This is a genomic window from Streptomyces sp. NPDC006476, assembly GCF_040612015.1.
In the GTDB taxonomy this organism is placed as follows: domain Bacteria; phylum Actinomycetota; class Actinomycetes; order Streptomycetales; family Streptomycetaceae; genus Streptomyces; species Streptomyces griseorubiginosus_B.
In genome coordinates this window covers 1-57,351 of sequence record NZ_JBEXPK010000050.1, presented here as the reverse complement: position 1 = coordinate 57,351, position 57,351 = coordinate 1, and the positions used below count along the sequence as shown (strand labels likewise).

Genomic DNA, 57,351 nt, shown 5'->3' with positions numbered 1-57,351 from the left:
TTCAACGCCCCGGCGGTGCCGAAGGTTCCCAGCATCACCGCGACCGGTTACCCGGCTGCGGCGCCGTTCGACGGACAGAAGATGTACCGGTGCACGGACAAGCCGGGACGGCTGTCGCTGAACGCCTCGGCCCCGACGATGTACCGCATCGGCTGCACCATGACCGGCGGTTCCTCCGGCGGCGGCTGGGTCGAGACCGGCTCGGACGGCAAGCCCGCGCTGGTGTCGAACACCTCGATCGGCCCGGTCAGTTCGGGCTGGCTGGCGGGACCGAGGCTGGGGGACGTGGCCAAGGGCGTGTACGCATCCGTGAGCAAGAAGTTCGCCGGTCGGTGACCGGCCGGTAGGCACAGGCGGGGCCGGGGCGCCTCACGGAAACCTTCACCGTCCCGTCCCCGTTCGCCCTCAGCTGCGCGGGCATAGTGGTGTCGCTCCGGGGGCGGGACCACCTGCCCCCGGCAGGCCCATGCCGCACCACGCTCCAACGGGGGTTACCGCACCATGCGTTCCACACCTGCGCCCGCTGCACCACCGCGTGGGCGGCGCACCACCCGCCGCACCGCGCTCGCCGCCACCGGCCTGGTCGCCGCCCTGGCCCTGACCGCGACCGCATGCAACGGTTCCGGCGACAGCGCGAGCGACAAGCCCGACGGCACCATCACCGCCTCCGCGAGCGGCGGCGACGGGAAGATCAGGATCCCGGCGGACATCGCGAGCAAGCTCAAGGACCACGGCATCGACATCGACCAGTGGGCCAAGGGCGGCTGGAAGGACTGGGACAAGGACAAGTGGCTCAGGGCGGCCAAGGATTTCGCCAACCCGGTGATCGAGGGGCTGTGGAAGCCGGAGCGGATGAAGTCCGCGAAGGAGGCCAACAAGACGCTCTCCACCCAGGACGCGGCCGCCGACCAGGGCGTCAGCGACCCTGAGCCGGCGCCCGTCGAGGCGGCGGCCGAGAAGACGCCGTACCACCGGTACGCGGCCCCGGTGGGCAAGGTCTTCTTCGACTCCCCCCAGGGTTCGATGGTCTGTTCGGGCACGGTGATCAAGGACGTGAACCACCCGGGGAAGTCCAACCTGGTGTGGACGGCGGGCCACTGCGTGCACGCCGGCAAGAACGGCGGCTGGTACCGCAACATCGCCTTCGTGCCGGCCTACAACGACCTCGCCCAGTCCGTGTCCCAGCTGAGCAACGCCGACGCCTCCGAGATAGCCCCGTACGGCACCTGGTGGGCGGACTGGGCCTCCACCTCCAGCCAGTGGATCCAGGGCGGATCCGAGACGGGCGGCGCGGGTGCCGCGTATGACTACGCCGTCCTGCATGTGAAGCCTGAGCAGGGCTCGAAGTCCCTGGAGGAGACGATCGGCGCGGCCCTGCCCGTCGACTTCTCCGCGCCCTCGGCGACCGAGGTGACCCGGATGGGTGCCTGGGGCTACCCCGCGGCGCCGCCGTACAGCGGCCTGAAGATGTTCAAGTGCATCGACCGGCCCGGGCGGCTGTCGCTGAGCCCGTCGCTGCCGACGATGTACCGCATCGGCTGCACCATGACCGGCGGTTCGTCCGGCGGCGGCTGGTTCCGGGTGGTCGACGGAAAGACCGAACTGGTGTCGAACACCTCGATCGGCCCGACCACCAACACCTGGCTGGCGGGTCCGCAGCTCGGCAAGGGCGCCGAGACGCTCCTCCAGAACATGAGCAGGACGTACGGCGGTCGGTGACCCCGGGACATGGCGAAGGCCCGCCCTCCGAACATTCTGGGGGCGGGCCTTCGCGCTGTCGGTCAGACCGCGGGGACGGGCACGTACGGCGCGAGGTCCGCCGCGAGTTCCTCGTGCACCCGCGCCTTGAGCAGGGTGCCCTCCGGGGTGTGCTCCTCGGAGATCACCTCGCCCTCGTCGTGCGCGCGCGCCACCAGCTTGCCGTGGGTGTACGGCACCAGTGCCTCGATCTCGACGGACGGCCGGGGCAGTTCGTTGTCGATGAGGGCGAGCAGTTCCGCGATGCCCTGGCCGGTGCGTGCCGAGACGGCGATCGAACGCTTCTCGACCCGCAGCAGCCGCTGCAGGGTCAGCGGGTCAGCCGCGTCCGCCTTGTTGATCACGACGATCTCCGGTACGTCGATGGCGCCGACGTCCCTGATCACCTCGCGCACGGCGGCGAGCTGCTCCTCCGGGTTCGGGTGCGAGCCGTCCACCACGTGCAGGATCAGGTCGGACTCGCCGACCTCCTCCATGGTGGAGCGGAACGCCTCGACCAGGTGATGGGGCAGGTGGCGCACGAAGCCGACGGTGTCCGCCAGCGTGTACAGCCGGCCGCTCGGGCTCTCGGCCCGGCGCACGGTCGGGTCCAGGGTCGCGAACAGGGCGTTCTCGACCAGCACGCCCGCGCCCGTGAGGCGGTTGAGCAGAGAGGACTTGCCGGCGTTGGTGTAACCGGCGATGGCGACCGACGGCACCTTGTTGCGCTTGCGCTCCTGGCGCTTGATCTCGCGGCCGGTCTTCATCTCCGCGATCTCCCGGCGCATCTTCGCCATCTTCTCGCGGATCCGCCGCCGGTCCGTCTCGATCTTGGTCTCACCGGGACCGCGGGTGGCGAGGCCGCCGCCCTTGCCGCCGCCCATCTGCCTCGACAGTGACTGACCCCAGCCTCGCAGCCTCGGCAGCATGTACTGCATCTGCGCGAGCGCGACCTGCGCCTTGCCCTCCCGGGACTTGGCGTGCTGGGCGAAGATGTCCAGGATCAGGGCCGTACGGTCGATGACCTTGACCTTGACGACGTCCTCGAGGTGGATGAGCTGGCCGGGGCTGAGCTCACCGTCACAGATCACGGTGTCGGCGCCGGTCTCGACGACGATGTCCCGCAGCTCGACCGCCTTGCCGGAGCCGATGTAGGTCGCCGCGTCGGGCTCGCTGCGGCGCTGGATCACGCCGTCGAGCACGAGCGCGCCGGCGGTCTCGGCGAGGGCGGCGAGCTCCGCGAGGGAGTTGTCCGCGTCCTGGGCGGTCCCGGAGGTCCAGACGCCGACGAGGACGACCCGCTCCAGCCGCAGCTGGCGGTACTCGACCTCGGTGACGTCCTGGAGCTCGGTGGAGAGCCCGGCGACACGGCGCAGAGCCGCGCGCTCCGAGCGGTCGAACTGGTCGCCGTCCCGCTCTCCGTCGATCTCGTGGCTCCAGGCGACGTCCTCTTCCATCAGGGCATCGGCCCGAAGACCTTCGGGATAGGTGTGCGCGAAGCGCTGCGTGTCCTGGGAAGGGGATGAAGAGGAGGTCATTGGATCCTTACGTCGATGGGCAGTGAGTCTGCGGCGTCGTACTGCACAACGCACGAGTACCCCGGGAGATTCCCGTGCCCCGTGCCGCGCCGGCCAGAAGATGGTCGCACGGTACGGGACGTCTCGTCATCGCCTTATTTCCGCGGTCCCGCCTTGCCGGGCGGGACCGGCGTCCATTCCGGGTGGCCGGGCATGGGCGGGGTCTTCTCGCCGTACAGCCAGGCCTTGAAGAAGCCGCCGAGGTCACGTCCGGAGATGTCGGAGGCGAGCCGTTCGAAGTCGGCGGTGGTGGCGGTGCCGTCGCGGTGCAGGGCCACCCAGGCGCGTTCGAGGCGCTCGAAACGCTCGCGGCCGATCTCCTGGCGCAGGGCGTAGAGGGCGAGGGCGGCGCCGTCGTAGACGTTCGGCCGGAAGAGGCTGATCTTCTGGCCGGGGGCGGGCGCCTTGGGAGCGGCCGGGGGGCCTCCGGCCGCGCGCCAGCGGTCGGAGGCGGCGTACGCGGCCTTCATGCGCGCCTCCATGGGCTTGCCGGCCTTCTCCTCCGCGTACAGGGCCTCGTACCAGGTGGCGTGTCCCTCGTTGAGCCACAGGTCGGACCAGGTGCGGGGGCTGACGCTGTCGCCGAACCACTGGTGGGACAGCTCGTGCACCATGATCGACTCGACGTACCACTTGGGGTAGGCGGGCTCGGTGAAGAGCTCTCTCTCGAAGAGAGAGAGTGTCTGCGTCTCGAGTTCGAAGCCGGTGGTGGCCTGGGCCATGAGAAGACCGTACGTCTCGAAGGGGTACGGGCCGACCTTGCTCTCCATCCAGGCGATCTGGTCGGGTGTTCTGGCGAGCCAGGGTTCGAGCGCCTTGACGTCCTTGGTGGGGACGACGTCGCGTACGGGCAGGCCGTGGGGCCCCTCGCGGTGCAGGACGGTGGAGCGGCCGATCGACACCTGGGCGAGCTCGGTGGCCATCGGGTGCTGGGTGCGGTACGTCCATGTGGTGGACCGGCCGACGCGGTCGACGCCGGCGGGCAGACCGTTGGCGACGGCCGTGTAGCCGTTGGGGGCGGTGATCCGGATGGTGAACATCGCCTTGTCGGAGGGGTGGTCGTTGCACGGGAACACCAGGTGCGCGGCGTCGGCCTGATTGGCCATGGCGAGGCCGTCCGAGGTGCGCACCCAGCCGCCGTCCTCGTCCCCGGACTCCGTGGGGTCGCTGGTGTGCCGCACGGTGATCCGCGTCCAGCTGCCCTCCTGCAGCGGCTCCTCCGGCGTGACGACGAGGTCCTCGCCGGCTCCGGCGAACGAGGCGGGCTCACCGTCGACCTCGACGGACTCGACCTTGCCGTGCGCGAAGTCGAGGTTCAGGCGGTCCAGGTCCCGGGTGGTCCAGGCGTCGATCGTGGTGACCGCCTGCAGGGGCTTGCTGTTGGAGCCGGAATAGGTGAAGGAGAGGTCGTACGACGCCACGTCATACCCCGGGTTGCCGAGGTACGGGAAGAGACGGTCACCGACGCCCAGGGGCGCCGGCGGGGCGCTCGCGGCGAGAAGACAGACGGAGACGGCGGAGGCGAGCAGCGCGGCCGCCTTGAGCCGGCGGGGCTTTCCGGTGTGGGGGACGACGGCACGCGCACGCGTGGAGGCCGCCGGAGCGCGGGAGGTGAGCAGCATGAACCACGGCTATCAGCGCGCACACGCCCCACGGAGCCGACGCGCGCCCGTACCACCCGAACGGGTCGGAGGCGCGCACACATGCGTCATGCGCAGGGCACGACCTCGTGCGGCAGGCCCGACGGGTGCGGGTGCCGTGCAGACGTAGGGCGGTGCAGGACCGGCGGCGGTCTGGCCCACTGCCGCTCTGCACACCTCACGCGAGCGTGCGCAGCGAACGTCAGCCGCCTCCGCGCGCGCCGGGCCCGCACCTCGCGCTCCGCTTTACCTCACCGCGCGCCCCTCCCCTTCACCGCGCGCCCGACCTGCGCCTCGCGCGCCTCTCCACTTCTGCGCGCGCCGGGCATGTGCGCCGTACGCGTCCCGTCCTCAAGGGCCATGCGGGACCCCGTGCCAGAAGCGGGTGGCTGCGGGCGGCGCAGTGGTGGCCCACGCGCGCGTGGCAGATGTCAGGCGGGCGGGCGCGGTTTCACGTGTTGGATGGGTGCGGCTGGGTTCGGTTCACGTCGTACACGCCTGGCACGTTGCGCATGGCCCGCATGAGGGCCGGCAGGAGGGCCGCGTCCGGGAGTTGGACGGTGTACGTGTGCCGGACGCGCTGTTGGGTCGGGGGCTCGATGGTCGCGGAGACGATCTCGGCGCCCTCGAGGGCCATCGCCTCCGTGAGGTCCGCCAGGAGGTGCGGGCGGACGAACGATTCGGCGAGCAGGGTGACCCGGCACTCGGTGGTGTCCCCCCAGCGCACCCCGACCTCCGCGCGCCCCCCGCTCTTCATCCGCGCCACGGCGGCGCATTCGAGCCGGTGAACGGTGACCACTCCACCGCGCACGGCGAACCCGGTCACCTCGTCGGGCGGCACGGGCGTGCAGCAACCCGCCAGGCGTACCGTCGCGTCGGGCTGGTCGACGATGACGTCCGCGACGGGCCGGGCGACCGCCCCCTCGGGCGTGGGCCGGGGAGCGGACGAGGGCTCGGCGTCCTCCGCCGTGTCCGTGTGCGCCGGATGGGCCGCCAGCCAGCGCTGGATGGCGATGCGCGCGGCCGGCGTGTGGGCGTGCTCCAGCCACTCCCTGGAGGGCTCGGAGGCGGGGTCCTGCCCCATGAGCAGCTGGACGGTGTCGCCGTCCTGCAGCACCGTGCTCAGCGTCGCCAGGCGGCCGTTCACGCGGGCGCCGATGCACGCGTGCGCGTCCTCGCCGTACTGCGCGTACGCGGCGTCGACGCAGGTGGCGCCCTCGGGCAGGCCCAGCGTGCCGCCGTCGGGGCGGAAGACGGTGATCTCGCGGTCCTGGGCGAGGTCCTCGCGCAGGGTCGACCAGAAGGTGTCGGTGTCGGGGGCCGCCTCCTGCCAGTCGAGGAGGCGGGAGAGCCAGCCGGGCCGGGTGGGGTCGGCGCGCTCGCCGTCGGCCGGGTCGTCGGGCGCGGGCGCGTACGGGTTGCCCAGCGCGATGACGCCGGCCTCGGCGACCTTGTGCATCTGGTGGGTACGGATGAGGACTTCGGCGACCTGCCCGTCCTGGCGGGCGACCGCGGTGTGCAGCGACTGGTACAGGTTGAACTTCGGTACCGCGATGAAGTCCTTGAACTCCGAGACGACCGGCGTCATACAGGTGTGGAGTTCGCCGAGGACGCCGTAACAGTCCGCGTCCTCGTTGACGAGCACCAGCAGCCGGCCGAAGTCCGTGCCGCGCAGCTCCCCGCGCTTGCGGGCGACGCGGTGCACGGAGACGAAGTGCCGTGGCCGGATCACGACTTCGGCCGGGATGTCGGCGTCGCGCAGCACGCCGCGCACCTCGTCGGCGATGTCGGCGAGCGGGTCGTCCGCGCGGGAGGCGTTGTCGACGATCAACTCCCGCGTGTGTTCGTACTCCTCGGGGTGCAGGATCGCGAAGACCAGGTCCTCCAGCTCGGTCTTGAGCGCCTGGACGCCGAGCCGTTCGGCGAGCGGGATGAGGACGTCCCGGGTGACCTTGGCGATGCGGGCCTGCTTCTCGGGGCGCATGACACCGAGGGTCCGCATGTTGTGCAGCCGGTCCGCGAGTTTGATCGACATCACCCGGACGTCGCTGCCCGCGGCGACCAGCATCTTGCGGAAGGTCTCGGGCTCGGCGGCGGCGCCGTAGTCGACCTTCTCCAACTTGGTGACGCCGTCGACGAGATAGCGGACCTCGGCGCCGAACTGCTCCCCGACCTGATCCAGTGTCACGTCGGTGTCCTCGACGGTGTCGTGGAGCAGAGAGGCCGTCAGGGTCGTTGTCTCGGCGCCGAGTTCCGCGAGGATCAGAGTGACCGCGAGGGGGTGCGTGATGTACGGCTCGCCGCTCTTGCGCATCTGGCCGCGGTGCGAGGACTCGGCCAGCACATAGGCGCGGTGCAGGGGGTCGAGGTCGGCGCTCGGATGGTGCGCGCGGTGCGCGTCGACGACATGGCTGATGGCGTCGGGCAGCCGGTCGCGGGCGGCGGGGCCGAGCAGGGCGGCGCGTCCCAGGCGGCGCAGGTCGATCCGCGCCCGCCAGCGCGCCGCCGGGCTCGATACCGGACCTGGGGTCGCGGGATTCGTGGCCTCCGCACTCATGGGCACCTCCGGCTGCGTGGACCGGCGGACGGGGTGCCCCAGGGCGGACACGGCTCAGGGGATGGCAACGGTCCCCCGTCCGGGCCGGTGCTTGATGCTACCGAGCCCATCACGCGCGTCTGACCGCCTCTCGCCGAGCGTGAAACGGATCACCCATTCGAGCGAAGGTCCGCATGTTTACGGTTTCGCGCCACGCGAATGGCGGATGGCTGTGATTTCGAACTTCCGCACGACACCTCAGTAGTTGACACCTGCACCACTGGGCGCGTGTGCCTACGATCCGAAGCCCGCACGCAGCTCAGCGGACAAACGATTCCAGCCACTCGGCGTCGATCTCGCCCTCGGCGACGATCACCGCGGGACCGGTCATCTCGATCTCACCGTCGGGCCGCTCGGTGATCACGAGCGTTCCGCCGGGCACGTCGACGGTGTACGTCACCGGTGTTCCGGTGACCGCCGGGTCGGCGCCGTCGCGGCGGGCGGTGGCCACGGCGACCGCGCACGCGCCCGTGCCGCACGACCGGGTCTCGCCGGAGCCGCGCTCGTGCACGCGCAGGGCGACATGGCGCGGGCCGCGGTCGACCACGAACTCCACGTTCACCCCGTCCGGGTAGGCGGAGGCGGGGCTGAAGGGGGGCGGCGCGTACAGGTTCCCGGCGTGGGCGAGGTCGTCCACGAAGGCCACGGCGTGCGGGTTGCCCATGTTCACGTTCCGCGCGGGCCAGCTGCGCTCGCCGACGCTCACCGTGACGTCCCCCTCGGGAAGCAGCGCCTTGCCCATGCCGACGGTGACGTCACCAGCGGAGCCGCCGCCGGACGCGGTCTTGGCGATGTGCACGGTCTTCACTCCCCCGCGCGTGGCCACCGCGAGATCGCCCTCGGCGACATGGCCGGCACGCTGGAGGTAGCGCGCGAAGACGCGCACGCCGTTGCCGCACATCTCCGCGACCGAGCCGTCGCCGTTGCGGTAGTCCATGAACCACTCGGCCTCGGACGCCATGTGCCGCGCCTCGGGGTGGGCGGCGGACCGCACGACATGCAGCAGACCGTCACCGCCGATGCCCGCCCGGCGGTCGCACAGGGCGGCGACGGCGGCCGGGGGCAGCTCGATGGTGTTCTCGGGGTCCGGGACGATCACGAAGTCGTTCTCGGTGCCGTGGCCCTTGAGGAAGGCGATCCGCGCGCGCGTGCTCATGCCTCGATCGTACGGTGCCCCTCGGACAGCGCCGAAAGGCACCGTCTACCGCAGCCGGGCGACTCTCCACACGGCGAGCACGATGATCGCGGCGACCACGACGACGTACGCCAGGATCACCCGCCAGTCCGGTCTGCGGCCGGAGCCGCGCTGCGGCAGCCCGGGCCAGGTGTAGCCCACCCGGCGGGCCGCCATCATGCCCCAGCCCGCCGCACAGGAGCAGATCAGCAGGCCCAGCATGGCGATCACCGCGCCGCTGTCGCCGAAGTCGAAGGCGAGCGGGAAAGCGAACATCAGGGAGCCGACCGCGGCCAGGGCGACGATGGGGGCGAGCTGCCAGATGCGCAGCCTGCGCTGCGGGCGCAGCTCGACCTCGACCTCGGGCCCGCCCGCGAACATCTCCTCGGGCTCGGGGCCGTCGGCGGTCACTCCACCCTGCATCTCGTCGGGCCCGTCGGGGCTCAGACGATCCTCGTCCTGCTCCGGCTCACCGCTGTCGACGGTGAGGGGCTCGGTGCCTTGTGCAGTGTCGCGAGGGCCGGCCTCCATCGCCACGCGCCCTCCCAACTCGGACTCCACTTGGTCGATCGAAGCTCGATGATGGCACGGCGCCGGAGGCCCGGACGGCGGCCTGAGCGTCCCGATGCCATGACGTGATCAGGCTGTAACCGGTCGTTCGACCAACGCCAGTGCGAGCCGCGGAAGTTCTGTGACGTCCGCCGCAGCCCCACTGAGCCAGTTCACCCGTGGGTCGCGCCTGAACCATGAATCCTGGCGGCGCGCGAAGCGCTTGGTGGCGCGTACGGTCTCGACCCGCGCCTCTTCCAGCGTGCACTCCCCCGAGAGCGCCGCGAGCACCTGCTGGTAGCCCAGCGCACGCGAAGCCGTACGCCCCTCGCGCAGGCCGCGCGCCTCCAGCGCGCGCACCTCGTCCACGAGCCCCGCGTCCCACATGCGGTCCACCCGGCGGGTGATGCGGTCGTCGAGCTCGGGGCGGGCCACGTCGACACCGATCTGCACGGTGTCGTAGACCGAGTCATGACCGGGCAGGTTGGCGGTGAAGGGGCGGCCGGTGATCTCGATCACTTCGAGGGCCCGGACGATACGGCGGCCGTTGCTCGGCAGGATCGCCTGCGCCGCCCCGGGGTCGGCAGCGGCCAGACGCGCGTGCAGCGCGCCGGAACCGCGCAGCGTGAGTTCGTCTTCGAGCCTGGCCCTGACCTCGGGGTCGGTGCCGGGGAACTCCAGGTTGTCGACCGCCCCGCGCACGTACAGACCGGAACCGCCGACCAGGACGGGCCAGCGGCCCTCGGCGAGCAGGGCGTCGATCCGCGCGCGGGCGAGCTTCTGGTACTCGGCGACGGACGCCGTGACCGTCACGTCCCAGATGTCCAGGAGGTGGTGCGGGACGCCGCCGCGCTCCTCGGGCGTCAGCTTGGCGGTGCCGATGTCCATCCCCCGGTAGAGCTGCATGGAGTCTGCGTTGACAACCTCCCCGCCCAGGCGCTGGGCGAGGAAGACGCCCAGATCGGACTTTCCGGCCGCGGTGGGACCGACGACGGCGATGACTCGGGGGGCGGGGGGTGCGCTGCTCACCGGACCAGTCTCCCAAACGCGGGGAGCACTCCTCGAACGAGTTACGTGACGGGGTGTGGTCGAGGTCGTTGCCCGTTGCGAGGTTTTCGCCGCCGCTTTCCGCGGGCGGTGAGCCGGGTGACGCAAACGGGCGCACCGGGCGGCGCGGGATTTTCCCCGCACAAGTAACGTATGGAGCTGATATGGGCGTTTTCGCACGACTTCTCCGGAGGTCGAAGGCCACGGAGGAGGCGTCAACCGCGGCGGCTCAGGACGACACACCGACGGCGCAGTCCGCACAGTCGGAGGCGGTGGCGGTGGCGGAAGAGTCGGCGGAGGTCAAGGAGTCGGCCGAGGCCGCGCAGGCGAAGAACGAGGCCGACGGGGACACCTCCGGCGAGGGCGTCGAGATCCCCCAGCAGCAGTCCGCCGAGGAGGCTGCCGACAGCGAGGCCGGCGAGGGCGCCCGCACGTAACAGCGCCGCGCGTGAGCGCCCCGGGAACGGACAACGGCCCGGGTTACAGGGAAGGTGGACCATGAGTCTCCTGCACAATCTGAAGGCCAAGCTCTCCCCGGCGAGGGACAAGGTCTCGGGCCTCGCGCAGCAGCACGGGGACAAGATCTCGCACGGTCTCGACAAGGCCGCGAAGGTGGTCGACGAGAAGACCAAGGGCAGGTACAGCGACCGGATCCAGACGGGGACGGGCAAGGCCAAGGGCGCCATGGACCGGCTGGCGCACAAGGGCGAGACGGCGACGGGCACCGGCACGGTGCCGCCGGACAACCCGACACCGCCGGCTTCCTGACCTTCCCGGCGCATCGACGGACGGCCGCAGGGCCCGAGGGCTCCCGGCCGTCCGCCGTTCCCGCCGTCGGCGCGGCGCTGCTGCGCGGCCGCGCCCGCCATCCTTCCGGCCAGGTCCCTACGACCAGATGCCTACGACCAGGTGGCGACCATGTACCCCACCCCGTACGGCGCGTCCTCGTACAGCAGCGCACCCGCGAGCTCCGCGCCCTCGGCGGCACCCGCGAGGACCTGCCAGGGGGCCCGGCCCGACGCCTTCAGTTCGTACGCCAGCTCGGCGTCCAGCGCCTTGAGGGCCGCCACGTCGGCCGCGCCCAGGGCACGTGCGACCTCCGCGTCGAAGGGGGCCGCCCGCTCGTCGAGGTAGCCGGGTGCCTTGAGCGTGCGGCAGGCGCTGGCGTCGCCCATCACCAGCAGCGCCACCCGCTCGGCCCGGGCGGCGATGTCCCTTCCGACTTGAATACACCGCTCGGCCTCGAGAGGTTCCCCCACGCCGAGTCCCTCGATCGGGGCGTCGGCCCATCCGATCCGTTGCAGCAGCCAGGCGGCGACGGCGAGGGAGGGCGGAAGGTCGCGCTCGGCGTCGATTCCCTTGTCCGCGCCCAGCCGGACGCCGATGTCCACGCCGAAGCCGCGGAAGGAGCCCGGCGTGCCCTCCGGGTGCGTGCCGCGACCGCTCTGCTCCGCGGGGCCGACCACCACCAGCAGGTCGGGCCGGGACGCGGCGAGCACCCCGAGCGCGTCCGCGCACGCGGTCCGCGCACCGTCCAGTTCCGGGGCGGCGCCCGCGGCCACCTCGGGCACGAGAAGAGGCGGGCAGGGACAGACGGCGGCGGCGACAAGCATGATCGGCAGCCTACTTCCAGGCCCAGGGCCAGGACTCCGGATGGGTGCTCCATGCGAGTTCGGCGAGCCGGTACATCACGCGGTGCGTCGTCATCGCGCCTTCGACGTTCACGTAGTAGGCGTCTCCGTCACCGATCCGGTAGACCTGCCGGCGTTTCTGGCGCGTGCCGACCCCCGGACGGTGGGTGCAGGCGATCTCGTACAGACGGGCCCGGGCCTCGTCCCGAGAGCCCTCGAAGTGCGCCACCTCGTCGACGCCGTTCTGGTTGCCGATACTGCGGTCGACGACCACCACCCAGCGCCCCATGCCCCACCCTCCCTGCGTACCGGACGTCGCTCAGTGCGCCGCGCAGCCCCCCGTGGCCACCGGCAGCGGCTCCGGGGCACCGATCTTCGGGAGGCCCAGCATCACGCCCGTCGGCTTCGCGGCCTCCGCCGCGTTGCGCTTCTCCCACGCGTCCCCCGCGCGCGTGCGGCGCACATCGAGGACGGCGCCCTCGGCGAGGAGGTGGTGCGGGGCGGCGTACGTGATCTCGACGGTGACGACGTCGCCGGGACGGACCTCCTGATCGGGCTTGGTGAAGTGGACCAGGCGGTTGTCGGGGGCGCGGCCGGAGAGGCGGTGGGTGGCGCCGTCCTTGCGCCCCTCGCCCTCGGCGACCATCAGCTCCAGGGTGCGGCCGACCTGCTTCTTGTTCTCCTCCCAGGAGATCTCCTCCTGGAGGGCGACGAGCCGCTCGTAACGCGCCTGGACGACCTCCTTGGGGATCTGGCCGTCCATGGTCGCGGCGGGGGTGCCGGGACGCTTGGAGTACTGGAAGGTGAAGGCCTGCGCGAAGCGCGCCTCGCGGACCACGTGCAGGGTCTGCTCGAAGTCCTCCTCGGTCTCGCCGGGGAAGCCCACGATGATGTCGGTGGTGATCGCCGCGTGCGGGATCGCGGCCCGAACCTTCTCGATGATCCCGAGGTAGCGCTCCTGCCGGTAGGAGCGGCGCATCGCCTTCAGGACGGTGTCCGAGCCGGACTGCAGCGGCATGTGCAGCTGCGGCATCACGTTCTGCGTCTCGGCCATCGCCGCGATCACGTCGTCGGTGAAGTCGCGGGGGTGCGGCGAGGTGAAGCGGACGCGCTCCAGGCCGTCGATCGTGCCGCAGGCCCGCAGCAGCTTGCTGAACGCCTCACGGTCGCCGATGTCGGAGCCGTACGCGTTGACGTTCTGTCCGAGGAGGGTGATCTCGGAGACGCCCTCGGCGACCAGCGCCTCGATCTCGGCGAGGATGTCACCGGTGCGGCGGTCCTTCTCCTTGCCGCGCAGGGCCGGGACGATGCAGAAGGTGCAGGTGTTGTTGCAGCCGACGGAGATGGAGACCCAGGCCGCGTAGGCGCTCTCGCGCCGGGTCGGCAGGGTGGACGGGAACGCCTCGAGGGACTCGGCGATCTCGACCTGCGCCTCCTCCTGCACGCGCGCGCGTTCCAGCAGCACCGGGAGCTTGCCGATGTTGTGCGTACCGAAGACGACGTCCACCCAGGGCGCTTTCTTCACGATGGTGTCCTGGTCCTTCTGCGCCAGGCAGCCACCGACCGCGATCTGCATGCCGGGCCGCGAGGCCTTCTTCGGGGCGAGCCGGCCGAGGTTGCCGTACAGCCGGTTGTCGGCGTTCTCCCGCACGGCGCAGGTGTTGAACACGACGACGTCCGCGTCGCCGTCGGAACCCTCGGGGGCGCGCACATAGCCCGCCTCCTCGAGCAGCCCGGACAATCGCTCGGAATCGTGGACGTTCATCTGGCACCCGTAGGTACGTACTTCGTAGGTCTTGGGTCCCTGGACGTCCACTGCGAGGCTCCGGTCGCTGCTGCTGGTCATGCGTCAAGGGTAGGCGCTCCCGCGAACCCCCCGTCCCGGGATTCTCCAGGGGCCCCGCCCGGCACCCAGCCCTGCCGCCGCAGCACCCCCGACACGTCGGGCGCCTCGTAGTGCTCGCCCTTGAGGACCTTGCCGTCGGCACGGCGGGCGACGCGGCCGTCGGGGCCCAGCTTGGTCATGTTGGAGCGGTGGATCTCCGCGATGACGGCGTCGAGGTCGATGCCGTGGACGAGGGCGGTGCCGTACGCCACGTACACGACGTCGGCCAGTTCGTGCGCGAGCCGGTCGAGGGGGCCGGTCACCGAGACCTCGGCGACCTCCGCGGCCTCCTCGGCGAGCAGTTCCCGCCGGTGGGCGGCCAGCCGGGGCGGGACCTCGGTGGGCGTGGTGCGGGCGTCGAGCCCGACGGCGAGGTGGAACGCACGGACCAGATCGGCGGGCGATGAGCTCATGCGGCGACTGTATCGGCCGCCACTGACAGCGCTCCCGTGCGTCCCGCCCTGGTCAGCACCGCGCGCGGGCTGGCAGGATCGCCCGCATGTCCACAGTGCTCGCCCGGATCGGCAGGCGTCGGGCCCTGCAGGGCGCGGCCGCCGGCTTCGTCGTGTTCGGGCTGCTGATGTGGTGGCTGCTGCCGCTGGGCGCGGCTCCGCCGAGCGGCACGATCCGGTTCAGCACCGGCACGCAGGCAGGCGTGTACCAGCAGTACGGCGAGCTCCTGCGCAACGCGTTCCACAAGGACATGCCGCACCTGACGGTGGACCTACGCACGAGCGAGGGTTCGCAGGAGAACGTCCGTCGGGTGGCGACCGACGACGGGGCCGACTTCACCATCGCGGCGGCCGACGCGGTGGACACGTACGAACTCGGTCACCGGGCCGGCTACGACCGGCTGCGGGGGGTGGCCCGCCTGTACGACGACTATGTGCAGCTGATCGTCCCGCGCGACTCGGACGTCCGGTCCGTCGCCGACCTGCGGGGCAAGCGGGTGGCCATAGGGCCGACCCGCTCGGGTGTGCGGCTGATAGCGGACCGGGTGCTGCAGGCGGCCGGCCTCGATCCGCAGAAGGACATCACGCCGTCCGCCGACGGCATCGACACCGGACCGGACCGGCTGAGGCGCAAGAAGATCGACGCGTTCTTCTGGTCGGGCGGACTGCCCACGCAGGGGCTGAAGAACCTCGCGAAGACCTTCGTCTTCCGGTTCGTGCCGATCACCCCCGGCCTCGTCGCCAAGCTGCACGAACAGGGCGGTGCCACCCGTTACTACCGCGCCACCAACATGCCGGAGTCGGCTTATCCCAGCATCCAGAACGGTGTCGCCGTACCGACGATCGCGGTGTCCAACATCCTGATCACACGGGTGGACGTGGACCCTCGGCTCACCGAGTGGGTGACCCGCACGGTGATCAGGAGCCGCGACTACATCGGCGGGTATGTGCATTCCGCCCAGCTCGTCGATCTGCGCACCGCGATCTACACCGACCCGCTGGCCCTGCACGAGGGCGCCAAGCGCTACTACCGGTCGGTCAAGCCGTAGGGCGGCCGCGCGGCACCGACACCGTCACCGTCAGCCCGTGCGGCTCGTGGTGGGCGTACGAGATGGTGCCGCCGCCCGCCGCGAGCAGGGTGCGGGAGATGGACAGGCCGAGTCCGGAGCCCTTGATGTTCTGGTGGCGGCCGCTGCGCCAGAAGCGGTCGCCGACGCGGGCGAGTTCCTCGTCGGTCAGTCCGGGGCCGTTGTCGCTGACGACGATCGTGGACGTGTCGCCGTCGGCCGCGACCCGCACCTCGACGCATTCGTCCGCCGGCGTGAACTTGATCGCGTTGTCGATCACCGCGTCCAGGGCGCTGGAGAGGGTGACCGGGTCGGCCCAGGCGGTGGTCGGCGGACAGTCGCCCACCAGCCGTACACCCTTGGCCTCGGCGGAGGGCCTCCAGGCGGCGACGCGCTCGGCGGTCAGCGCGCCGATGTCGATGATCCTCAGGTCGGCCTCGGTGTGCTCGGCCAAGGCGAGGTCGAGCAGGTCGTCGAGCACCTCGGCGAGGCGCTTTCCCTCGGTGCGGACCGATGCCACCTCCTCGTTGTCCTCCGGCAGTTCGAGTGCGAGCAGTTCGATCCGCAGCAGCAGCGCGGAGAGCGGGTTGCGCAGCTGGTGCGAGGCGTCGGCGACGAAGGCGCGCTGCTGCTCCAGCACGTCCTCGACGTTGTCCGCCATCTCGTTGAACGCACGGGCCAGGCGCCGAAGTTCCGGGGGACCGCCGGCGGCCGCGACCCGGGACTTGAGCCGGCCGCTGGCGATGGCGTGGGTGGTGGCGTCGAGGACCCGTACCGGCCTGAGCACCCAGCCGGTCAGCCGGAGCGCGGCACCGACCGCGAGCAGCATCGCGGCGATCTCGCCCAGGCCGATGACCAGCCAGCCGTGCAGGATGCGCGAACGCATCTGTCCGGTGGGCGAGTCGGTGACGACGACCGCGACGACGTCGCCGTCCCGGATCACCGGCGAGGCGACGACGAGACGGCCCCGCTGCCAGGGCCACACCTGTTTCGGGTCATGGCTGCGTCGGCTGAGCTTGGCCTCGTTGAACGCTTCGAGCACCGCTCCTTCCTCGGGCAGGATGAAGGTCGCCGGCGCCTGCGCCATGGGGGTCTCGGTGCGGCAGAAGACCCCGGCTCGGATGTCGTAGACGTCGTAGTAGCTGGAGAGTTCGCTGCTCAGGGTCTCCAGACGCTCGTCCGTTGACGCGTGCGTGGTGCTGCAGGCGTCGGTGACGAACTGGGCGAGGGAGGCGAAGCGCGCGGTGTCGTCGATCCGGTCGACGACCACCTTCTGCTGCTGCGCCGCGGCCACGCTCACCCCGAGTGGGATGCCGAGCGCCAGCAGCACGGCCGCCATCAGGACGATGAGCAGCGGAAGAAGACGTGTACGCACGCGTGGCCGTTACGAGGCCGGGGCGACGAGCCGGTAGCCGACGCCGCGGACCGTCTCGATCAGGGCCGGCATGCGCAGCTTGGCGCGCAGGGAGGCGACGTGCACCTCCAGGGTGCGTCCGGTCCCCTCCCAACTGGTGCGCCAGACCTCGCTGATGATCTGCTCCCGGCGGAAGACGACCCCGGGGCGCTGCGCGAGCAGGGCGAGCAGATCGAACTCCTTGCGGGTCAGTTGGACGACCGAACCGTCCACGGTGACCTGCCGGGTGGGCAGTTCGATGAGCACGGGACCCAGGCGCAGCGCGCTGTCCTCACCGTGCGCTGCGTCCTCGTGGGCGGTGCGCCGGCTGACGGCGTGGATGCGCGCGAGCAACTCCCCGGTGTCGTACGGCTTGACCACGTAGTCGTCGGCGCCGAGGTTGAGGCCGTGTATGCGGGAGCGGACGTCGGAGCGCGCCGTGACCATGATCACCGGAGTGCTGGTGCGCTTGCGGATCTTGCCGCAGACCTCGTATCCGTCCTGGTCGGGCAGGCCGAGGTCGAGCAGGACGACGCCGAAGCCGTCGCCCTCCGGGACGAGCGCCTGAAGAGCCTCCTCGCCGCTGCGCGCGTGGGTGACGTCGAAACCGTGCCGTGCCAGAACCGCTGAGAGAGCGGCGGCGACATGGTTGTCGTCCTCGACGAGGAGCAGTCTCATCCGGGCCCCCTTCGGTTCATCGGCCGTACGTTCAGGATGGGTAAAACGCGGTCCACGCGCGCGTGCGCACCCAGCAGTCACGCTGATGGACGCAGACGGAGTCAAGCGGGTTCCTGTCGCGCGCCGCTTCCGTTACGCGGCCGATACAGCTCCGCGGACAACTGCTACGACTCGTGTCCGATTGCTATCGGATCGTGATGCTCAGATCTCCCTCAGATGTAATGACGCTGGTCGCGGGCGCTCACTACTGTCCTCCGAAACCGAGGAGGACGGAGCCCGATAGCGATGACCGAAGTATCGGTGGCCAAGGAAGATGCTGTGCCCCAGGCCGGCGAACTGGTCGTCCTGAAGAGCGTCAACAAGCACTTCGGCGCGTTGCACGTACTCCAGGACATCGACCTGACGATCGCCCGCGGCGAGGTCGTCGTGGTGATCGGACCCTCCGGGTCCGGCAAGTCCACCCTGTGCCGCACCATCAACCGCCTGGAGACCGTCGACTCCGGCGCGATCACCATCGACGGCAAGCCGCTCCCCCAGGAGGGCAAGGAGCTGGCCCGGCTCCGCGCCGACGTCGGGATGGTCTTCCAGTCCTTCAACCTCTTCGCGCACAAGACCGTGCTCGAGAACGTGATGCTGGGCCAGATCAAGGTGCGCAAGGCCGACAAGAAGCAGGCCGAGGAGAAGGCGCGCGCGCTGCTCGACCGGGTCGGCGTGGGGACCCAGGCGGACAAGTACCCCGCTCAGCTCTCCGGCGGCCAGCAGCAGCGCGTCGCCATCGCCCGCGCCCTGGCCATGGACCCCAAGGTCATGCTCTTCGACGAGCCGACCTCGGCCCTCGACCCCGAGATGATCAACGAGGTCCTCGAGGTCATGCAGCAGCTCGCCCGGGACGGCATGACCATGATCGTCGTCACCCATGAGATGGGCTTCGCGCGATCGGCCGCGAATCGCGTGGTGTTCATGGCGGACGGCCGGATCGTCGAAGAGGCCACCCCCGACCAGTTCTTCAGCAACCCGCGCAGCGACCGCGCCAAGGACTTCCTGTCGAAGATCCTCCACCACTGACACGCGCCGGCTCCGCCGTCGACGGTCCCTCTCTCCTCACCAGCCAAAGGATGTTCACCATGCAGCTCCGCAAGGTCACCGCCGCCTCGGCCGCCGTTCTCGCCCTCGCCGTGGCCGCCACGGCGTGCGGGTCGAGCGACAAGAACGACAGTGGTTCCTCGGGCGGCGGAAGCAAGATCAAGGTCGGCATCAAGTTCGACCAGCCGGGCATCGGCCTGAAGGAGCCGAGCGGCTCCTTCTCCGGCTTCGACGTGGACGTGGCGACGTACGTGGCGGGCAAACTCGGCTACAAGCCCAGCCAGATCGAGTGGGTCGAGACCAAGAGCGCCGACCGTGAGAACGCGCTGGCCCGCGGCGACGTCAAGTTCATCGCGGCCAGCTACTCCATCAACGACGAGCGCAAGCAGAAGGTCGACTTCGCCGGCCCGTACCTGCTGGCCCACCAGGACCTGCTGATCAAGAAGGACTCGGACATCTCCAAGGGCACGGACCTCAACGGCAAGAAGCTGTGTTCCGTGACCGGTTCAACCTCGGCGCAGAACGTCCAGAAGACGATCGCCCCGAAGGCCAACCTCAAGGAGTACAGCGGCTACTCGGAGTGCATCGCCGCCCTGCAGAGCGGTGCCGTGGACGCGGTGACCACCGACGACTCGATCCTCGCGGGCTTCGCCTCACAGGACAAGTACAAGGGCCAGTTCAAGCTCGCCGGGCTCAAGCTCAGCAACGAGAACTACGGCGTCGGTGTGAAGAAGGGCGACAGCGCGACCCTCAAGAAGATCAACGACGCCCTGACCACCATGGTCAGCGACGGCTCCTGGCAGAAGGCGGTCGACAAGAACTTCGGCCCGGCCGGCTACAAGAACGAGCCGGCGCCGAAGATCGGCCAGATCGTCAAGTAGCCGGATCGTCAAGCAAGGCAGGGCCCAGCTCTCCAGGGTTCCCCGGGCGCGCCGCCGTACCTCGCGATCACGGCGGCGGCGCGCCACGCCCTTCTCGTACGCCACACACCCGGAAGCGCGGGAGATCGTGTTCGACTTTCTTCAAGGTTATGACGTCCTCGGGGCGTTCTGGATGACGGTGAAGCTGACCGCACTCTCCGCCGTCGGCTCCCTGATCTGGGGCACCCTGCTGGCCGCGATGCGGGTCAGCCCGGTCCCGCTGATGCGCGGGTTCGGCACCGTCTACGTCAACATCGTCCGGAACATCCCGCTGACGGTCATCATCCTGTTCACCTCACTCGGCCTCGCCGACATCTTCGGCGTGACCATGGGTGCCTCCGACTTCAAGGTGCAGGGCTTCCGGCTGGCCGTGCTCGGCTTCGTCGCCTACACGGCGGCCTTCGTCTGCGAGGCGGTGCGCTCCGGTATCAACACCGTGCCCCTGGGGCAGGCCGAGGCGGCCCGCGCCATCGGGCTGAGCTTCAGTCAGACCCTGCGGCTCGTCGTGCTGCCGCAGGCGTTCCGTGCGGTCATCGGCCCGCTGGCCAACGTACTGATCGCCCTGACGAAGAACACGACCGTGGCCGCCGCGATCGGCGTCGCCGAGGCCGCCTATCTGATGAAGTCGATGATCGAGAACGAGGCCCAGACGCTGCTCATCGGCGCGGTCTTCGCCCTCGGTTTCGTGGTGCTGACCCTTCCCACCGGGCTCATCCTGGGCTGGCTGGGCAAGCGACTGGCGGTGAAGCGATGAGTTCGGTCCTGTACGACACGCCCGGCCCCGGCGCCAGGAAACGCAACGCCCTGCTCTCGGTCGTCTTCGTGGTCCTGATCGCGCTGGTGGTGTGGTTCGTCTGGCAGAAGATGGACGACAAGGGCCAGCTGAAGTGGTCCCTGTGGCAGCCTTTCACCACGTCCGAGGCGTGGACCACGTATCTGCTGCCGGGTCTGGGCAACACACTGAAGGCCGCCGCGCTCTCCATGGTCATCGCGCTTCCGCTGGGCGCGGTCTTCGGTATCGCACGGATGTCCGACCACCGATGGGTGCGGGTCCCGGCCGGGGTGGTGGTCGAGTTCTTCCGCTCGATCCCGGTCCTGCTGCTGATGCTGTTCGCCAACGAGTTCTACGCCCGCTCCACCGGCGTGACCAGTGAGGACCGCCCGCTGTACGCGGTGGTCACCGGTCTGGTGCTCTACAACGCCTCGGTGCTCGCCGAGGTCGTGCGCGCCGGCATCCTCGCGCTGCCCAGGGGGCAGACGGAGGCCGCGTACGCGATCGGCCTGCGCAAGGGTCAGACGATGACCAGCATCCTGCTCCCACAGGCGGTCACGGCCATGCTCCCGGCCATCGTCAGCCAGCTGGTCGTCATCGTGAAGGACACCGCGCTGGGCGGTGTGATGATCGGCTACACCGAGCTGCTCAACACACGCAGCACCCTGGCGGCCAACTACGCCAACGTGATCCAGAGCTTCGTCGTGGTGGCGATCATCTTCATCGTCGTCAACTTCGTCCTCACCAGCTTCGCGAGCTGGCTGGAGCGCCGGCTGCGGCGCAGCAAGCGGAGCACGGGCGCGGTCCTCGGCGCCGAGGACATGGAGGAACTCAACCCGGCGGCGGTCGGCGGAACCTTCGGGACCGGCGCGAGCGACACCATCTGATGATCGGTCAACTCACCTGATCCGCGCGGAGGCAGTGGCATGATCGCCACTGCCTCCGTCACTTGACGCAAACACCGCCAATGGGTTGCATACGTTCTGTGATCGTGCACCCTGCTCCAACTTCCTGTTCACATATGTCCCTCAGGACACCGTCGCGGGCAGGGGGCGCCGCGCCGTGGACCCGGTGATCATCGTCGGTGCTGGACCCGTCGGGCTCACGCTCGCCCTGGCGCTGGCCCGTCAGGAAGTGCCCTCCGTCGTGCTGGACGAGGGGCCCGGCAAGGACGAGCCGCGTCCCGCGCGCACAGTCGTGCTGCGCGAGGACACGGCCGCCCTGATGGAGCGGCTGACCGGTCTGCCGGTCGAGGAGGCCGGACTGCGCTGGGCCGGATGGCGGTCGCTGCGGCGCAAGCAGGTGATGCGCGAGATCGCGTTCGGCGACGACGAGCCCGCCCCGCTGCACATCGCCCAGCACGTCCTGACCGGCGCCCTGCGCGAGGCCCTGGCCGGCGAACGGCTCGCCAGGATCGCCGTCGACAGCCGTCTCGACTCCGTCGAGCAGGAGCCCTCGGGAGTCACCGCCCACACCCGCGGCCCGCAGGGCACCTGGTGGCGCGGCAGCTACCTGGTCGGCTGCGACGGCCCGCGCTCCACCGTGCGCAAACTCCAGGACATCCGCTTCCCCGGCCGTACGGCGGTCGAGCGACACGCCGTGGCCGCCCTGCGTGTGGAACTTCCGTGGGACGGTGAGGCGTTGCTCCATCGGATGCCGCCGTGGCGGACGGCCGGACCCTCGGGCGGGGAGGTCACCGGGCGACCGCTGCCGGACGGGGTGTGGCGCCTGGACTGGCTGCTGCCGCCGGGCAAGGACCTGGTCACACCCGAGCTGCTGCTGGCCCGCGTCCGGGAGACCCTCGCCGGCTGGACGGGGGGCTCCACACCGCCGTACGACCTGCTCGACACCGGCGTCCACACCGTGCACCACCGGCTGGCGCGCCGCTGGCGGGTCGGCCGGGTGTTCCTCGCCGGGGACGCGGCGCACCTCCTGGGCGCGCTGGGTACCCAGGGGCTCGACGAGGGGCTCAGGGACGCCGACAACCTCGCCTGGAAGCTGGCGCTGGCCTGGCACCACGGGCCGCACGAGGCGCTGCTGGACAGCTACCAGGCGGAGCGGCGCGGTGCGGTCGCCGCCCGGCTGCGCGCCGCCGACCAGGTGCTGCCCCTGCTGCGCGGCGGTGGCGGGCTGCGCGCGTACGTGCCCGGCGCGGCCCGGGGCGCCGAAGCCCTGCTCACGGACGGTCACCTGGGGCGCGGGACGCTCGGCACGCCGGGGGCGTACGCCTCCTCGCCGCTCGCGCCCCGGCACCTCGAGGGCGAGGTGCCGGTGTCCACCGCTCCCGGGGCGCCGGTCGCCGATGTGCTGGTGACAGCGGAGGACGGCTCCTTCGTGGGGCTGCGGGAGCGCCTCGGACACGGCGCGCTGCTCGTCGTCCTGGTCGCACCGGGTACGGGCGTGTGGGACCGCAAGCACTGGGTGACCGCCGGGATCATGCCCCGGCTGGCGGCCGCCGTGACCGCACTGCCCCATCCGGCCGAACTGCTGGTCGCCGAGAACTACCCGGGAGCCTCCGCGCACACCGTGCTCCTGGTACGGCCCGACGGCCACCTCGTGACGGCGCTGGGCGGAGTACGTCCGGCCGACCTGTACGCGGCGGCGGAGGCGACGCTGGGCAACCCGGCGAAGACGGAGGCCGAGGCGGGCGCGGGGGCGCGTTGAGGCGGACCGGAGCGCGCAGGGGCGTCGCGGAATGTGGCGCGGGTTCTGAGTCGCGAGGTCTGGGGCGCAGGGCGTCTGCGGCAATCTCGTACGCACGTACGTCGTACTCACGGTCACTGTGCGGTCCACATAGTGACAGTGAGTTGACCGGTCTGCACCGACATGGTGTACTCCGCATCGTGACCGACACCTGTGTGCGCCTGTGGCGGAGGGTCCATCTGGACCTCGTCCGCTACCCGGGCTGCCTGTGTCGCGAGTCCTGCTGAATTCGCATTCCCTTCCTCACCCGCGCGCGCCGCTTCCGTGCTGTCGCGCGCGCTCCGCGAACGCTCTTCAGGACGGTGCCACGTGTCTGTCTCCCCCTCTGCGCCCACGACGGCTCCTGGGGCCCCCACGGCCTCCACGCCGACGCAGGCCGATCTCCTCGATTTCGTACGGCGCACGGCCGCCGACGCCGATCTCATCGCCTCGCTCCCGCTCGATCCCGAGGGCCGCACCTGGGTACGGCTGGAGGGTCCCGGCGGCAGCGAGGCCTGGCTGATCGGCTGGCCGCCCGGCACGGGCACCGGCTGGCACGACCACGCCGAGTCCGTCGGCGCCTTCATCACGGCCTCGGGCGAGCTGAAGGAGAACTCGCTCGCCGCGCGGCTGCCCGCCGACGGCTGGAAGACCCTCGAACTGACCGACGGGGTGGACCGGGAGCGGCGGTTGCCCGCCGGCAAGGGGCGCGCCTTCGGTCGTCACCACGTCCACGAGGTGCTGAACGAGTCCACCGACCAGCACGCCGTCTCCGTCCACGCCTACTACCCTCCGCTCCCGCAGATCCGCCGGTACAGCCGCGTGGGCCAGGTCCTTCGCCTGGAGCAGGTCGAGCGTCCGGAGGACTGGCAGTGACGGACACGGTGGCGGGGCCGTCGCTCAGTGCCGGCGAACGGCCCCTGGGCATCGACGAGTTGCTGGAGCGGGTGCGCGCGGGGTTCGACCGGGTCGAGCCGAGGGAGGCGTACGAGGGTGCCCTCGCCGGTGAGGTGCTGCTGGTGGACATCCGGTATTCGGCCCTGCGCGAGCGCAACGGCCTGATCCCCGGTGCCCTCGTCGTCGAGCGCAACGAGCTGGAGTGGCGCCTCGACCCGCAGGGCAGTCACCGCGTCCCCGAGGCCACGGGCCACGATCTGCGGGTCGTGGTGATCTGCAACGAGGGGTACGCGTCGAGCCTCGCGGCCGCGTCACTGCACCAGTTGGGGCTGCGCCGGGCGACCGATCTGGTCGGCGGCTTCCAGGCGTGGAAGGCGACGGGGTTGCCGGTGGCGTCGCGGGCGGCACTCGACACCGAGCGCTAGAACCCCTCGTCCTCGAGGAACTCCGCGTCCTCCCCCTCCTCCTCCAGCGCGCGTCGGACCACCCGCAGGGCCATTCCCTCGGGATAGCCCTTGCGGGCGAGCATGCCCGCGAGACGGCGCAGCCGCTTGTCACGGTCGAGACCGCGCGTGGAGCGCAGCTTGCGGGCGACGAGTTCCCGCGCCGTCTCCTCCTCCTGCTCGGAGTCGAGCTGTGCGACGGCCGCGTCGATCAGCGCGGAGTCGACGCCCTTGGTCCGCAGCTCCTGGGCGAGCGCCCGCCGGGCCAGCCCCCTGCCGTGATGCCGGGACTCCACCCAGGCGTCCGCGAAGGCGCTGTCGTTGATCAGCCCGACCTCCTCGAACCGGGACAGCACCTCCTCGACGGCCTCGTCCGGGATCTCCCGTTTGCGCAGGGCGTCCGCGAGTTGCTTGCGTGTGCGCGGGGTCCCGGTGAGCAGGCGCAGGCAGATCGCCCGCGCCCGCTCCACCGGGTCCGCCGGCGGCTCCTCCCGCTCGGCCCTCGACGAGAAGGAGGAGCCACCGTCCTCACCGGCCGGCTCACCGCGGCGTCGCTGCCGACGCCCCCGGGAGCCACCCGTCGCACGGGCCCCGCCACGGGCCCCGTCGTGCCGGCGTGAGCCGCCACCGGACGCACCTGGACCCTGCGGCCCGCCGTCGTCCGGCCACTGCCCGCCGCCGGGCTCGTCACCGAACGGCCCCTCGGTGTCGTACGACCCCCCGTGGCCGTACGACACCGCGCGGCCGTGTCCCCCGTCCGCGTACGCCTCGCCGTCCGGACCGGCGAAACCCCCGTCACCCGCCCCGTCCCGCTCACGCGGAGCGTCCGGATAGGCGTACTCAGACCAGTCGGTTCGCCGTGTCATGGATCAGCTCTTGGCAGCCGGGGCCTTGGTCTTGGCCGCCTTGGCCGCCGGAGCGGGCACGGTCTTCGCCGCGTCGTCCGCGGAGGCGGTGGCGGAGACGGCGGTGGCGCCCGCGCCCGGCTCGGCCGTCGGCTCCTCCGGCCGCACGCCCACGCCCAGCTTCTCCTTGATCTTCTTCTCGATCTCGTTGGCCAGGTCGGGGTTGTCCTTCAGGAAGTTGCGCGCGTTCTCCTTGCCCTGGCCGAGCTGGTCGCCCTCGTACGTGTACCAGGCGCCGGCCTTGCGGACGAAGCCGTGCTCCACGCCCATGTCGATCAGACCGCCCTCGCGGCTGATGCCCTGCCCGTAGAGGATGTCGAACTCGGCCTGCTTGAAGGGCGGCGCGACCTTGTTCTTGACGACCTTGCAGCGGGTGCGGTTGCCGACCGCCTCCGTGCCGTCCTTCAGGGTCTCGATGCGGCGGATGTCGATGCGCACCGAGGCGTAGAACTTCAGCGCCCGGCCACCGGTGGTGGTCTCCGGGGAGCCGAACATCACGCCGATCTTCTCGCGGAGCTGGTTGATGAAGATGGCGGTGGTCTTGGACTGGTTGAGCGCGCTGGTGATCTTCCGCAGGGCCTGGCTCATCAGACGGGCCTGCAGACCCACGTGGCTGTCGCCCATCTCGCCCTCGATCTCCGCGCGCGGGACGAGCGCGGCGACGGAGTCGATGACGATGAGGTCGAGGGCGCCGGAGCGGACCAGCATGTCCACGATCTCCAGAGCCTGCTCGCCGTTGTCCGGCTGGGAGAGGATCAGGTTGTCGATGTCGACGCCGAGCTTCTTCGCGTACTCGGGGTCGAGGGCGTGCTCCGCGTCCACGAAGGCGACCTGGCCACCGGCCTTCTGCGCGTTGGCCACCGCGTGCAGGGTCAGCGTGGTCTTACCGGAAGACTCCGGTCCGTACACCTCCACCACACGGCCACGCGGCAGGCCGCCGACGCCGAGGGCGACGTCGAGTGCGGTCGACCCGGTGGGGATGACCTCGATGGGCTCGTTCGGCCGCTCGCCGAGGCGCATGACGGCGCCCTTGCCGAACTGCCGTTCAATCTGTGCGAGCGCGGCGTCCAGGGCCTTCTCGCGGTCGGTTCCTGCCATGGGTTCCACCCGGTTTGCTTGAGTCGATCGCTTCACGTCAAAGACGCTAACGCCTGCCACTGACAATGCGCCCCGACGCCCGTCCGGCCTGTGGATAACTCGGGTACTTCTCCGTCAAAAACGCGTCGAATCACCCGCGGAGAGCCTCGCCGGAGCCTCCATAAGAATGGATGTTCGATTTTGGTGTCAAGCGCACCACGCGACACCTCCGAGACTCTGTCAACCCACCGACAGCCCGGGCTGCTCCCGGCGGCGTACGGCGGATGTCTTCGACGGGACGACGACCGGGAGGGGGCTGTCCCGGAAGGCTCAGGGGCATGAGGACCGAGAAGAGCACCCGAGGGAGCGGCGAAGCGGCGCGGCGCCCCGCCGACGTCCCGGCACCGGCCGGACCACTCACACGGTTGCCGGGCTTGCGCCCGGTGGAGCGTTTCTGTCACGCCGTCGGGCTCCTGTTGATCCTCTCCGGCCTCGCGCATCTGCTGGTGTTCGCCGTCGACGGCGGACCCTGGTACGGGCCCGTCTCCTGGCGCAAGCCGGTGACCTTCGGGCTGTCCTTCGGGGCGACCCTGATCGCGGTCACCTGGGTCACGTCGTATCTCCGCGTCGGACCACGCCTGCGTACCGTGCTGCTCGCCGTGTTCGCGGCCGACTGCGTCGTGGAGGTCGGCGGCATCACCCTCCAGGCCTGGCGCCGGGTGCCCTCGCACCTCGACATGGAGACGCCCTTCGACACCGTCGTGTCGATGACGCTGGCGGTGGGCGGGGGTGTCCTCGTGGTGCTGCTCACGGTGTTCGCAGTGGCCTCGTTCCGGCACCGGCCCGCGGGACCCGCCGAAATGGCGCTCGCCGTGCGTTCCGGGTTCGCGATCCTGCTCGTCGCGCTCGCCTCGGGCGCCGCGATGATCGCGCGCGGTGTGGTGCTCACCCGTACCGGCCACCAGGAGGCGGCCTACCACTCGACGGCCCCGCTCAAGCCCCTGCACGGCGTCAGCCTGCACGCCGTCCTGGTGCTGCCCGCCCTGGCCTGGCTGCTGTCCCGTACCTCCTGGAGCGAACCCACCCGGCTGCGGCTGGTGGCCGCGGCGACCGGCTGCTACGTGCTCGCCGTCATCGCCGCCGGCGTGTGGGCCGTGCTCACCTACTGAGTCTCATCAGCCAGTCCGGTCGGCTCCCGCCCCCGGGAGGAGTCCTCGCCGCGCTCCCCCGCCTCTTCCCGTACCGCTCCCGTCCGCGCGGTCCACAGCTGTCTGGCGCGCGCGAAGAGGCCGCTACCCGATCCGCCTCCGCGGTGGCCCTGGACCCGGGGATCGTCGGTGACCGCGTACCGCTTCACGTAGGCGCCGAGGAACGCCTGCAGTGTGGCGACCGCCGGGATGGCGATCAGGGCGCCGACGGCACCGAGGAGCGCGGTGCCGGCGAAGACCGAGCCGAAGGCGACGGCGGGATGGATGTCGACGGTCTTCGCGGTCAGCTTGGGCTGCAGCATGTAGTTCTCGAACTGCTGGTAGACCACGACGAAGATCAGCACCCACAGCGCGTACCAGGGATCGACGGTGAACGCGATCAGCATGGGCAGGGCGCCCGCGAGATACGTGCCGATCGTCGGGATGAACTGCGAGACCAGGCCCACCCAGACGCCGAGCACGGGCGCGTAGGGCACACCCAGGATCTGCAGCAGGATGTAGTGGGCTATGCCGGAGATGAGCGCCATCAGGCCGCGCGAGTACAGATACCCGCCCGTCTTGTCGACGGCTATCTCCCACGCGCGGAGCACCTCGGCCTGCCGTGCGGGCGGCAGTACGGAACAGATCGCGCGCCGCAGCCGGGGGCCGTCGGCGGCGAAGTAGAACGAGAAGAGCGCGATCGTCAGCAACTGGAAGAGGCCGCCCAGGACCTGGGCGGAGACGTTCAGGACACCGGTGGCGCTGTGCTGAACGTAGTTGCGCAGCCAGGTGGAGCGGAGCAGACCCTGCTGGACGTCCACCCGCTTCAGGTGGGTGTGGAAGTGGGTGTTGATCCAGTTGATGACCGAGTCGAGATAGTCCGGGAAGTTCTCGACGATCTTGATGATCTGGCCCGCCAGCATCGAGCCGAGCAGGGTGACGAAGCCCGCCGCGAGGACCATCACGGCGAGGAAGACGATGCCGGTGGCGAGGCCCCGGCGCATGCCGCGCGAGGCCATCCAGCTCACCGCGGGCTCGATGGCGAGGGCCAGGAAGAACGCGATGAGGAGGTTGATGAGCAGCCCGGTGAGCTGGTGGAAGGCCCAAGTGCCCAGCTGGAAGGCGGCGTAGAGAGCGAGCACCAGCACCACGGCCCGCGGCAGCCAGCGGGGCATGGCGGCGCTCGACCTGTCACCGCCGTCGGCCGGGCGGTCGGGCGGCGTCGTGCCGAACGGGGATGCGTCCTGGGCCGTCGGCCCGGTCTCGTCAGTGGGTGCCACGCGTCAAGTCTCGCCCACCGCTGTGACAACCGGATGCCACCCTGCGATCTTCACGACCGGTCAGCGCTTCTCCCCCGGAACGTCCATGACCGCGCAGACCACGCGCCACACGTCCTTGGCCTCCCAGCCGGCGTTCAGCGCCTCGTGCACCGTGCGTCCGCCGAGCTCCGACATCACGTGGTCGCGCGCGAAGGTGTCGGCGTACCCCGGACCGAAGTGATCCGCCATCCGCTCCCAGAAGACCGTCAACCGCATGCCTCCAGTATCCCGCCCCTGAGGGTGGGCCTGAGCCGGGACCACTTGCCGAGACCGCTTTCCGCCCTACGGTCTGTCGCATGTCCGAAACAGGAGCTTCCCCACTCCCCGCCACGCCCCCGGCGCACTCCCCGCTCTTCCGCGCCGAGCACTTCGTCTGGCTCACCGCGCGCGTGCTCGAGCAGCGCGTCTTCGCGCACCACTTCCTGAACGGGAGCGCCGACCCGGTGGAAACCGCGCTGGACGCCTACCGCAACGAGGACGGCGGTTACGGCCACGCCCTGGAGCCCGATCTGCGGGGCCCGGTCAGCCAGCCGCTGCACACCGGGCACGCGCTACGGGTCCTGGACGCCATCGGGCGCTGCGGCGGACAGCGGGTGGAGCGGGTGTGCCGTTATCTGACCTCCGTCTCCACCAAGGACGGGGCGCTCCCGGCGATCCATCCCAGCCAGCGCGGCTATCCGGCGGCCCCGTTCATGCCGATCGTGGACGACCCGCCGAGCGAACTGCTCGCCACCGGGCCGGTGGTGGGCCTGCTGCACCGCAACGAGGTGTGGCACGCCTGGCTGTTCCGGGCCACGGACTACTGCTGGCAGGCGATCGACTCCCTGGGGGAGTCGCACCCGTACGAGATCGAGGCCGCCGTGGCCTTCCTGGACTCCGCTCCCGACCGCCCGCGCGCGGAGGCGGCAGCCGACCGTCTCGGCCGTCTGGTGCGCGAACACCGGCTCGCCGCGCTGGATCCGGGCGACCTCGCCGGGTATCCCGTGGCGCCCGGCTACGCCCCCGGCGAGCATCATTTCCCACACGACTACGCGAAGACACCGAGCTCACTGGCGCGCGCGTGGTTCACCGACGACGAGATGGCACGCTCCCTGGACTTCCTCGCCGACGCCCAGCAGGAGGACGGCGGCTGGCCGGTCCGCTGGCGCCAGTGGGCGCCGGGCACCACGCTGGAGGCACGCCCCATGGTGACGATCGAGGCACTGCGCACCCTCAGGGCGCACGGTCGCGTCATCGGCTGACCCCGCCTCGGTGAGATCACCCGCCCATGGCCCGCACACCGGCGGTGACGATCACGGCCGCCGCCACGACGAGCAGGAACGGCGCCCGCAGCACCAGCGCGACGGCGGCCGCGGCGATCCCCGCCAGCCGCGCGTCGAGCACCAGGCGGTGTCCGTCGGCGAACGTCTGCTGAGCGGTCAGCGCGGCCAGGAGAGCCACCGGCAACAGCGCCGCCAGCCGCCGCACGAGCGGGCGCTCCAGGGTGCCGGCGGGCACGAGCAGGCCGATGAGCTTGACGGCGTAACAACCGAGCGCGGTGGCACCGATCGCGATCCAGGTGTTCAACGGCTCTCCTCCTCCGTGTGGTCGTCATGGGCGGCGTCGCGTGGAGCCCCCTTGCGCCGTCCCTCCAGGAAGAGCACGGCAGGGGCGGCGAGCGCGGCCACCAGGACGGGTGCGCCGGCGGGCAGTACCGGCAGCAGGCCGAGCCCCAGCAGGACGGCGAGGCCCGCGACGGCACGCTCGGTGGTGGTCCTGAGCATCGGCGCGAGCAGCGCCAGGAACACGGCGGGCCCGGCGGCGTCGAGTCCCCACGCGTCCGTGTCCCCGATGGCCTGGGCACCGAGTGCGCCGAGCAGAGTGGTCAGGTTCCACAGCAGGTACAGACTCAGCCCGGTGACCGTGAACCCGATCCGGGCACTGCGCCGCGTCGGCTGCGCGAGCGCCACGGCGGTCGTCTCGTCGATGACCCACTGGGCGGCGAACGGCCGTACCGCGCGCGGGAGGGCCAGCAACTGCGAGAGACGCAGCCCGTAGAAGGCGTTGCGGACCCCCAGGAAAAAGGCGCCGGCGGCGGCCGTGAGCGGATTGCCACCCGCCGCGAGCGCGCCCACGAGCGCGAACTGGGACGCCCCGGTGAACACCAGGAGGCTGAGCACACAGGCCTGCAACACCGTGACCCCGCTGCCGGCCGCGGTCACCCCGAAGGCGAAGCCGGACAGTCCTACGGCGACCCCGACTCCGAGGGCGTCCCGGACGACGGCGGCGTCGGGCTTGTCCTCGCCCCGGACGTCTGCGAAAGCGGTCTGTTCTGCCACCCCTCCGACGGTACGAGCAGCCCGCGCGGAGCGTCTTGTACGTTCTTGCGCTCCCGCTGGTAGGCCCCCGGAGGCACTCCCACGATCCGGGCGAAGTGCCTGTTCAGATGCGGTTGATCGGTGAATCCCACGGCGACGGCCGCCTCCGAGGGCGGCGTACCTGCGTCCAGCAGCCGCCGCGCCCTCCGCACCCGGGCGTCGGTCAACCAGGCGTGGGGCGGCATCCCGTACGCGTCCCGGAACGCCCGCAGCAGCGCGAACGGACTGGTCCCGAGATCAGCCGCGAGCCCCTCCAGGGTCGGCGGCCCGGCCATCCGCTCCTCCAGCACGGCACGCGCGCGTGAGGCGATCCGGCTGCCCGCCGTCCGCACCGCCCGCTGTGGCAGGGGACCGCCGTTGAGCCGCAGCAACCTGGTCACGGCCACCCTCAACAGGGTGTCGGCGGCCAACGCGTTCCCTTCGTCCGCGGCCCGCAGCACCTGGTGCACCAGCCCTACGGCATAGGGGTCGTCGAGCACCGGACTGACGAACCCCGGCGTCCCGCGCAGGGTCGTGGTCTCGGCGGCGATCTCCGCGACCACCTCCGGCGACGGATAGACGGCGCCGTACCGCCATCCCTCCGGCACCCCAGCCCGTCCGGTGTGCGGTGTGTCGGGATTGACCAGGGCGAGTGTCCCCGCGCCCGCGTACTGATCGGCCCCGCGGTGGTGGAAGACCTCGACCCCGTCCGCGATGGCCGCGATCACGAAGTGTTCGTGGGTGTGCCGCACGAACGCCTTGCGGATGTACCGGGCCCGCAGCAGGTCGACTCCCGGCAACTCCGCATACCGCCAGTGCCGTGCCACCTCACTGCCCGAACCCGCCACACCCCCATTCTCAGCGAGACCGACGAAGCCTGGCGAACCCATTACGACCCGTGACGGCCCTGGATGACCCGCCACGGCCCGCCTGCGGACGGCGGCCTGGGTCGGGCCCAGTTGGCCGGCCAGCTCCTCCAGTCGGGGTCCCAGCACCGGGGGCCTCTACCACACGGCCACACCGCGAGAGCCCTCGATCAACGGCGCCACACCGCGAGGCCCGGGTCGCGCAGCCCCCGACCACCGCCGACCGCCGACCGAAACGCCCCCACCCGCCACCCCACGGCGCGAACCCGCAGGTCAGCGCCATTGTCAGTGGCCGGGTGCAGGATGGACGCATGGTCAGCTCCGCACACCGAGCCCTGGACGGCTTCTCCCCCGCGACCCGCGGCTGGTTCACGGGGGCCTTCTCCGCGCCCACGGCGGCCCAGGCGGGCGCGTGGAACGCCATCAGAGAGGGCTCGGACGTGCTGGTGGTCGCCCCCACCGGTTCCGGCAAGACCCTCGCCGCGTTTCTCGCAGCCCTGGATCAGCTGGCCTCGACGCCCCCGCCGGCGGACCCGAGGAAGCGCTGCCGGGTGCTGTACGTCTCGCCTCTCAAGGCCCTCGCGGTCGACGTGGAGCGCAACCTCCGCAGCCCCCTGACGGGCATCCGCCAGGAGTCCGTCCGGCTGGGCCTGCCCGAGCCCGAGGTCAAGGTCGGCATCCGCTCCGGCGACACCCCGCCCGCGGAGCGCCGCGCCCTGTCCACCCGCCCGCCGGACATCCTGATCACCACCCCGGAGTCCCTGTTCCTGATGCTGACGTCGGCGACCCGCGACGCGCTGACCGGCATCGAGACGGTGATCCTCGACGAGGTGCACGCGGTGGCCGGCACCAAGCGCGGCGCCCATCTCGCCCTCTCCCTGGAGCGCCTCGACGAGCTCCTGCCGAAGCCGGCCCGCCGCATCGGCCTCTCGGCGACCGTCCGCCCGGTCGACGAGGTCGCCCGGTACCTCTCGCCGCGCCGCAAGGTGGAGATCGTCCAGCCGAAGTCCGGCAAGGAGTTCGACCTCTCGGTGGTCGTCCCCGTGGAGGACCTCGGCGAGCTGGGCGGCTCCCCGGTCGCCGACGGCTCGGAAGGCCAGGAGCGCCCCTCCATCTGGCCGCATGTCGAGGAGCGGATCACCGACCTGGTCCAGGGCCACCGCTCGACGATCGTGTTCGCGAACTCCCGCCGTCTCGCGGAACGCCTGTGCAACCGGCTCAACGAGATCGCGTACGAGCGCGCCACCGGCGAACCCCTGGACGAGCACCACGCCCCGGCCGAGCTCATGGGCGGCTCGGGCGCGGCCCAGGGGGCCCCGCCGGTCATCGCGCGCGCCCACCACGGCTCGGTCTCCAAGGAGCAGCGGGCCCTGGTCGAGGAGGACCTCAAGGCGGGCCGCCTCCCTGCCGTGGTGGCGACCTCCAGCCTCGAACTCGGCATCGACATGGGCGCGGTCGACCTCGTCGTCCAGGTCGAATCACCCCCTTCTGTGGCCTCCGGCCTCCAGCGCGTGGGACGGGCGGGCCACCAGGTCGGCGCGGTCTCCACGGGTGTCGTCTTCCCGAAGTACCGCGGCGACCTCGTCCAGGCGGCCGTGGTCACCGAGCGCATGCGCACCGGTTCCATCGAGTCCCTGAAGGTCCCCGCCAACCCCCTGGACGTCCTGGCCCAGCAGCTGGTGGCCATGACCGCATTGGACACCTGGCAGGTCGACGACCTGCTCGCCATGGTCCGCCGGGCGGCCCCCTTCGCCTCGCTCCCGGAGTCGGCCTTCACGGCGACACTGGACATGCTCGCCGGCCGCTACCCGTCGGACGCGTTCGCCGAGCTGCGCCCGCGTGTGGTCTGGGACCGCGTCACCGGGACGGTCACCGGCCGCCCCGGTGCCCAGCGCCTCGCCGTCACCTCCGGAGGCACGATCCCGGACCGCGGGCTGTTCGGTGTCTTCCTCGCCGGGTCCGACCCGAAGAAGGGCGGCGGCCGGGTCGGCGAGCTGGACGAGGAGATGGTCTACGAGTCCCGGGTGGGCGACGTCTTCACGCTGGGCACCAGCTCCTGGCGCATCGAGGACATCACGCGCGACCGCGTCCTGGTCTCCCCCGCGCCGGGAGTGCCGGGCCGGCTCCCCTTCTGGAAGGGCGACCAGCTCGGTCGGCCGCTCGAACTGGGCCGTGCGGTGGGCCAGTTCCTGCGCGAGGTGGGTTCGCTGCCCAAGGAGGACGCCCGGCTGCGCCTCCTCGCGGCGGGCCTGGACGCCTGGGCCGCCGACAACGTCCTGTCGTACCTGGACGAGCAGCGCGAGGCCTGCGGTCATGTCCCGGACGACCGGACGATCGTCGTCGAGCGCTTCCGTGACGAGCTGGGTGACTGGCGGGTCGTCGTCCACTCCCCCTTCGGCGCCCAGGTCCACGCCCCGTGGGCGCTCGCCCTCGGCGCCAAGCTCTCCGAGCGCTACGGCATGGACGCCCAGGTGATGCACGCCGACGACGGCATCGTGCTGCGCCTGCCGGACGCCGATCTGATGGGCCTGGACCTGCTCGACCAGGAGCCCATGAAGGCGGGCACGGAGTACGACGCGGAACAGGCACCGGTCGGCGCGGCGGACGTCGTCTTCGACAAGGGCGATGTCGACCAGATCGTCACCGATCAAGTGGGCGGCTCGGCCTTGTTCGCCTCGCGCTTCCGCGAGTGCGCCGCCCGCGCGCTGCTTCTGCCCAAGCGCAACCCCGGCAAGCGCACCCCGCTGTGGCAGCAGCGCCAGCGTGCCGCCCAACTGCTGGAGGTCGCCAGCGAGTTCGGCTCGTTCCCGATCGTCCTGGAGGCCGTCCGCGAGTGCCTGCAGGACGTCTTCGACGTCCCCGGTCTCGTGGAGCTGATGGGCGACCTGGAGTCCCGCAAGGTGCGACTGGTCGAGGTCACCACTCCCGAGCCGTCCCCCTTCGCCCGCTCGCTCCTGTTCGGGTACGTGGCCCAGTTCCTCTACGAAGGGGACTCTCCGCTCGCCGAGCGCCGTGCCGCCGCCCTGTCGCTGGATTCAAGGCTGCTGGCCGAGCTGCTGGGCCAGGCGGAGCTGCGCGAACTCCTCGACGCCGAGGTGCTCACCGAGCTGGAGCGGGAGCTGCAATGGCTTACCGAGGACCGGCGGGTGAAGGACGCCGAGGGCGTCGCCGACGTCCTGCGCCTCCTCGGCCCGCTGACCGACGCCGAGCTGGCCGAGCGCGGCGCGGAGCCGCAGTGGGCCCAGGAGCTGGCCGGTGCCCGCCGCGTGATCCGGGTGCGTATCGGCGGCGGCGAGCACTGGGCGGCGATCGAGGACGCGGGCCGGCTGCGCGACGCGCTCGGCACGGCCCTGCCGGTCGGTGTGCCGGAAGCCTTCATGGAACCGGTCAAGGACCCGCTGGGCGATCTCCTCGCCCGCTACGCCCGCACTCACGGCCCCTTCACGTCGGCCACGGCCGCGGCCCGTTTCGGCCTGGGCGTGGCGGTCACGGAAGGCGCCCTGCAGCGGCTCGCCGCGGGCGGCCGTGTCGTACAGGGCGAGTTCCATCCGGCGGGCATCGGCCAGGAGTGGTGTGACGCGGCCGTGCTGCGCAGGCTGCGCCGCCGCTCCCTGGCCGCCCTTCGCCACGAACTCGAACCGGTGGCTCCGCAGGCCCTCGCCCAGTTCCTCCCCCAGTGGCAACACATCGGCAAGGGGCACGCGCTGCGCGGCATCGACGGACTGGTGCGGGCGGTCGAGCAGTTGCAGGGCGCGTCCGTGCCCGCCTCGGCCCTGGAGAAGCTGGTCCTGCCGTCCCGCGTCACGAACTACACCCCGGCGATGCTGGACGAGCTCACCGCGGCCGGTGAGATCGTCTGGGCCGGCGCGGGCGCCCTCCCGGGCAAGGACGGCTGGGTCTCCCTCTACCTGGCCGACGCGGCCCCTCTGCTCCTGCCCCCGCCGCACCCCCTGGAGCTGACGGCGCTGCACGAGTCCGTCCTGACCGCCCTCTCCGGCGGCTACGGCCTGTTCTTCCGCCAGATCGCCGACCAGGTCCGCGCGACCACGCACCCCGACGTCACCGATCCCCAACTGGCCGACGCCGTCTGGGACCTGGCCTGGTCCGGCCGGCTGACGAACGACACCCTCACCCCCATGCGGTCCCTGCTCGGATCGGGCCGCACGGCGGGCTCGACGGCCCACCGCGCCAAGCGAGCGGTCCCGCGCGGCCGCTACGGCTCCCTCACGGCGGCCGCCCGTCCCGCCTCCCGTAGCGGCCCGCCCACGGTCGCCGGCCGCTGGTCCCTGCTCCCGTCCCGCGAGGCCGACACGACGGTCCGTGCGCACGCGCTCGCCCGCGCCCTCCTCGACCGGCACGGCGTGGTCACCCGGGGGGCCGTCGCCGCCGAGGGCGTCGAGGGCGGCTTCTCGGCGACGTACCGCATCCTGTCGGCGTTCGAGGAGAGCGGCCAGGCCCGGCGCGGCTATGTGGTGGAGGGGCTCGGCGCCGCCCAGTTCGCGATGGACGGCGCGGTGGACCGCCTCCGCGCGGTGTCCAACGCCCGCGACCGGGGCGAAGCCCTGCCCCAGCCGCCGACCGACAGCACCCCTGGAGACAGCGCCTTCGGCTCCCCCCACGCCTTCACCCCGCCGGGCGACCGCGCGGCCGACGGTGACACCCCGCTCGGCCACACGCCCTACGGTGCCGACTTCCCCGACTCCTTCGACTGGACGGACGCCTTCGACAACGCGGACGGCGCCGCCCCGAGCGGCGGTCGGGCTGACGCAAGCCGTCCCGGCCTCGACGACGACTTCGGCGTCCCGCGCACCCCGTCGAGGGACGAATACGTCTCCCCACGTGACTTCCCCCGCGACTTCTCGTCCCCAGGAGCGGGCGGCCCGCGCGGCGGCTCAGTCTCCCCCTTCGGTTCCTACGACTCGTACGGCGCCGCCCTCCCCAACCGGCGCCGCACGCCTGACAACCGGGCCGTGGTCCTGGCCGCCGCCGACCCGGCCAACGCCTACGGCGCCGCCCTTCCCTGGCCGGAGCCCCCGACCGGCGCGGGTCACAAGCCGGGCCGCAAGGCGGGCTCCCTCGTCGTGCTCGTCGACGGTGAGCTGACCCTCTACATGGAGCGTGGCGGCAAGACCTTGCTGGCCTGGCCCGCGGAACCGGACGGCACAGCGACCGACGACCCCCGGCTGCGGACGGCCGCCGAAGCCCTCGCCGCGGCCGCCCGCGCGGGTTCCCTCGGCACGGTCACGGTCGAACGGGTGAACGGCGCCTCAGCCCTCACCTCCCCCATCGGCGCCCTCCTGGAAGGAGCGGGCTTCATCGCGACGCCCCGTGGGCTGCGGCTGCGGGCGTGACCAGCGCACCGCGCCGGCCCACCGCCTCGTGCCACTCTTGACCCATGCCCGAAGGAGACACGGTCTGGCAGACCGCGAGACGCCTGCACGGCGCCCTCGCGGGCACGGTGCTGACCCGCAGCGACCTCCGGGTGCCGAAGTACGCCACGGCGGACCTCACGGGCCGTACGGTCCTTGACGTCACCCCGCGCGGCAAGCACCTCCTGACCCGTGTCGAGGGCGGGCTGACCCTCCACTCCCACCTGAAGATGGACGGCTCCTGGAAGGTGTTCGCCAACGGCCGACGCTGGACCGGCGGCCCGTCCCACCAGATCCGCGTGATCCTCGGCAACGAGGACCGCACGGCCGTCGGCTACCGCCTCCCCGTCCTGGAGCTCATGCGCACCTCGGACGAACAGCGCGTCGTCGGCCACCTCGGCCCCGACCTCCTCGGCCCGGACTGGAACCCCGAGCAGGCGCTCGCCAACCTGCTCGCCGACCCGGCGCGCCCCCTCGGCGAGGCCCTGCTCGACCAGCGCAATCTCGCCGGCATCGGCAACGTCTACAAGAGCGAGCTGTGCTTCCTGCTCGGCGTCACCCCCTGGCTCCCCGTCGGTGCCCTGCCCGCCGAGCGCGCCGCCAAGCTGCCGGAGTTCGCCAAGAGGCTTCTGGAGGCCAACCGCGACCGCCCGGTCCGCAGCACGACCGGCCGGCGCGGTCAGGATCTGTTCGTGTACGGCCGCGCCCCGCGCCCGTGTCTGCGCTGCCGCACCTCGATCCGCGTGGCCGACCAGGGCGACGGCTCCCGCGAGCGCCCCACCTACTGGTGCCCGCGCTGCCAGACGGGACCGGCGCCGAGCACCGCCGCACCCCGAGGAACTCCACGCCGTACGACTAATTGACGACCCGTCAGAAACCCTCGTACCGTCCCTTCATGCCCGTCAAGGCGTACGACCTCACCGGACGCACCGCATTCGTCACCGGGGCCGCCGGCGGCATCGGCCGCGCCTCGGCCGTGCTGCTCGCCGAAGCCGGCGCCACGGTCCACTGCGCCGACCGCGACGCACAGGGCCTGCACGAGACGGCCACCCTGGTCAAGGACGCGGGCGGCACCGCGCACACCCACCACCTCGACGTCACCGACCGGGAGCAGCTGGGCCGGGCCGTCGCCTCCTGCGAGCGCCTGGACATCATGGCGGCGATCGCCGGGATCATGCACAGCAGCCCGGTCCTGGAGACCCGCGACGAGGACCTCGACCGGGTGCTGGACGTCAACTTCAAGGGCGTCCTGTACGCCTGCCAGGAGGCGGCCCGCGCGATGCTCGCCCGAAAGGTGCGCGGCAGCATCGTCACCATGGCGTCCGGCGCCGTCGACACCGGCCGACCGGGGCTGCTGTGCTACGGCGTCGCCAAGGCCGCCGTCGTCCAGCTCACCAGGACCCTGGCGAGCGAGGTCGGCCGGCACGGCATCCGGGTCAACGCGGTCGCGCCGGGGTGGACCCGTACGCCCATGACCGACCGGCACGAGGCCGAGGCGCAGGCGCAGACCGAGGCGATGATGGCCCGGCTGTCCCCGCTGGCCCGGGTCGGCGAACCGGAGGACGTCGCCCACGCCGTGCTCTACCTGGCCTGCGATGCCTCGTCCTTCGTCACGGGCCAGATCCTGCGTCCGAACGGAGGAGTGGCGATGCCCTGGTAGCGCGGGTCACCGCCCGCCAGGCCGCCCGCCACCGCCCCGCCCCGAGGGCCCCCTCCGCCCGGGCCTTCGGCACACAGTGCACCGGCAGCAGGCTGAGCCCCCACCCGCCTGCTGCCACCGCCCCCTCCAGCACTCCGGCACCGGGCGTGAAGGCGAGCCGCAGCACGGCCCACCACCACAGCGCCCCGAACCCGAGAAGCGCCCCCCAGCGCGCTGCCGGCCGTGCCATGGACCACCTCCAGCCCCGAAGCTAGACCGCCGCCGCCACCGACGGGGAGGGCGCACCAACGGCACAGGGGCGCACTGCTCACCATGGGGAGCCACAGTCCCGGGCGTGCGCTGCGACAACGCGCCACAGGCCTCCACCTTGACCGCCCCTCGCCACCCCGGCAAACGGACCGGCACGGCGGTAGCGGGCCCCGGGCCCGGGTCACGGAGGAAGAAGACCCCGAACAGCACGAAAACCCCGACCGCACCTCTCCAGGTGTCCCTGGAGAAGCCCCGGCCGGGGCCCCGCACACTTTTTCGGTGCCGGTCAGCGCCTCGTCGGTCTACACCCGCGTGAGGGTCACGCGGCGACCACGTCCACCGCCTCCGCGGGCGCCTTGATGGTCACCCGTTCCGGTGGCACACCGGTCACCGAGACGGAACCCAGCATCGGACGGACCGGTGCCGGGACGGGCTCGGTGGCCGCAGCAGACTGGGCCAGCTCGGCGAGGGCGAGTTCGTCGCTCACTTCTCGCATGAGCTCGGACATCCGTACGTCCAGCGCGTCGCAGATGGCGGCGAGCAGTTCGGAGGAAGCCTCCTTCTGCCCCCGCTCCACCTCGGAGAGATAGCCGAGTGAGACTCGGGCGGACGAGGAGACTTCGCGCAGAGTACGGCCCTGGCGTTGGCGCTGCCGACGCAGCACGTCACCCAGCAGGCGACGGAGCAGAATCATCGGTGGCTCCCTCCTCGGACCGCGTAGCCGCATCCTTCTCGCCCCACCGTACCGCCTCGCGCCGCGGCCGTGCGGGGAGCGATGTCGTGTTCACTCAGGGCTGCAAACATCAAAACCCCCCGTTCTGTTCCGTATCCTGTGCCCGCTCATTCCCAGTGTGTTCGCCCGCGAGCTCCCTCAGGAGCAGTGCGAGTACGCTCCGTACACTCTCTCTACGAATTTCCGCGCGGTCGCCGTTCAACCGCAGGGCCAGTACTTTTCCGCCACCGGCAGAACCGGGAACCGTCGCGAACGGCCCGTCGACGGCCACGAACACCGTCCCGACGGGCTGTCCGTCCTGCGGCTCCGGGCCCGCGACACCGGTCGTCGCGATGCCCCAGTCAGCGCCGAGCGCCTTGCGCACGCCGGCCGCCATCTGGCTCGCGACCTGCGCGTCCACCGCTCCGCGAGCGGCCAGCAGGGGGGCGTCGACGCCCAGCAGGTGGTGCTTGAGCTCGGTGGCGTAGGCGGTCACCGAACCGCGGAAGGCCTTGGACGCCCCGGGTACCGCTGTGATATCCGCCGCAACGAGCCCGCCGGTGAGGGACTCGGCGACGGCGAGGCTCTCACCCCTCACGGTCAGTAGTCGCACCACGTCGGCGGCCGGGGAACTCACGCTTCCGCCTCCTCCAACGCGGCCCGGCGCTCGGCGATTCCCCGCCTGCGCAGCACAATGGCCTGTCTCACATAGTCCAGCCCGGTCACCACGGTCAGCACGACCGCCACGGCCATCACCCAGAACCTCAGGGTGGCCAGCCACCCCGTCAGTGCCAGGATGTACATCCCGACGGCCACGCCCTGGATGAGCGTCTTCAGCTTGCCGCCGCGGCTGGCCGGGATGACGCCGTACCGGATGACAAGGAAACGCAGGAGCGTGATCCCCAGTTCCCGGCCGAGGATGACGATCGTCACCCACCACGGCAGGTCGCCCAGCGAGGAGAGACAGATCAGCGCCGCCCCCATGATCGCCTTGTCGGCGATGGGGTCGGCGATCTTCCCGAAGTCGGTGACGAGGTCGTAGGTGCGCGCCAGATGCCCGTCGAACAGGTCGGTGATCATGGCGACGGCGAAGGCGGCCCAGGCGACGGAGCGCCAGGCCGGGTCGTATCCGCCGTCGGCCAGCATCAGAGCGACGAAGGCGGGGACCAGGAGCAGCCGGAGCATGGTCAGCAGGTTGGCGATGTTCCAGACGCTGGCCTGGTCGACGGCCGCGGCCGCGATCTTGCCGCCCCGCGCGGGCTTCGTCCCGCCCGCCGCCTCGGCATCGGTGCCGTCGGTCTTCGGAGCACCCGCCTTGGAGGAGCCGTTCGCCGCCGATGCCGGCACTCCGGTCATCTGCCCGCCTCCTCACTACACGCGAGCGAGCCCGTGAGCGGCTCGGCCACCAGGTCGACACCTTCCGTACCGACCACCTTGGCCTCGACGATACGGCCGACGCTCAGTCCCTCGCCGCTCGTGAGCAGCACCTGGCCGTCGGTCTCGGGTGCCTGGTGCGCCCCGCGGCCGTACACGCCCTCCTCGTCCACGGACTCCACGAGCACGTGCACGCTCTCGCCCAGGCGCTCCTCGGCGCGCTGGGAGACAAGCTCCTCCGCAAGCCGGGAGACACGGGCCAGTCGCTCGGCGACGACGTCCTCGTCCAGCTTGTTCTCGTACGTCGCCGCCTCGGTGCCCTCCTCGTCGGAGTACCCGAAGACACCGATGGCGTCCAGCCGCGCGCCGTTCAGGAAGCGTTCCAGCTCCGCCAGGTCGGCCTCGCTCTCGCCGGGGAAGCCGACGATGAAGTTGGAGCGCACTCCCGCCTGGGGCGCCTTCGTCCGGATGGTGTCGAGCAGCTCCAGGAAGCGGTCGGTGTCGCCGAAGCGGCGCATCGACCGCAGCACGTCGGGCGCTGAGTGCTGGAAGGAGAGGTCGAAGTACGGGGCGACCTTCGGGGTGGAGGTCAGGACGTCGATCAGCCCGGGGCGCATCTCGGCGGGCTGGAGGTAGCTGACGCGCACCCGCTCGATGCCGTCGACCTCGGCGAGCTCCGGCAGCAGCGACTCCAGCAGACGGATGTCGCCGAGGTCCTTGCCGTAGGAGGTGTTGTTCTCGGAGACCAGCATGATCTCCTTGACGCCCTGCTCGGCCAGCCAGCGTGTCTCGTTCAGGACGTCGCTGGGGCGGCGGGAGATGAAGGAGCCGCGGAAGGACGGGATGGCGCAGAAGGAGCAGCGCCGGTCGCAGCCCGAGGCGAGCTTCACCGAGGCGACCGGGGAGCCGTCCAGACGGCGGCGCAGGGGCGCGCGCGGGCCGGAGGCGGGTGCGAGGCCCTCCGGGAGGTCCACGGGGCCGTGCCCGGGCAGGGCGACCTCGGCGGCCGACTCCTGCCGCTCGGCGGGGCTGATGGGCAGCAGCTTGCGCCGGTCGCGCGGGGTGTGGGAGGCGTGGATGCCGCCGTTGAGGATGGTCTGCAGGCGGTCGGAGATGTCCGCGTAGTCGTCGAAGCCGAGCACGCCGTCGGCCTCGGGGAGAGCCTCGGCGAGCTCCTTGCCGTACCGCTCGGCCATGCAGCCCACCGCCACGACGGCCTGGGTTCTCCCGTGGCCCTTGAGGTCGTTGGCCTCCAGGAGGGCGTCGACGGAGTCCTTCTTGGCGGCCTCGACGAAGCCACAGGTGTTGACGACGGCGACGTCCGCGTCCTCGGCGTCCTCCACGAGCTCCCAGCCGTCCGCCTCCAAGCGGCCTGCGAGCTCCTCCGAGTCCACCTCGTTACGGGCGCAGCCAAGGGTGACGAGTGCGACGGTACGGCGTTCAGGCATGCGCTCAAGACTACTTTGTCTCACTGACAGCCCATGTCGACGGGGCTGGCGATCTTCGCCAGCCCCGTGGGAACGACCGTGGTGTTAACCGACCTGGGGGTCGCCCTTGGTGTACGTCAGGCGCTCGACCGCGCCCGGCTGGAAGTCGTCCTCGATCTTCTTGCCGTTGACGTAGAGCTGGATGGCTCCGGCGTCCCCGAGGACGAGGTTGATCTTGTCGCTGTCCTGGAAGGTCTTGGACTCGCCCTGCTTGAGCAGTCCGTCGAACAGAAGCCGGCCGTTGTGGTCCTTGGCCGAGATCCAGCTGCGTCCGTCGGCGGCGGAGACCTGGACGGTCACCTTGTCCTGCGGCGCGGCCGCGATGGCGCTGTCGGAGGGGTCGGACTTCGGGGTGGCGGGCTTGTTGTTCTTGGGCGTGGGCGAGGCGGACTTGCTGACGGAGGGCGTGGACCCTTCGGCGACCTGGGTCTTGGCACCACTGTCGTCGCCGCCCTTGAAGGCGGTGAACCCGACGAAGCCGACCACGGCGACGATCGCGGCGACCATCGCCGCGGTCCAGTTCGGCCCGCGCCGTTCGGGACGGATGCGTTCCGCCTCGAAGAGCGGCGCCGCCGGGGTCGGGGCGGGACGGCCGCCGTGGTCGGCGTCGTACTGCGCCAGCAGTGGGGCCGGATCGAGGTGGACGGCCTTGGCCAGGGTCCGGATGTGCCCGCGCGCGTAGACGTCCCCGCCGCAGGGGGCGAAGTCGTCCGCCTCGATGGCGTGCACGATGGCGATGCGGACCCGGGTGGCGTTGCTGATGTCGTCGACGGTCAGCCCGGCATCGATCCGCGCCTGTTTGAGGGCGCGGCCGACGGACAGGGCTTGCTCGCGATCGTCTTCGAACGGACGCTCGTCTTCAGGGGAGTTGCCGATGGACACGGGGGCGCCTTTCGAGCGTTTAAGCCACCTGTGCTGGAGGTTCAGTCTATGGGGGGTGCGAAAGGGTGGGGCAACCGGGCGGTAGAGCTTGTTAGCCCATCGGTATGGCCGGACACGCCGATGGTGGGGCACGCGCTTGTCGCTTCCCTCAACTTGACGTACGCCGAAGGGAAACGGTTGCTCAATGATCCCTTACGGGTGAGTCACGATCAGACATCGGCGGCCGCGCCCGTTCGGGTCTTCTCTCAAGCCTCCCCGCGGATCACCGCGAGCACGCCGTCCAGTTCGTCGGGCTTCACAAGAACGTCACGGGCCTTCGAGCCCTCGCTCGGTCCGACGATCCCCCGCGACTCCATGAGGTCCATCAGCCGCCCGGCCTTGGCGAAGCCGACACGCAGCTTGCGCTGGAGCATGGACGTCGACCCGAACTGGGTGGAGACCACCAGCTCGGCCGCCTGGCAGAGCAGGTCGAGGTCGTCGCCGATCTCCTCGTCGATCTCCTTCTTCTGCTTGGTGCCCACGGTGACGTCGTCCCGGAAGACGGGCGCCATCTGGTCCTTGCAGTGCTGGACGATCGCCGCGACCTCGTCCTCAGTCACGAACGCGCCCTGCATACGGGTGGGCTTGCTGGCCCCCATCGGCAGGAAGAGCCCGTCGCCCTTGCCGATCAGCTTCTCGGCGCCGGGCTGGTCGAGGATGACGCGGCTGTCGGCGAGCGAGGAGGTGGCGAAGGCGAGCCGCGAGGGCACGTTCGCCTTGATCAGGCCGGTGACGACATCGACCGACGGCCGCTGCGTGGCGAGCACCAGGTGGATGCCGGCCGCGCGCGCGAGCTGCGTGATGCGCACGATGGCGTCCTCGACGTCGCGCGGGGCGACCATCATCAGGTCGGCGAGCTCGTCGACGATCACCAGCAGGTACGGGTAGGGCTGAAGCTCCCGCTCGCTGCCCTCCGGGGACTTCACCTTGCCGTTGCGGACGGCCTCGTTGAAGTCGTCGATGTGCCGGTAGCCGTACGCCGCGAGGTCGTCGTAGCGCAGGTCCATCTCGCGTACGACCCACTGGAGGGCCTCGGCGGCCCGCTTCGGGTTGGTGATGATCGGTGTGATCAGGTGCGGGATGCCTTCATAGGCGGTCAGTTCGACGCGCTTGGGGTCGACGAGGACCATGCGGACGTCCTCGGGAGTCGCCCGGACCATGACCGACGTGATCAGGCAGTTGATGCACGACGACTTGCCGGAACCGGTGGCTCCGGCGACGAGGACGTGCGGCATCTTCGCGAGGTTGGCCATCACGTAGCCGCCCTCGACGTCCTTGCCGAGTGCGACCAGCATCGGGTGGTCGTCCTCGGCGGCGGCCGCGAGACGCAGGACGTCGCCGAGGTTGACCATCTCCCGGTCGGTGTTGGGGATCTCGATGCCGACCGCGGACTTGCCGGGGATCGGGCTGATGATCCGCACGTCGGGGCTGGCGACGGCGTACGCGATGTTCTTGGTCAGCGCGGTGATCCGCTCGACCTTCACGGCGGGGCCGAGTTCGACCTCGTAGCGTGTGACCGTCGGCCCGCGCGTGAAGCCGGTGACGGCGGCGTCGACCTTGAACTCGGTGAAGACGTTGGTGAGCGAGGCGACCACGGCGTCGTTGGCGGCGCTGCGCGCCTTGCCTGGCCCCCCGCGCGTGAGGAGGTCGAGCGAGGGCAGCGCGTAGGTGATGTCGCCGGACAACTGGAGCTGCTCCGCGCGCGCGGGCAGTTCGCTGGGCGCCTCGGGCGCCGGTTTGGTGAGGTCGGCGACCTCGACCTTCAGCTTCTCCTGCTTGGGCCGCGCGGCCGGCACGGGTGTCGGAGTGGGCGTCGGCGTGGGCGTCGCCTCCTCGCGGTCGCCGACGCTGACCCCCTGGGTGAGGTCCGCGACGATCGGCGAGGGCGGCATCCCGTGCAGGACGGCGCCGTCGAGCGCGGCCGCGGCGGCCGCCGCGACGTCCACGGCGTCCATGGGGCGTCCCATGTCGGGCTGGGGCACGGCGGAGCGCCGGGGGCGGCCACGACGCTTGGAGAGGGCCTCCTGCTCCGCCCTGTCGGGGTCGTACGCCTCCGGGGCCGAGCCACGCTTCCGCGCGCGCGGAGGCAGCGTCTCGCGCCACTGCTCGTCGTAGCGCTGGTCGTCCTCGCTGTACTCGTCCTCGTGCGGGTCGTCGAGGATCCCGAGCTTCACACCGAGCAGCCGCAGCCGCTGCGGAATCGCGTTGACGGGGGTCGCCGTGACCACCAGCAGCCCGAAGATCGTCAGCAGCACCAGCAGCGGTACGGCCAGCACGTCGCCCATGGCGTACGTCAGCGGAGTCGCCGCTCCCCAGCCGATGAGGCCGCCGGCGTCCCTTATGGCCTGCATGCCGTCGCTGCGGGCGGGCGAGCCGCAGGCGATGTGGACCTGGCCGAGCACGCCGATGACGAGCGCGGACAGGCCGATCACGATGCGGCCGTTGGCCTCGGGCTTCTCGGGGTGCCGGATGAACCGCACCGCGATCACCGCGAGCAGTATCGGCACCAGCAGGTCGAGCCGGCCGAAGGCGCCGGTCACCAGGATCTCGACGAGGTCGCCGACGGGGCCACGCAGATCGGCCCAGGTGCCCGCGGCCACGATCAGTGCGATGCCGAGCAGGAGCAGAGCCACGCCGTCCTTGCGATGTGCGGGGTCGAGGTTCTTCGCGCCGTTCCCTATGCCGCGGAAGACGGCGCCCACGGCGTGCGCGACGCCGAGCCAGAGGGCGCGGACGAGCCGGTAGAGGCCGCCGGTCGGGTTCGGCGCCGGCTTCGGCGGCGCCGCCTTCTTCGCCGCGGCCTTCCTGGCGGGCGCCTTCTTCGCCGGGGCCCTTTTCGCGGCGGCCTTCTTCGCCGGAGCCGCCGCCTTCTTCGCGGGCTGCTTCTTGGCAGCGGAGGGACGTGAGGCCATAGGTGTGAGGTTACCGGTGGAGGCGACGACGGACACGCGTGCCCACGGCTTCACCCGTTCGTGTCGCCTTTGAGTGAACGTGGAACTGACGCGTCCTCATCCGGGGTTGTCCCGCAACTGTCCTCTGGATGAAGGTCAGTTCTGCGAGGTCACCGACGGCGCGCTCCCGGTGCCCGGCTCCAGCGCGTCAAGCGCCCGCCGCAGCCCGGTGAGTTTGCGTTCGAGATGGGCCGCCGTGGCCACCGCGGCCGCGTCCGCCGACTCGTCGTCGAGCTGCTTGGACAGTGCCTCGGCCTGCTCCTCGACCGCCGCGAGCCGCGCGGACAGCTCTGCGAGCAGGGAGGCCGGCTCCTTGCCGTCACCGACCGTGGCCTTGCCGCCGCCCTCCAACTGGAGCCGCAGCAGCGCCGCCTGCTCCCTCAGCTGGCAGTTCTTCATATAGAGCTCGACGAACACCGAGACCTTCGCGCGCAGCACCCACGGGTCGAACGGCTTGGAGATGTAGTCGACCGCGCCGGCCGCGTAACCGCGGAAGGTGTGGTGCGGGCCGTGGTTGATCGCGGTGAGGAAGATGATCGGGATGTCCCGGGTCCGCTCGCGCCGCTTGATGTGGGCGGCGGTCTCGAAACCGTCCATGCCCGGCATCTGGACGTCCAGCAGAATGACCGCGAAGTCGTCCGTGAGCAGTGCTTTGAGCGCTTCCTCCCCGGACGATGCCCGCACCAGTGTCTGATCGAGCGCAGAGAGGATGGCCTCCAGCGCCAGCAGATTCTCCGGCCGGTCATCGACCAGGAGGATCTTGGCCTTCTGCACCATGGCCCGCCCTCCTCGCCCCGGCTGTGCACCGGGCGCCGCCCCTGGGGACGACTCCCTTTCGCCGCCCGTCCTTGTGCCGGTCATCGTAGCCGCACCCCGCCTGTCGCCACACCCTGTCACCGTGATGTCACTGTGCACGTAGCAGAAACGTAGCGGGAGACCAGAAGGTTCCCCGTATCCCGTACTTCTACACGGCGTCGGCCACACTGAGTCAGCAACTCCGCGTGAACATCGATGGTCCTCCTCACTCCCCTCGCATCCATTGCTCCATCACCGCCAGCAGGTGGTCGGGGTCGACCGGCTTGGTGACGTAGTCGGAGGCACCGGACTCGATGGCCTTCTCACGGTCGCCCTTCATCGCCTTCGCGGTCAACGCGATGATCGGCAGCCCCGCGAACTGCGGCATCCTGCGGATCGCCGTCGTGGTCGCGTAACCGTCCATCTCCGGCATCATGATGTCCATCAGGACGACCGCCACGTCGTCGTGCTGTTCCAGCACCTCGATGCCCTCACGGCCGTTCTCGGCGTACAGCACCGAGAGGCCGTGCTGCTCCAGGACGCTGGTCAGCGCGAACACGTTACGGATGTCGTCGTCCACGATGAGCACTTTCTGGCCACCGAAGCGGATGCCCCGGTGTGGCTGCGGAGCGGCACCCTGCTCGGCGCCCCCCCACTGCTCCTGCCCGGCGAATCGGTGGTCGCCGTCGAGGCCGTTCCTGCGGCGGCGCCTGAAGAGCGCCGCGGCGCCGTTCTGCGCCTGCTGGTACGACCTGACCTCGGCCGGCGTCTCGATCTCCGCCTCGGACAGCTGGGACAGGTCCGAGGCGGCCACCAGGTCGCTGGCCCCGAGGGCCGCCACGGGCTGCTGATAGCCCTGGGGAGGCAGTTCGCTGGGGTGCATCGGCAAATACAGCGTGAACGTCGAGCCGCGTCCCGGCTCGCTCTGCGCGTGGATCTCACCGCCGAGCAGCTGGGCGATCTCCCGCGAGATCGACAGCCCCAGGCCCGTACCGCCGTACTTGCGGCTGGTCGTGCCGTCGGCCTGCTTGAACGCCTCGAAGATCACCCGCATCTTGCTGGCCGCGATCCCGATGCCGGTGTCGGTGACCGAGAACGCGATCAGACCGGCGTCCGGGTCGGTGAGCGAACCGGCCTCCAGCAGCTGCTCCCGGATCGCCATGGGCACGTCCGCTCCGGCCGGCCGGATCACCAGCTCGACCGAGCCGGAGTCGGTGAACTTCACCGCGTTGGACAGCAGGTTGCGCAGTACCTGCAGGAGGCGCTGTTCGTCGGTGTGCAGGGTGGCGGGCAGCTCCGGGGAGACCCGTACGGACAGGTCCAGGCCCTTCTCCGCCGTGAGCGGCCGGAAGGTGGCCTCCACGTAGTCGACGAGCTGGACGAGCGCGATGCGCGTCGGGGAGACGTCCATCTTGCCCGCCTCGACCTTCGACAGGTCGAGGATGTCGTTGATCAGCTGGAGCAGGTCGGAGCCGGCGCCGTGGATCGTCTCGGCGAACTCGACCTGCTTGGGCGTGAGGTTGGCGTCCGCGTTGTCGGCGAGCAGCTTGGCCAGGATCAGCAGCGAGTTGAGCGGGGTGCGCAGCTCGTGCGACATGTTGGCGAGGAACTCGCTCTTGTAGCGCATCGACACCGCGAGCTGCTCGGCGCGCTCCTCCAGGACCTGCCGCGCCTCCTCGATCTCGGTGTTCTTCACCTCGATGTCGCGGTTCTGCCGGGCCAGCAGCTCGGCCTTCTCCTCCAGTTCGGCGTTGGACGCCTGGAGGGCCTTCTGCCGGTTCTCCAACTCGGCCGAGCGTTCACGCAGCTGCTCGGTCAGCTCCTGCGACTGCTTCAGCAGCTGCTCGGTCTTGGTGTTGACGGAGATGGTGTTGACGCTGGTCGCGATCATCTCGGCGATCTGGTTGAGGAAGTCCTTCTGGATCTGCGTGAACGGCGTGAAGGAGGCCAGCTCGATGATGCCGAGCACCTTGCCCTCGAACAGCACCGGAAGGACGATCACCTGGGCCGGCGGCGCCTCGCCGAGGCCCGAGGAGATCTTCAGATAGCCGCTGGGCGCGTTCTCCACCAGGATCGTGCGCTTCTCCTCGGCGGCCGTCCCGATCAGCGCCTCACCGGGCCTGAAGGAGGTCGGCATGGAGCCCATCGAGTAGCCGTACGACCCGAGCATGCGCAGTTCGTACGCGTCCTCGTTCTCGGCGCTCAGGTCCTTGCCGTCGACGAGCGGCATCGCCACGAAGAACGCGCCGTGCTGCGCGGAGACCACCGGCGTCAGCTCGCTCATGATCAGCGAGGCCACGTCCTGCAGATCGCGGCGGCCCTGCATCAGCGCGGAGATGCGGGCCAGGTTGCCCTTGAGCCAGTCCTGCTCCTTGTTGGCGATCGTGGTGTCGCGCAGGTTGGCGATCATCTTGTTGATGTAGTCCTGCAGTTCCTGGATCTCGCCGGAGGCGTCGACGTCGATCTTCAGGTTCAGGTCGCCCCGGGTCACCGCGGTGGCCACGCGCGCGATGGCGCGCACCTGCCGCGTGAGGTTTCCCGCCATCTCGTTCACGGACTCGGTGAGGTCGCGCCAGGTGCCGTCCACGTCACGCACGCGTGCCTGACCGCCCAGCTGCCCCTCCGTGCCCACCTCACGGGCGACCCGGGTGACCTCCTCGGCGAACGACGACAGCTGGTCGACCATCGTGTTGATCGTCGTCTTCAGCTCGAGGATCTCGCCCCGCGCGTCGATGTCGATCTTCTTCGTCAGGTCACCCTTGGCGATCGCCGTCGTGACCATGGCGATGTTGCGCACCTGGCCGGTCAGGTTGGACGCCATCTGGTTCACGGACTCGGTGAGGTCCTTCCACGTACCGGCCACACCGGGTACATGCGCCTGGCCGCCCAGGATGCCGTCCGTACCCACCTCGCGGGCCACCTTGGTGACCTGGTCGGCGAACGAACTCAGCGTCTTCACCATGGTGTTGAAGGTGTCGGCGAGCTGCGCGACCTCACCGCGCGCCTCGATCGTCACCGTCCGCGTCAGGTCGCCGTTGGCGACCGCCGCCGCGACCTGGGAGATGTTGCGCACCTGCATGGTCAGGTTCTTGGCCATCAGGTTCACGTTGCCGCTGAGGTCCTTCCAGATGCCCGTGACACCCGGAACGTGCGCCTGGCCGCCCAGGATGCCCTCGGTGCCCACCTCGCGGGCCACCCGGGTCACCTGCTCGGCGAAGCTGGACAGCTGGTCGACCATCGTGTTGACGGTCGTGACGAGCTCGAGGATCTCGCCCTTGGCGTCGACGGTGATCTTCTTCGACAGGTCGCCCTTGGCGACCGCGGTCGTGACCTCGGCGATCTGGCGCACCTGGATGGTCAGGTTGTTCGCCATGAAGTTCACGGACTGGGTGAGGTCCTTCCACGTACCGGAGACGCCCTGGACCTCGGCCTGACCGCCGAGCTGGCCCTCCGTACCCACCTCGCGGGCGACCCTGGTGACCTCCTCCGCGAACGACGACAGCTGGTCGACCATCGTGTTCAGCGTGTTCTTCAGCTCCAGGATCTCCCCGCGCGCGTCCACGGTGATCTTCTGGGACAGGTCACCGCGGGCCACCGCCGTGGCGACCTGCGCGATGTTACGGACCTGCGCGGTGAGGTTCCCCGCCATGCCGTTCACGGAGTCGGTCAGGTCCCGCCACACACCGGCCACGCCGGGCACCTGCGCCTGACCGCCCAGGCGGCCCTCGGTGCCCACCTCGCGGGCCACCCGGGTCACCTGGTCGGCGAATCCGGAGAGCTGGTCGACCATCGTGTTGATGGTGTTCTTCAGCTCCAGGATCTCCCCGCGCGCGTCCACGTCGATCTTCTGGGACAGGTCACCCTGGGCCACCGCCGTGGTCACCTGGGCGATGTTGCGGACCTGCGCGGTCAGGTTCCCGGCCATTCCGTTGACGGAGTCGGTGAGCTCCTTCCACGTGCCGGCCACGCCCGGTACGACCGCCTGACCGCCGAGGCGCCCCTCGGTGCCCACGTCCCGGGCCATCCGCGTCACCTGGTCGGCGAAGGAGGACAGCTGGTCCACCATCGTGTTGACGGTGTTCTTCAGCTGGAGCATCTCGCCGGAGACGTCCACGGTGACCTTCTGCGACAGATCGCCGTTGGCCACCGCCGTGGTGACCTGCGCGATGTTGCGCACCTGGCCGGTGAGGTTACGGAAGGCGGTGTTGACGGAGTCCGTCAGGTCCTTCCAGGTGCCGGCCGCGCCCGGCACCTGCGCCTGACCGCCCAGCTCGCCCTCGACACCGACCTCGCGCGCCACGCGCGTGACCTCGGAACCGAAGGACTGCAGCTGGTCCACCATCCCGTTGACGGTGTTCTTCAGTTCCAGCATCTCGCCGGCCACGTTCACCGTGACCTTCTGGGAAAGGTCACCGCTGGCCACGGCCGTGGTGACGGCGGCGATGTCCCTCACCTGAATGGTGAGATTCCGGAACACCGTGTTGACGGAGTCGGTCAGGTCCTTCCAGGTGCCGGCCGCGCCCGGCACATTGGCCTGGCCCCCCAGCTGCCCGGCGGCACCGACCTCGTTCGCCACGCGCGTGACCTCATCCGCGAAGATCCGCAGCGTCTCGGTCATCTGGTTGATCGTGTCGGCGAGCTGAGCGACCTCGCCGCGTGCGGACACCGTGACCTTCTGCGACAGGTCGCCGTTGGCGACGGCCGTGGTGACCTGCGCGATCCCGCGCACCTGGGCCGTGAGGTTGCCGGCCATCAGGTTCACCGAATCGGTGAGGTCCTTCCACACACCGGCCACACCCGGCACCTGCGCCTGCCCGCCGAGCTCGCCCTCCGTGCCCACCTCGCGCGCGACTCGCGTCACCTCGGAGGAGAAGGACGACAGCTGGTCGACCATCGTGTTGACGGTGTTCTTCAGCTCCAGCATCTCGCCGGCGACGTGCACGGTGACCTTGCGGGACAGGTCACCCTTGGCCACCGCGGTGGTGACCAGCGCGATGTCGCGGACCTGCGCGGTCAGCCGATACGCCATGGTGTTGACGGAGTCCGTGAGGTCCTTCCACGAACCCGACATGCCGCGCACGCGTGCCTGCCCGCCCAGCTTGCCCTCGGTGCCCACCTCGCTGGCCACGCGCGTGACCTCGTCGGTGAACGTCGACAACTGATCGACGAGGTTGTTCACCGTGCGCCCGACCTTCAAGAACTCCCCGCGCAGCGGGTGCCCGGTCCCGTCGGGAGCGTGGGTCCGCAACTCCATGCGGGGCGACAGGTCACCCTCCGCCACCGCGGTGAGCACCCGGCCGACCTCGGAGACGGGCCGTACGAGGTCGTCCACGAGCGCGTTGGAGGCCTCCACGGCGGCCGCCCAGGAACCCTCGTAGGCGCCCGTCTCCAGCCGCTCGGTGAGCTTGCCCTCGCGGCCGACCATGCGCCGCACCCGCGACAGCTCACCGGTCAGATGCAGATTGCGGTCGGCCACCTCGTTGAACACCGCGGCGATCTCCGACATCACGCCGTCCCCGGACACCGTGAGCCGCTTGCGGAAATTCCCGTCGCGCATGGCCACGAGGGCCGCCAGCAGCCGGTTCAGGGCAGCCGTGTCCACCGCCGTGGTCCCGCCGCGCGGTTTGCGCTGGTTGTTCAGGGACTGTCCGCCTTTCGCGCGCGTCTTAGTGCCCCGCGTCGCTGCGCCAGACTCCACTGTGTCCCTCCCGCAGGGGTCGACCGTTACTGCTGTGCTCCGGTACTACTGCTCGTGGTACCGGTACTGCTGCGCATTTCTGCCGGATATACCAGGTCACACCACGGGCTGCTGCCCGCTGTACGCGGAAGTCACTCAGCCTGCCCGGACCTTCACAAGAAGCTTGCCCAGTGTTTCACCCTGCCTGAACCCGGCCATAACAGTTCGGCAGCTTCGCACATCGTCCGCACACCCTCTGGGCGGAAACACTGCAGACCGGCATCCGCACGGACGGCGAAGGTAAGTAACCTTGCATGCGGCTGTCCAGCCGCACCGGTCCGTCCGGCATGGGCGGTGGCACGAGAACGAGCGGGCATCGGAGGGGCGGCCGCACACATGACCACCGGACTGATCCCCGGGGGACAGCCCCCGGACCCCCGGCCGACGGGCGGCCTGCCGCATCAGCGGCACGAGCCGGTCGGCCACGCAGCCCAGCACGTCGACAACAGGCCGAGGAGTTCTGTGATCACCGCGCGCGCGGCCGCCAGCTTCGAGCCCGTCGGGCGATCGGTAGCAACCGCCCGCTCCTTCGTCCGCGACACCCTCCAGGGCTGGGGCTACGCCGACATCGTCGACGACGCCGTGGTGCTCACCAGCGAGCTGGTGACCAACGCCGTGGTGCACGCGGGCACCTCCGCCGACGTCCTGTGCCTGCGCACCGACCAAGGCGTACGGGTCGAGGTGGCCGACCGCTACCCGGAGCGCGAGATCCCCCTCCAGGGCCATCCCGTCAACATGGGCAGCCCCGACCGCGAGGGCGGGCGCGGCCTCCAGTTGTGCGCGGCACTCGCCGGCCGCTGGGGCGTGGAGTACACGCCCACCCACAAACAGGTCTGGTTCCAGCTCGACCTCCCCGAGCGCGCGGTGGGCACGCGCGCGGCGGGCCCGTCCCTCCCCGCCGACCTCCTGCCGCTCGCCGACGGCCGGGTCCGTGTCGCCGTCGTCCAGATCGACCGCACCGGCTCCATCACCTCGTGGAACGAGGACGCCGAGGAACTCTTCGGCTACCCCGCCGAACAGGTGATCGGAAAACCCCTCACCGATCTCGCCGCCTGGCCGCACACCCCCGGCACCAGCACCGGTATCGCCGAGGCGCTCCAACTCTCCCGCTGGGAAGGCAGTTACGGCATAAGGGGCGCCAACGGCCGCGTCACCCCGGTGTACGCCTCGCACCTCCGCGTCCGCGACACCGGCGGCGAGCCCTCCACGGTCTGTCTGCTCGTCAGGGACCACGAACGGGCCGTCCTGCAGACGCCGTTGCGCCTGCCGGCCTCCGACACCGCCTCCGCCGCCGACGGCCAGAACACCGACCCCTTCGAGGTGTTCATCGGCTCCCCGGCCCCGGACGACCTCGACGGCCTCCTCCAGCGCACGGTGGAGCGCGCCCGCGACATGCTGGACGCCGACTCCGCCTTCCTGCTCCTCGCGACCGACGACGAGACGGAACTAGAGGTCCGCGCCTCCACCGGCCTTCCCTCCGCCCGCCAGCGCTTCGCGCGCGTGCCCGTCGAAGCCGGCCCCGGCCGCTACGGCTCGGCCCGCATGCCGGCCGTCCACGACGACCTGACGGCCGTCCCCGGCGCCGTGCCGCTGCTGAGCGGCACGGGCATGCGCTCGGTCGTCACTGTCCCGCTGAAGGTCGAGGGCCGCCTCACCGGTTCCCTCGGCGTCGCGGCCGAGAGCCCCGGCAGATACTCCAACGAGGAGGCCCTGCGCCTGCAGTTCGCCGCCGACCGCATCGCGCTGGCCGTCGAGTCGGCGCGCCTCGGCGAACTGGAACGCCTGCGCCGCGGCTCCCTCAGCTTCCTCGTCGAGGCCTCCGACCTCCTCGCCGGCACCCTGGACCGCGACCAGACCCTGGCCCTGATGGCCCAGATGACGGTCCCCACCCTCGCCACCTGGTGCGCGGTCTACACGATCGCCGACCAGGCCTCCGAGCCGTACCTCTCCTACGTCCTGCACGAGGACGAGGAACTCATCGACGGCATCAAGTCGTTGCTCTCCAAGGTGCCCCCACCCGACCCGGTCCCCACCCCCGGCGCCCGCGTCTGGTCCGCCCCGGGCGAGGTCGCCCACCAGGCCGCCCTGCGCAGTTCCATGCGCAGCCTCGGCCTGTCCGGCGGTCCCACCCACCAGGTCTCCTCCGGCATCGGCCCCACGCTCGCCACGGCCTCCGCCGTCGGCGGCGAGACGGTCGTCCTCCCCCTGGTCGCCCGCAACCGCGTCATCGGCATGCTGACCCTCGGCAAGCCCACCGACGAACACTTCCGCCAGGAAATCCTGGAACTGGCCGAGGACTTGAGCCGTCGAGCCGCCCTCGCCCTCGACAACGCCCGCCTGTACTCGGAGCGCACGGCCATCAGCCAGTCCCTCCAGCGCAGCCTCCTGCCACCCGAGCTGCCCGAGATCGACGGCGTCGAGGTCGAGGTCATCTACCGCGCGGCCGGCGAGGGCAACGAGGTCGGCGGCGACTTCTACGACCTCTTCCCGATCAGCGATGGCGCCTACGGCTTCGCCATCGGCGACGTCTGCGGTACGGGCCCCAACGCGGCCGCCGTCACGGGCCTCGCCCGGCACGCCCTGCGCCTGTTGGCCCGTGAGGGCCTGTCCGGCCCGGCGGTCCTGGAGCGACTGAACTCGGCAATTCTCGACGAGGGCGCCCGCAGCCGCTTCCTGACCCTCCTCTACGGCGAGCTGCGCCCCCAGGAGGACGGCAGCGCGGAACTGAAGGTGGTCTGCGCCGGCCACCCCCTGCCGCTCCGCCTGCGCCAGGACGGCACGGTCGAACCGGCCGCCGAGCCCCAGCCGCTCCTCGGCGTCCTCGACGACCTGGAGCTCTACGAGCAGACGGTCACCCTCGACCCCGGAGACGTCCTCCTGTGCGTCACGGACGGCGTCACGGAGCGCCGTGAGGGCACGCGCATGCTGGGCGACGACGGCCTCACGGACGTCCTCACGACCTGCACGGGCCTGACCGCGGGCGCCGTCGCGGCCCGCATCATGCGCGCCGTGGAACGCTTCGCCTCGGACGCCCCGTCCGACGACATGGCGATCCTGGCGATGCGGGTCCCAGGCCTGCAGAAGGACTGAGACGAGTTACGGATACGAGAGACGAGTTACGGATACGAGAAAGGCCCCGCCCAATTGGGCGGGGCCTTTTGGCTGGAGCCCCCTAACGGAATCGAACCGTTGACCTTCTCCTTACCATGGAGACGCTCTGCCGACTGAGCTAAGGGGGCCTGTCGCCTTTTCGAGGTTTCCCCCGCGGCAACGGAATAGATCATACCCCGAACAGACGCCTGCTCCCAACCACGCTCAGAAAGCGGGCTGGAGCAGTCCGCCCAGGGCATTGCAGGCGCCCACGATGCGCTGCATGTCCCGCTTCGTCAACGCGGCATCGACGGGCAGAGCCAGCGTTTCGTCCGCGGCACGCTCGGTCTCCGGCAGAGAAACGCAGCGACGGAACTCCGGCAGCCGGTGCACGGGCGTCTTCACCGGCACCCGGCACTCAACTCCCCTGGCCCGCACGGCGCGCGCGAACGCGTCACGGTCGGGCCGCCCATTGCCGGGCACCCGCACGACGTACTGCTGATAGGTGTGCCCATCGCCCCCGTCCGGCGTGCGCACCCCTCGCAACTTCGCGTCGAGATAGGCCGCCCGCTCCCGCCGCTGCGCGATCTCGTCGTACGGCGCCTCGGACTCGCCCTGCTCCAGCACGAGCAGCCCGTGCCGCTGCCCGACACCGTGCAGCCGCGCGATGTCGGCCGGCCGCCCGAAGCGGTGTACGACAACCACCGCTGCGGTACGGGGAGTTAGAGCCGCCTCGACAGCGGAGGCGTCGAGGCAGTACGTCACCGGGTCTATGTCGGCGAACACCGGCAGCGCCCCTGCCATGGCGACGGATTCGGCGACCTCGACGTTCCCGAAGGCCGGTACGACGACCTCGTCACCGAGTCCGACGCCGGCGGCCCTGAGCATTGCAGCAGTACCCATGCTGCGGATGGTGGTTGCGCAACGTGAACTTCAAGTGACGCAGAACGAAAAAGGGTCGGACCCCGAACCGAAGTTCAGGATCCGACCCTTTGAATAATTGTTCGGCGGCGTCCTACTCTCCCACAGGGTCCCCCCTGCAGTACCATCGGCGCTGTAAGGCTTAGCTTCCGGGTTCGGAATGTAACCGGGC

Annotated in this window: 47 protein-coding genes, 1 tRNA gene and 1 rRNA gene (1 of these 49 only partly in view); 18 read left to right on the top strand and 31 right to left on the bottom strand. The window is 70.8% G+C overall.

Annotated features, from left to right (window positions below):
• On the top strand, nt 1-336 hold the 3' end of the coding sequence (locus ABZZ74_RS38410) for a hypothetical protein (RefSeq protein WP_356773095.1). 897 nt of this gene lie to the left of the window's left edge; 336 of the gene's 1,233 nt are visible here — the last part of the coding sequence; its start codon lies beyond the left edge, outside the window; its stop codon occupies nt 334-336.
• 165 nt (nt 337-501) lie between these two features.
• On the top strand, nt 502-1,719 hold the full coding sequence (locus tag ABZZ74_RS38405; RefSeq protein WP_356773093.1) for a hypothetical protein: 1,218 nt from the start codon (nt 502-504) through the stop codon (nt 1,717-1,719).
• A gap of 62 nt (nt 1,720-1,781) precedes the next feature.
• Here the strand turns inward: ABZZ74_RS38405 and hflX are convergent, their stop codons facing one another.
• The 6 genes from hflX to miaA form a co-directional block, all read right to left on the bottom strand.
• The gene (gene hflX / locus ABZZ74_RS38400) at nt 1,782-3,275 is read right to left on the bottom strand and encodes a GTPase HflX (RefSeq protein ID WP_356773091.1); all 1,494 of its coding nucleotides are present in this window, start codon (nt 3,273-3,275) and stop codon (nt 1,782-1,784) included.
• Nucleotides 3,276-3,409: 134 nt separating this feature from the next.
• On the bottom strand, nt 3,410-4,936 hold the full coding sequence (locus ABZZ74_RS38395; protein WP_356773089.1) for a M1 family metallopeptidase: 1,527 nt from the start codon (nt 4,934-4,936) through the stop codon (nt 3,410-3,412).
• A gap of 469 nt (nt 4,937-5,405) precedes the next feature.
• Nucleotides 5,406-7,511 (bottom strand): HD domain-containing protein, encoded by a 2,106-nt coding sequence (locus ABZZ74_RS38390; RefSeq protein ID WP_356773087.1) that lies wholly within the window; start codon nt 7,509-7,511, stop codon nt 5,406-5,408.
• Nucleotides 7,512-7,809: 298 nt separating this feature from the next.
• Nucleotides 7,810-8,706 (bottom strand): diaminopimelate epimerase, encoded by an 897-nt coding sequence (dapF, locus tag ABZZ74_RS38385; RefSeq protein WP_356773085.1) that lies wholly within the window; start codon nt 8,704-8,706, stop codon nt 7,810-7,812.
• A gap of 45 nt (nt 8,707-8,751) precedes the next feature.
• Nucleotides 8,752-9,255, bottom strand: coding sequence for a hypothetical protein (locus ABZZ74_RS38380; RefSeq protein WP_208780439.1), 504 nt, complete (start codon nt 9,253-9,255; stop codon nt 8,752-8,754).
• Nucleotides 9,256-9,363: 108 nt separating this feature from the next.
• Nucleotides 9,364-10,302 carry a tRNA (adenosine(37)-N6)-dimethylallyltransferase MiaA gene (gene miaA, locus ABZZ74_RS38375; RefSeq protein WP_356773083.1) on the bottom strand — a complete coding sequence of 313 codons (939 nt, stop codon included), beginning with the start codon at nt 10,300-10,302 and terminating at the stop codon, nt 9,364-9,366.
• Between the two features lie 182 nt (nt 10,303-10,484).
• Here miaA and ABZZ74_RS38370 point away from each other — a divergent pair, with 182 nt between their 5' ends.
• Together ABZZ74_RS38370 and ABZZ74_RS38365 are read left to right on the top strand one after the other, a co-directional pair.
• Nucleotides 10,485-10,757, top strand: coding sequence for a hypothetical protein (locus tag ABZZ74_RS38370; RefSeq protein ID WP_356773081.1), 273 nt, complete (start codon nt 10,485-10,487; stop codon nt 10,755-10,757).
• A gap of 61 nt (nt 10,758-10,818) precedes the next feature.
• On the top strand, nt 10,819-11,088 hold the full coding sequence (locus tag ABZZ74_RS38365; protein ID WP_356773079.1) for an antitoxin: 270 nt from the start codon (nt 10,819-10,821) through the stop codon (nt 11,086-11,088).
• A 131-nt stretch (nt 11,089-11,219) separates the two neighbouring features.
• Here the strand turns inward: ABZZ74_RS38365 and ABZZ74_RS38360 are convergent, their stop codons facing one another.
• From ABZZ74_RS38360 to ABZZ74_RS38345, 4 genes are read right to left on the bottom strand one after another with little or no spacing between them, the layout of a single operon-like run.
• Nucleotides 11,220-11,933: a class III extradiol dioxygenase subunit B-like domain-containing protein gene (locus ABZZ74_RS38360; protein WP_356773077.1), complete on the bottom strand. Its 714-nt coding sequence runs from the start codon at nt 11,931-11,933 to the stop codon at nt 11,220-11,222.
• 10 nt (nt 11,934-11,943) lie between these two features.
• The gene (locus ABZZ74_RS38355) at nt 11,944-12,240 is read right to left on the bottom strand and encodes a hypothetical protein (protein WP_356773075.1); all 297 of its coding nucleotides are present in this window, start codon (nt 12,238-12,240) and stop codon (nt 11,944-11,946) included.
• A 30-nt stretch (nt 12,241-12,270) separates the two neighbouring features.
• Nucleotides 12,271-13,797 (bottom strand): tRNA (N6-isopentenyl adenosine(37)-C2)-methylthiotransferase MiaB, encoded by a 1,527-nt coding sequence (gene miaB / locus ABZZ74_RS38350; RefSeq protein WP_356773073.1) that lies wholly within the window; start codon nt 13,795-13,797, stop codon nt 12,271-12,273.
• Nucleotides 13,794-14,249 carry a MazG nucleotide pyrophosphohydrolase domain-containing protein gene (locus ABZZ74_RS38345; RefSeq protein WP_356773071.1) on the bottom strand — a complete coding sequence of 152 codons (456 nt, stop codon included), beginning with the start codon at nt 14,247-14,249 and terminating at the stop codon, nt 13,794-13,796. The genes miaB and ABZZ74_RS38345 overlap by 4 nt, the downstream gene beginning before the upstream one ends.
• Before the next feature lie 86 nt (nt 14,250-14,335).
• On the opposite strand from ABZZ74_RS38345, the gene ABZZ74_RS38340 reads away from it, so the two are divergent.
• A complete protein-coding gene (locus tag ABZZ74_RS38340; RefSeq protein WP_356773069.1) occupies nt 14,336-15,337 on the top strand; it encodes a TAXI family TRAP transporter solute-binding subunit in 1,002 nt (333 codons plus the stop codon).
• On the opposite strand, the gene ABZZ74_RS38335 is transcribed toward ABZZ74_RS38340, so the two are convergent.
• Entirely contained in the window at nt 15,327-16,730 is a 1,404-nt protein-coding gene (locus tag ABZZ74_RS38335) for a HAMP domain-containing sensor histidine kinase (RefSeq protein WP_356773067.1), read from the bottom strand. The genes ABZZ74_RS38340 and ABZZ74_RS38335 overlap by 11 nt on opposite strands.
• A 9-nt stretch (nt 16,731-16,739) precedes the next feature.
• On the bottom strand, nt 16,740-17,426 hold the full coding sequence (locus ABZZ74_RS38330; protein ID WP_208780423.1) for a response regulator transcription factor: 687 nt from the start codon (nt 17,424-17,426) through the stop codon (nt 16,740-16,742).
• 285 nt (nt 17,427-17,711) lie between these two features.
• Between ABZZ74_RS38330 and ABZZ74_RS38325 the strand changes: the two genes are divergently transcribed.
• The 7 genes from ABZZ74_RS38325 (at nt 17,712) to ABZZ74_RS38295 (ending at nt 24,205) form a co-directional block, all read left to right on the top strand.
• Nucleotides 17,712-18,491 carry an amino acid ABC transporter ATP-binding protein gene (locus tag ABZZ74_RS38325; RefSeq protein ID WP_133046187.1) on the top strand — a complete coding sequence of 260 codons (780 nt, stop codon included), beginning with the start codon at nt 17,712-17,714 and terminating at the stop codon, nt 18,489-18,491.
• A gap of 59 nt (nt 18,492-18,550) precedes the next feature.
• The gene (locus ABZZ74_RS38320) at nt 18,551-19,390 is read left to right on the top strand and encodes a glutamate ABC transporter substrate-binding protein (RefSeq protein ID WP_356773064.1); all 840 of its coding nucleotides are present in this window, start codon (nt 18,551-18,553) and stop codon (nt 19,388-19,390) included.
• Nucleotides 19,391-19,517: 127 nt separating this feature from the next.
• Nucleotides 19,518-20,183 (top strand): amino acid ABC transporter permease, encoded by a 666-nt coding sequence (locus ABZZ74_RS38315; RefSeq protein WP_356773062.1) that lies wholly within the window; start codon nt 19,518-19,520, stop codon nt 20,181-20,183.
• A complete protein-coding gene (locus ABZZ74_RS38310; RefSeq protein ID WP_356773060.1) occupies nt 20,180-21,088 on the top strand; it encodes an amino acid ABC transporter permease in 909 nt (302 codons plus the stop codon). Before ABZZ74_RS38315 ends, ABZZ74_RS38310 begins: the two co-directional genes overlap by 4 nt.
• Nucleotides 21,089-21,263: 175 nt before the next feature.
• Nucleotides 21,264-22,865, top strand: a complete 1,602-nt coding sequence (locus ABZZ74_RS38305; RefSeq protein WP_356773058.1) for an FAD-dependent monooxygenase — start codon at nt 21,264-21,266, stop codon at nt 22,863-22,865.
• A 348-nt stretch (nt 22,866-23,213) separates the two neighbouring features.
• A complete protein-coding gene (locus ABZZ74_RS38300) occupies nt 23,214-23,759 on the top strand; it encodes a cysteine dioxygenase (protein WP_356773056.1) in 546 nt (181 codons plus the stop codon).
• Entirely contained in the window at nt 23,756-24,205 is a 450-nt protein-coding gene (locus ABZZ74_RS38295) for a rhodanese-like domain-containing protein (RefSeq protein ID WP_356773054.1), read from the top strand. The genes ABZZ74_RS38300 and ABZZ74_RS38295 overlap by 4 nt, the downstream gene beginning before the upstream one ends.
• Here the strand turns inward: ABZZ74_RS38295 and recX are convergent.
• The gene (gene recX, locus ABZZ74_RS38290; RefSeq protein WP_356773052.1) at nt 24,202-25,089 is read right to left on the bottom strand and encodes a recombination regulator RecX; all 888 of its coding nucleotides are present in this window, start codon (nt 25,087-25,089) and stop codon (nt 24,202-24,204) included. The two genes, ABZZ74_RS38295 and recX, sit on opposite strands and share 4 nt — an antisense overlap.
• 3 nt (nt 25,090-25,092) lie before the next feature.
• Nucleotides 25,093-26,226, bottom strand: a complete 1,134-nt coding sequence (gene recA, locus ABZZ74_RS38285) for a recombinase RecA (protein WP_356773050.1) — start codon at nt 26,224-26,226, stop codon at nt 25,093-25,095.
• Between the two features lie 317 nt (nt 26,227-26,543).
• On the opposite strand from recA, the gene ABZZ74_RS38280 reads away from it, so the two are divergent.
• Complete coding sequence (locus ABZZ74_RS38280; protein WP_356773048.1) at nt 26,544-27,374, top strand: hypothetical protein; 831 nt, start codon at nt 26,544-26,546, stop codon at nt 27,372-27,374.
• Here the strand turns inward: ABZZ74_RS38280 and ABZZ74_RS38275 are convergent.
• A complete protein-coding gene (locus ABZZ74_RS38275) occupies nt 27,368-28,672 on the bottom strand; it encodes an AI-2E family transporter (protein ID WP_356773046.1) in 1,305 nt (434 codons plus the stop codon). The two genes, ABZZ74_RS38280 and ABZZ74_RS38275, sit on opposite strands and share 7 nt — an antisense overlap.
• Nucleotides 28,673-28,732: 60 nt before the next feature.
• Entirely contained in the window at nt 28,733-28,927 is a 195-nt protein-coding gene (locus ABZZ74_RS38270) for a DUF3046 domain-containing protein (protein ID WP_208780414.1), read from the bottom strand.
• 80 nt (nt 28,928-29,007) lie between these two features.
• On the opposite strand from ABZZ74_RS38270, the gene ABZZ74_RS38265 reads away from it, so the two are divergent.
• Nucleotides 29,008-29,952, top strand: coding sequence for a hypothetical protein (locus ABZZ74_RS38265; RefSeq protein ID WP_356773044.1), 945 nt, complete (start codon nt 29,008-29,010; stop codon nt 29,950-29,952).
• Nucleotides 29,953-29,968: 16 nt separating this feature from the next.
• On the opposite strand, the gene ABZZ74_RS38260 is transcribed toward ABZZ74_RS38265, so the two are convergent.
• From ABZZ74_RS38260 to ABZZ74_RS38250, 3 genes are read right to left on the bottom strand one after another with little or no spacing between them, the layout of a single operon-like run.
• Nucleotides 29,969-30,277 carry an AzlD domain-containing protein gene (locus ABZZ74_RS38260; protein WP_133046197.1) on the bottom strand — a complete coding sequence of 103 codons (309 nt, stop codon included), beginning with the start codon at nt 30,275-30,277 and terminating at the stop codon, nt 29,969-29,971.
• Nucleotides 30,274-31,029 carry an AzlC family ABC transporter permease gene (locus ABZZ74_RS38255; RefSeq protein WP_356773041.1) on the bottom strand — a complete coding sequence of 252 codons (756 nt, stop codon included), beginning with the start codon at nt 31,027-31,029 and terminating at the stop codon, nt 30,274-30,276. The genes ABZZ74_RS38260 and ABZZ74_RS38255 overlap by 4 nt, the downstream gene beginning before the upstream one ends.
• A complete protein-coding gene (locus ABZZ74_RS38250) occupies nt 30,936-31,895 on the bottom strand; it encodes an AraC family transcriptional regulator (protein WP_356773039.1) in 960 nt (319 codons plus the stop codon). The genes ABZZ74_RS38255 and ABZZ74_RS38250 overlap by 94 nt, the downstream gene beginning before the upstream one ends.
• Before the next feature lie 329 nt (nt 31,896-32,224).
• Between ABZZ74_RS38250 and ABZZ74_RS38245 the strand changes: the two genes are divergently transcribed.
• The 3 genes from ABZZ74_RS38245 to ABZZ74_RS38235 are packed head-to-tail and all read left to right on the top strand — an operon-like array spanning nt 32,225 to nt 38,942.
• Complete coding sequence (locus ABZZ74_RS38245; protein WP_356773037.1) at nt 32,225-37,264, top strand: ATP-dependent helicase; 5,040 nt, start codon at nt 32,225-32,227, stop codon at nt 37,262-37,264.
• A gap of 44 nt (nt 37,265-37,308) precedes the next feature.
• Nucleotides 37,309-38,145 (top strand): DNA-formamidopyrimidine glycosylase family protein, encoded by an 837-nt coding sequence (locus ABZZ74_RS38240; RefSeq protein ID WP_356773035.1) that lies wholly within the window; start codon nt 37,309-37,311, stop codon nt 38,143-38,145.
• A 32-nt stretch (nt 38,146-38,177) separates the two neighbouring features.
• Entirely contained in the window at nt 38,178-38,942 is a 765-nt protein-coding gene (locus ABZZ74_RS38235; protein WP_356773033.1) for an SDR family NAD(P)-dependent oxidoreductase, read from the top strand.
• Here ABZZ74_RS38235 and ABZZ74_RS38230 read toward each other — a convergent pair.
• From ABZZ74_RS38230 to ABZZ74_RS38190, 9 genes are all read right to left on the bottom strand, one after another.
• A complete protein-coding gene (locus tag ABZZ74_RS38230) occupies nt 38,893-39,171 on the bottom strand; it encodes a hypothetical protein (protein WP_356773031.1) in 279 nt (92 codons plus the stop codon). The two genes, ABZZ74_RS38235 and ABZZ74_RS38230, sit on opposite strands and share 50 nt — an antisense overlap.
• A gap of 339 nt (nt 39,172-39,510) precedes the next feature.
• Nucleotides 39,511-39,885, bottom strand: coding sequence for a helix-turn-helix transcriptional regulator (locus ABZZ74_RS38225; protein WP_127177649.1), 375 nt, complete (start codon nt 39,883-39,885; stop codon nt 39,511-39,513).
• Between the two features lie 109 nt (nt 39,886-39,994).
• Nucleotides 39,995-40,540, bottom strand: coding sequence for a CinA family protein (locus tag ABZZ74_RS38220; RefSeq protein ID WP_356773028.1), 546 nt, complete (start codon nt 40,538-40,540; stop codon nt 39,995-39,997).
• Complete coding sequence (pgsA, locus tag ABZZ74_RS38215; RefSeq protein ID WP_356773026.1) at nt 40,537-41,259, bottom strand: CDP-diacylglycerol--glycerol-3-phosphate 3-phosphatidyltransferase; 723 nt, start codon at nt 41,257-41,259, stop codon at nt 40,537-40,539. The genes ABZZ74_RS38220 and pgsA overlap by 4 nt, the downstream gene beginning before the upstream one ends.
• Nucleotides 41,256-42,725 (bottom strand): 30S ribosomal protein S12 methylthiotransferase RimO, encoded by a 1,470-nt coding sequence (gene rimO, locus ABZZ74_RS38210; protein WP_356773024.1) that lies wholly within the window; start codon nt 42,723-42,725, stop codon nt 41,256-41,258. The genes pgsA and rimO overlap by 4 nt, the downstream gene beginning before the upstream one ends.
• 84 nt (nt 42,726-42,809) lie before the next feature.
• Nucleotides 42,810-43,646 carry a helix-turn-helix domain-containing protein gene (locus ABZZ74_RS38205; protein ID WP_208782623.1) on the bottom strand — a complete coding sequence of 279 codons (837 nt, stop codon included), beginning with the start codon at nt 43,644-43,646 and terminating at the stop codon, nt 42,810-42,812.
• A gap of 245 nt (nt 43,647-43,891) precedes the next feature.
• Nucleotides 43,892-46,597, bottom strand: coding sequence for a DNA translocase FtsK (locus ABZZ74_RS38200; RefSeq protein WP_356773021.1), 2,706 nt, complete (start codon nt 46,595-46,597; stop codon nt 43,892-43,894).
• A 135-nt stretch (nt 46,598-46,732) separates the two neighbouring features.
• A complete protein-coding gene (locus ABZZ74_RS38195; protein WP_356773019.1) occupies nt 46,733-47,413 on the bottom strand; it encodes a response regulator in 681 nt (226 codons plus the stop codon).
• Nucleotides 47,414-47,657: 244 nt separating this feature from the next.
• The gene (locus ABZZ74_RS38190) at nt 47,658-53,129 is read right to left on the bottom strand and encodes a HAMP domain-containing protein (protein WP_356773017.1); all 5,472 of its coding nucleotides are present in this window, start codon (nt 53,127-53,129) and stop codon (nt 47,658-47,660) included.
• Nucleotides 53,130-53,504: 375 nt separating this feature from the next.
• Here ABZZ74_RS38190 and ABZZ74_RS38185 point away from each other — a divergent pair, with 375 nt between their 5' ends.
• Nucleotides 53,505-56,258: a SpoIIE family protein phosphatase gene (locus tag ABZZ74_RS38185; protein WP_356773015.1), complete on the top strand. Its 2,754-nt coding sequence runs from the start codon at nt 53,505-53,507 to the stop codon at nt 56,256-56,258.
• A gap of 73 nt (nt 56,259-56,331) precedes the next feature.
• Here ABZZ74_RS38185 and ABZZ74_RS38180 read toward each other — a convergent pair.
• The 3 genes from ABZZ74_RS38180 to rrf all read right to left on the bottom strand — a co-directional run.
• A tRNA-Thr gene (locus tag ABZZ74_RS38180) sits at nt 56,332-56,407 on the bottom strand.
• A gap of 76 nt (nt 56,408-56,483) precedes the next feature.
• The gene (locus ABZZ74_RS38175) at nt 56,484-57,146 is read right to left on the bottom strand and encodes a DegT/DnrJ/EryC1/StrS family aminotransferase (protein ID WP_356773103.1); all 663 of its coding nucleotides are present in this window, start codon (nt 57,144-57,146) and stop codon (nt 56,484-56,486) included.
• Between the two features lie 114 nt (nt 57,147-57,260).
• Nucleotides 57,261-57,351: ribosomal RNA gene (rrf, locus tag ABZZ74_RS38170) — 5S ribosomal RNA — on the bottom strand; the annotation flags it as partial.

Coding starts and splice junctions, on each gene's coding strand:
- ABZZ74_RS38405 (WP_356773093.1), top strand. CDS start 502: ATGCGTTCCACACCTGCGCCCGCTGCACCACCGCGTGGGCGGCGCACC.
- hflX (WP_356773091.1), bottom strand. CDS start 3,275: ATGACCTCCTCTTCATCCCCTTCCCAGGACACGCAGCGCTTCGCGCAC.
- ABZZ74_RS38395 (WP_356773089.1), bottom strand. CDS start 4,936: ATGCTGCTCACCTCCCGCGCTCCGGCGGCCTCCACGCGTGCGCGTGCC.
- ABZZ74_RS38390 (WP_356773087.1), bottom strand. CDS start 7,511: ATGAGTGCGGAGGCCACGAATCCCGCGACCCCAGGTCCGGTATCGAGC.
- dapF (WP_356773085.1), bottom strand. CDS start 8,706: ATGAGCACGCGCGCGCGGATCGCCTTCCTCAAGGGCCACGGCACCGAG.
- ABZZ74_RS38380 (WP_208780439.1), bottom strand. CDS start 9,255: ATGGAGGCCGGCCCTCGCGACACTGCACAAGGCACCGAGCCCCTCACC.
- ABZZ74_RS38370 (WP_356773081.1), top strand. CDS start 10,485: ATGGGCGTTTTCGCACGACTTCTCCGGAGGTCGAAGGCCACGGAGGAG.
- ABZZ74_RS38365 (WP_356773079.1), top strand. CDS start 10,819: ATGAGTCTCCTGCACAATCTGAAGGCCAAGCTCTCCCCGGCGAGGGAC.
- ABZZ74_RS38360 (WP_356773077.1), bottom strand. CDS start 11,933: ATGCTTGTCGCCGCCGCCGTCTGTCCCTGCCCGCCTCTTCTCGTGCCC.
- ABZZ74_RS38355 (WP_356773075.1), bottom strand. CDS start 12,240: ATGGGGCGCTGGGTGGTGGTCGTCGACCGCAGTATCGGCAACCAGAAC.
- miaB (WP_356773073.1), bottom strand. CDS start 13,797: ATGACCAGCAGCAGCGACCGGAGCCTCGCAGTGGACGTCCAGGGACCC.
- ABZZ74_RS38345 (WP_356773071.1), bottom strand. CDS start 14,249: ATGAGCTCATCGCCCGCCGATCTGGTCCGTGCGTTCCACCTCGCCGTC.
- ABZZ74_RS38340 (WP_356773069.1), top strand. CDS start 14,336: ATGTCCACAGTGCTCGCCCGGATCGGCAGGCGTCGGGCCCTGCAGGGC.
- ABZZ74_RS38330 (WP_208780423.1), bottom strand. CDS start 17,426: ATGAGACTGCTCCTCGTCGAGGACGACAACCATGTCGCCGCCGCTCTC.
- ABZZ74_RS38325 (WP_133046187.1), top strand. CDS start 17,712: ATGACCGAAGTATCGGTGGCCAAGGAAGATGCTGTGCCCCAGGCCGGC.
- ABZZ74_RS38320 (WP_356773064.1), top strand. CDS start 18,551: ATGCAGCTCCGCAAGGTCACCGCCGCCTCGGCCGCCGTTCTCGCCCTC.
- ABZZ74_RS38310 (WP_356773060.1), top strand. CDS start 20,180: ATGAGTTCGGTCCTGTACGACACGCCCGGCCCCGGCGCCAGGAAACGC.
- recX (WP_356773052.1), bottom strand. CDS start 25,089: ATGACACGGCGAACCGACTGGTCTGAGTACGCCTATCCGGACGCTCCG.
- recA (WP_356773050.1), bottom strand. CDS start 26,226: ATGGCAGGAACCGACCGCGAGAAGGCCCTGGACGCCGCGCTCGCACAG.
- ABZZ74_RS38280 (WP_356773048.1), top strand. CDS start 26,544: ATGAGGACCGAGAAGAGCACCCGAGGGAGCGGCGAAGCGGCGCGGCGC.
- ABZZ74_RS38270 (WP_208780414.1), bottom strand. CDS start 28,927: ATGCGGTTGACGGTCTTCTGGGAGCGGATGGCGGATCACTTCGGTCCG.
- ABZZ74_RS38265 (WP_356773044.1), top strand. CDS start 29,008: ATGTCCGAAACAGGAGCTTCCCCACTCCCCGCCACGCCCCCGGCGCAC.
- ABZZ74_RS38245 (WP_356773037.1), top strand. CDS start 32,225: ATGGTCAGCTCCGCACACCGAGCCCTGGACGGCTTCTCCCCCGCGACC.
- ABZZ74_RS38240 (WP_356773035.1), top strand. CDS start 37,309: ATGCCCGAAGGAGACACGGTCTGGCAGACCGCGAGACGCCTGCACGGC.
- ABZZ74_RS38235 (WP_356773033.1), top strand. CDS start 38,178: ATGCCCGTCAAGGCGTACGACCTCACCGGACGCACCGCATTCGTCACC.
- ABZZ74_RS38230 (WP_356773031.1), bottom strand. CDS start 39,171: ATGGCACGGCCGGCAGCGCGCTGGGGGGCGCTTCTCGGGTTCGGGGCG.
- ABZZ74_RS38225 (WP_127177649.1), bottom strand. CDS start 39,885: ATGATTCTGCTCCGTCGCCTGCTGGGTGACGTGCTGCGTCGGCAGCGC.
- pgsA (WP_356773026.1), bottom strand. CDS start 41,259: ATGACCGGAGTGCCGGCATCGGCGGCGAACGGCTCCTCCAAGGCGGGT.
- rimO (WP_356773024.1), bottom strand. CDS start 42,725: ATGCCTGAACGCCGTACCGTCGCACTCGTCACCCTTGGCTGCGCCCGT.
- ABZZ74_RS38200 (WP_356773021.1), bottom strand. CDS start 46,597: ATGGCCTCACGTCCCTCCGCTGCCAAGAAGCAGCCCGCGAAGAAGGCG.
- ABZZ74_RS38195 (WP_356773019.1), bottom strand. CDS start 47,413: ATGGTGCAGAAGGCCAAGATCCTCCTGGTCGATGACCGGCCGGAGAAT.
- ABZZ74_RS38185 (WP_356773015.1), top strand. CDS start 53,505: ATGACCACCGGACTGATCCCCGGGGGACAGCCCCCGGACCCCCGGCCG.
- ABZZ74_RS38175 (WP_356773103.1), bottom strand. CDS start 57,146: ATGCTCAGGGCCGCCGGCGTCGGACTCGGTGACGAGGTCGTCGTACCG.